A 57,671-nucleotide genomic window follows, 5' to 3' on the forward strand; every position below is an offset into this window, starting at 1 on the left:
CTTTTTAGGTAGGTCATATTTTGAACCAACTGACGTTATAGCAAAGTTCTTTAATCCTAAATCCACACCGATTGCGTCTCTAATAGCTACTACTGGCGTATTTTCTTGATTAAAAAGAATAGATGCGTAGTATTTACCGTCAGCATTTCTCGATATTGTTACAGTCGTGAATTTTGCATCCGGTAATTCTTTGTGAAACACGGTTTTCATTAAACCCAAATTCCCAGGAAACTTAATCACAGAGTCCTCTGACATCAGTTTCACGTTTTGGGGATATTGAATAGATTGCAAAGCATGTTTAGATTTAAAGTTAGGGAATTTAGCGCGTCCTTCAAAGAAGTTGACAAAAGCACTTGAAAGGTTAAATGTGACGCGCTGCAATACTTGACTGTACGCAAGTCCTAACCATTCAAATTCTTTTTTTAACCCAGACAGTAACTTATCCATTGCTGCCTTAGAAAGACCTTTCCCCGTTTCTTTATACGCAATAGTAGTGGCATTAAGCATATAATTCCACAACCATCGGGTATTACCAAAACATTGAGCTAGATAAGATTCTTGCTCATCAGTGGGATAAATTCTAACTTTAATTGCTCTATACATGGCATCGACCTTACCGTGTTTACTTATTCATGGTAACAGATGTTTCGACGATTGAATTATCAAAAACAAATATTTTGTTTGTTTCGTCGCAGTAGTCTTTCCTGTTTTCGCTACGCTCAAATATGGTCAGACTACACTCCTCAACTCACGCACATTCATCACAACACTGAATGGAGTACCATTTCAGTGTGAGCCTTCTGCTGTTTAAGGTAAAACTAATTAAATTGTAGGATTGAAATTTTTTTGCAATCCCAAATCAAATATTTAAAATTGGCACAGTCTATTACTTAATCGCAAAAAATAAGGGAAAAATGAGTAACCTGATTCTAGTTGTAGACGACGACAATTTAATGCGATCGCATCTGTGTGAGCAATTGACAGAAGCAGGGTATCAGGTGGTAGAAGCGAGTAACGGTTTAGAGGCGATCGCTACCTATACTCGCCTTCACCCAGATATAGTACTGTTGGATATCATGATGCCAGTGATGGATGGGTTTAGCTGCTGCGCTCAACTGCAAGCACTCCCCGATGGCAAAGAGACACCAGTGTTAATGATTACTGCGTCTTCTGATCAGGCAACCGTAGAAAAAGCTTTTGCTGTGGGTGCAACTGACTTTATTACCAAGCCGATTCAATGGCCAATATTGCGTCAAAGATTGCGCCGGATTCTGGAAGGTAGTCGGGCTGTGCAGGAATTACGACAGCAAACCGCACAGGCACAATTGCGGGAAGCACAACTCACGATGGCATTAGATGCTGCTCGCATGGGCATCTGGAACTGGGATCTGCTGACGAACAAAATTTCTTGGTCAGATAATCTGGAAGCACTTTTTGGCTTAGAGAAAGGGATTTTCAACTACACCTATGAAGCTTTCATCTGCTGCATTCATCCCCACGATCGCGATTTCGTCAGGCGATCGCATCAGCAAGCTATTCGGGATGGAGTCAAATATAACATCGAATTTCGAGTTATTTTACCCGATGGGAGAATTCGTGTTTTAGCAAGCAAAGGAGTTGCCTTTAAAGATGCGTCTGGGGTGGCTGTGCAAATGTCTGGGGTATACATGGACATCACCAAGCGCAAGCAAGCCGAGGAGGCGCTAGAAGTTCGTGCTAACCAGCAAGCGATGGTGGCAGAACTAAGTCAAATGGCCCTAGCTAGTACAGACTTGACTACACTGATGAACTCATGTGTAACAATCGTCGCCCAATGCCTAAAAGTTCAGTCTTGCAAAATTTTGGAACTACTGCCAGATGATCATAGATTGCTGTTACGCGCCGGAGTCGGTTGGCAACCTGGACTTGTGGGAAAGGCAACCGTTAGCGCGGGGATAAATTCTCAAGCTGGCTACACCCTGCTTTCCAAGGAACCGGTAATTGTTAATGATCTGAGCGCCGAAACACGATTCAATGGGCCACCACTGCTACATGAGCATCAAGTGGTCAGCGGTATTAGCGTAGTGATTCATGGCAAAGAGCGTCCTTTTGGTGTATTCGGGGCACACACAACCAGACACCACACCTTCACCAAAGATGATATTTCTTTTCTCCAAGCTGTTGCCAATGTTCTAGCTACAGCCATTGAGCGCCAACACGTGGAAGACGCACTCAAAGAAAGTGAAGAACGCTGTCAGTTAGCCGTGCAGGGCAATAATGATGGCATTTGGGACTGGGATGTGAAAAATGATCAAGTTTTTTTCTCAACTCGCTGGAAGCAAATGCTTGGTTACGAAGAACATGAGATTTCCAATCATTTAGATGAATGGGCTACACGAGTGCATCCAGATGATATCGGATTTGTCAGACAAGCGATCGCCGATCACTTTGCTAAAGTTACCCCGTTTTTCATCAGCGAACATCGAGTCCGGTGTAAAGATAACACCTATAAATGGGTTTTGGATCGCGGTCAGGCAGTATGGGATAAAGATGATGTAGTGCGGATGACAAGTTGCTATACAGATATCACCGAACGCAAACTGGCAGAAGAACAACTGCGTCAGAGCGAAGAACGTTTCCAAATAGTCGCCCATGCTACCAATGATCTTTTATGGGACTGGGATTTGCTGACTAATGAGGTGTGGTGGAATCAAGCTTTACAAACGCTCTTTGGTTACTCGAAAGAGGAAATAACATTCACTGCTCATTGGTGGAGTGAACACATACATCCAGACGATAGGCAGAGAATCGCCACCCAAGCATATGCACTAATAAATAGTGGTGAAAAATTCTGGCTAAATGAATATCGCTTTCGCCGCAGCGATGGTTCTTATGCCTACGTCTTCGATCGCGGTTATGTCGTCCATGACAAAACAGGCAAGCCAGTGCGGATGATGGGTGCGATGATGGATATTACCGAACGGCAAGCCGTACTACGCGATCGCAATCGGGCACAAGCAGAATTAGAACGCCAAAACTTGCGATCGCAACTATTCGCTAATATCACCCTGAAAATTCGTCAGTCTTTACAAATCGATGATATTCTTCAAACCAGTGTCATAGAGGTGCAAAAGCTACTACTTGCCGACCGTGTATTAATTTTGCGCCTACAGCCAAATGGATTTTTTCTCGCTGTTCAAGAGGCAGTAGTTCCCGGTTTGCCCGTTGTGCTGGGGCAGCAAATTATCGACTCTTGCTTTCGCAACGATTACATCGAGCAGTACCGCCAAGGGCGAATTAGTTCTATTAACAATATACAAGAAGCTGATATCCAACCTTGCCACGTCGAATTGCTGCAACGATTCGCCGTTAGAGCTAACCTTGTAGTCCCAATTTTCCTCAAAAATCAACTGTGGGGGCTACTAATTGCCCATCAGTGCGCCCATCCCCGTCAGTGGACTAACTCGGAAATTGAACTTTTGCAACAGCTAGCAGATCAAATAGGCATTGCCTCAGCTCAAAGCCTAATTCTAGAACAAGAAACTCGGCAGCGGCAAGAACTCACCCGTTCCAATGAAGAACTGAAACAATTTGCATTTGTCGCCTCCCACGATTTGCAAGAGCCACTGCGTAAAATTAAAACTTTTGGCGATCGGCTCAAAACAACCTGTGGCGACACATTAACCGAACAGGGGCGTGACTATCTAGAACGAATGCAGAATGCTGCATCGAGAATGCAGACATTAATTGAAGACTTGTTAACACTTTCACGAGTTACTACCAGAGCACAGCCTTTTATATCAGTAAATCTCACAAAAATTGCCCAAGAGGTAGTGTCTGATTTAGAAATTTATATCCAGCAAACTGGAGGAACTGTAGAAATAGGACATTTACCCACCATTAAAGCTGATCCTTTACAGATGCGTCAATTATTGCAAAACATCATTGGTAACGCTCTCAAATTCCACCGCCCACAAATACCACCTTTAATCAAAATCTATAGTACAATTTTAAACAATCAAGCAGATAACATATCAGCTAATTCTGAACTTTGTCAAATCATGGTAGAAGATAATGGTATTGGCTTTGATGAAAAATATCTTGATCGCATTTTTAATGTTTTTCAACGTTTGCACAGTAGCATTGAATACGAAGGTACTGGTATAGGTTTAGCGATCTGCCGGAAAATTATTGAGCGTCATCATGGAAATATCACAGCCCAAAGCCAACCTGGGCAAGGAGCAAAATTTATGATCACATTGTCAGTTGATTCCCATTCTTAATTTTTCTTCCTGGAGAGGGATTAATACTAGAACCCAAAATTAGCTTAATTGTACAATTGCACCCTGTAATTTGTAGGACTTATGCATTGTACAAATTGGCCATGATGTTAAGTATTAATGAGATTCGATTATTTCAGGCTATTGACGACACTACCACAGGGCTTTGTCGTTATCATAACGAAAAAATAAAACTTTCATATCGTAAGACATATAAATTGCATATTTGATGCTTTCTGTCAACGTAAGAGTTGCCATCTGTACCGGGTTTATAACTTGATTCATACTAATAAACCAATGCAAAGGAGACGATGCATAGTGAAGGGTCGACAAATAAACGTCACGATTTTAATGGCTGATGACGATGAAGATGACGGCATCTTGGTTCGTGAGGCGCTGGCAGAAAGTCAATTGCCAATTGAGCTATACATCGTCAGAAATGGTGAAGAGTTGATGGATTATCTATATCATCGGGGTCGATATGCTCACACCAGCAGTTCACCGCATCCGGGTTTGATTTTATTAGATTTGAATATGCCAAGAATTGGCGGTCTTGAGGCGCTCAAAGAGATAAAAACTGACCCACAACTACGGCGAATTCCAGTTGTAGTACTGTCAACATCACGAAGAGAAGAAGATATATATAATACTTACCATTTTGGTGCCAACTCCTTTATCACAAAGCCAGTGGCTTTTGCCTCATTTGTTGAGGTCATGAAGACTCTAGTGAAATACTGGTTTGAAATTGTGAAGCTACCACTAGAAGCAGTGGGAGAAAAACATGGACAACAGCACCATCAAAGTTCTGTTCATTGATGATGACGAAGACGACTATATTTTGACTCGTTATTGGTTTAGTGAATTTCAGGTAGCAAACTGCCAACTGGAATGGGTAAATAATTATGAAGCAGCAAGGAATGCGATCGCTCGCCACCAACATGACATTTATCTTGTAGACTACCGTTTAGGGCCACACAATGGACTGGAACTTTTGCGCGAAGCAATTGCCAACGGCTGTTGTTCTCCAATAATTTTGCTGACAGGTCAGGGCGACTGGGAAATAGATATCGAAGCGATGAAAGCCGGAGCCGCAGATTATCTCGAAAAAAGCCAGTTGACTGCACCTTTATTAGAGCGTTCTATCCGCTATGCCATTGAACGCAAGCAAACAGAACAGAAAATCCGCGAACAAGCCGCTTTACTAGATGTTGCCACCGATGCAATTTTTGTGTGTGATTTAGACGATAAAATTTTATTTTGGAACAAAGCTGCGGAGAGTCTGTACGGTTGGAAAAAAGAAGCAGCTATTAATAAGAAGACACGAGTTCTGTGGCATGAAAAACATGTGTCTCAAGTTCAAGAAGCACTCAGTATTTTGATGCAAAATGGTTCTTGGGAGGGCGAACTACAACAAAAAACAAAATCAGGTAAAGAAATTATTGTTGAAAGCCGTTGGACACTAGTACATGAATTCGGGAATAAAGCACAATCTATTCTCGTTGTTAACACCGATATTACACAGAAAAAACAACTAGAAGCACAATTTCTTCGTGCCCAGCGATTAGAAAGTATTGGCACCTTAGCCAGTGGTATCGCCCACGACCTGAATAATGTTCTTGCCCCGATTTTGATGACAGCGCAACTGTTAGAGTCACAAGTTAATGATGAGCGTTCTCGGCGACTGTTACCAATATTGATCACAAATGCAAAACGTGGGGCAAGCTTAGTTAAGCAAGTATTATCTTTTACCCGTGGGCTGGAAGGCGATCGCACAGTCTTACAATTAAAGCATTTAATAATTGAAATTCAGCAAATTATGAGAGAAACTTTTCCCAAATCTATTGAAGTTTCCACTCAAATTCCGCAAAATCTTTGGACTGTAACCGGCGATGCTACCCAACTGCATCAAGTACTGATGAATTTGTGCGTTAATGCTCGTGATGCTATGCCAAATGGTGGAACTTTAAAAATATTGGCGGAAAATCTCTTTATTGATGAAAATTACGCCAACATGCATATTGAAGCTAAAGTTGGTCACCACATTGTCATTACTGTTAGTGATGGCGGAATAGGTATTAAATCAGAAATATTAGATCGGATATTTGAGCCATTTTTTACTACTAAAGAACTCGGTAAAGGGACTGGTCTTGGTCTGTCTACAGTACTTGGCATTATTAAAAGCCACGGCGGTTTTATCGACGTATGTAGCGAACAGGGAAAAGGTAGCCAATTTAAGGTGTATTTACCAGCACAAGAGGCAGCAGAAACTATAGAAGAACAAGAACAGGGATTACCTTCAGGGCAAGGAGAATTAATTTTAATTGTTGATGATGAAGCTGCCATTCGAGATGTGACCAAAACATCTCTAGAAAGCCATAATTACAAAGCAATCACAGCTAGTGATGGCATTGAAGCAATAGCCTTATATGCAGAACATCGAGATGAAATATCTCTTGTATTAACTGATATGGTTATGCCGTCTATGGATGGGATAACTACTATCCGCACCCTGCGAAAAATTAACCCAGATGTAAAAATTATTGCTGTCAGTGGATTGAGTTCGACTGATAAAGTTAATACAGCTTATGACATGGGCATTAAAGCCTTTTTATCCAAGCCTTATACAGCTAGCCAATTATTGCAAACTATTAGCACCGTTAAAAAGAGTTAGGAGTTGGGGGTTGGGTATTGGTATTGATAATTACTAATTTGTCAAAGTTGAGAGTTATAATTTAGTAACTCCTAACTCATAACTTTTAAATATTTGATTACCCATGACGAAGGATGAAGTATTAGCGGCTAATGCAGCTTTTTATCGTGCTTTTGAAAGAAAAGATATTGAGATAATGAGTGCAGTATGGTCACAAGGAACTGGTAGTTTTTGCATTCATCCTGGAAGTAATATACTGCGAGGTTGGAAAGAAATTCGCACCTCTTGGGAGCAGATATTTAAAAACACTGCTTATATCGAAATAAACACTGATATAATTGCTACAGAAATAACGGATAATATTGCCTATGTTGTACTGAGGGAAAATGTGTTCCAAGTAGTAGGTGGAAGAAGACTTGAAGCACAATCAACAGCTACAAATGTATTTCATTTTCTTGGTGGAAAGTGGTATTTAGTTCATCATCACGGTAGCCCAATTTTGCGGTGAGGAAGTGGGGGATAGAGAAGGAAAGGGATATCGTGTCTGGTTAAAGACTTATCATTTAGACCGCAGGGAGCAGGGAGCAGGGGGCAGGGGGAAAGAGGCTTTTGCGCTTTTTGCACAGATGCGGGAATTATAACTAATTAGGCGGACATGATATGACTAATCAACTCTACTGCATCTCGTCCATCGCAATTTTGTAAGTAAACTTTGACAACTTCTTCTTTAGCAGTAGGCAATTTCTTGCCAATAAAATCTGGATGAATTGGTAATTCTCGATGACCCCTATCTACTAACACAGCTAAACGAATCACTTCTGGTCTACCGTAGTCGTTGACTGCATTTAAAGCAGCGCGAATCGTTCGTCCTTTGAAAATCACATCATCCACCAGTACAACTGTTTTTCCCGTAAGGTCAAAAGGAATTTCGCTTTTCGTTGGAGTCCGCAATCCAATTTTGTCGAGGTCATCTCGATAAAATGTAATGTCCAAAGCGCCGACTGACACGGCTACACCTTCCAGCGTCTCAATTTGACGCGCCAACAACTCGGCTAATAAAGCGCCTCTGGTATAAATACCAAGAAGTACCAGTTGAGACAAATCACGTGTCCTTTCCACAATTTGAGAGGCAAGACGAGTCAAGGTACGACGGATTTCTTCGGATGAGAGAATTTCAACTACTTTGGCAGACATAGCGAGTGATAAGTTAGGGGTGATGAGTTAAGAGTTAGGAGTTTTTATTATTTAACATTTATCTTTATCGATTGGGGAGTATTAAGAATATAGCGATCGCTATTCCTAACCATAGCAAAGAACAATATCGAGTCAGCTGTAAAGCATTCTGAATGGAAGTTACAGTAATGGGATAAATAGCATCTCCTAGCAGTGGTTTGTACTTAGCTGTCCCGCGATACCAATTTGTACCCCCCATCTGCACACCCAAGAAAGCAGCATAGGCGCACTCACTCCAGCCAGAATTGGGACTAGGGTCATTAATTGCATCCCGACGACAAATTCGCCAAACATGCATCGGTTTACCAGATAACAGCGCCACAGTCACGACTGTTAACCGACAAGGTAGCCAAGTTAAACAATCTTCCAACCGCGCACAAAACCATCCCAAATAAGTATAGGGTGCTTCTCGGTAGCCCACCATTGAATCAAGGGTACTACTGGCTTTGTATGCTAAAGCCAAGGGAGTTGGCCCCACGATTGGTATAAAGATACCAACAATTGCATAAAAAAGCGGAGCCATCACCCCATCGGTAGCATTTTCTGCAACCGTTTCTAAAACGGCTCGCAAAATTTCTGCTTGTGAAAGCTTTTGTGTATCTCGACCAACGTAATTACTTAAAACTTTACGAGCCTTCTCTAAATCTCCCGCTGTTAAAGGTTCTAAAACAGCCACCGCTGCTGTTCGCAAACTTCTGCCAGCAAAACAACTAGCCAAAAGAATGCTATCTATCGCAATTCCCAATAACGGATGAACCCATCTGGCACTTTGAATAATCAAAAAGCCAACAAGACCGCTACCAATTATTAGGATAAGACCTAGTGCAATTCCAGCTAGGCGTTGTGTTAGAGAATTTTGACACAATTGGAGAAAAAATTTCGTCAAGTGAGAAATTGCCCACCCCATAATTTGCACTGGATGAGGCCAATTCCAAGGATCGCCAATTAAGTAATCTAAAAGTGCAGCAATTATTAAGATATAGATGCTGTTAGTCATAAGTTACGAGTCAAGGGTTAAGAATCAAGGGTCAATATTTGGACTATTGACTCTTGACTAAACCACAAAACTAGCTTCTTCTCCAAGGGAAGCTTGCCAGCTACGAGCATCGTAATAAAGGTCTGCCAAAGTAATACTGTACAAAGCTTCTTTGAGCTTTTGGTTGAGTCTCTGCCAAAGGCTAAATGTTACCCAATCTTCAGCTTGTGCAGGTGCTGGGGTGTGATGGGGTAAATGGCTAGTCTCGCCAACTGCTTCTAAAATTTGTCCTATAGATATTTGTGCAGGCTCTCTTGCTAATTGGTATCCGCCGATGCTACCACGAATTGATTTTACTAAAGACGCACGACGCATTTCTATTAGTAGTTTTTCGAGGTAAGGAGCTGGGATATCTTGGCGTTTAGCGATCGCTCTCACAGATACTGGGCCATATTTTGGCTGTAAACTCAAATCTAGCAGTGCCTTCACACTGTAGTGTCCTCTGGTAGTTAGTTTCATTTTGGCCAGCTTGATTGTTTGATTTTTTGTCCTTAGTCATTTGTAAATAACCAATGACTAAGGATCAGTTTTACTTATCATTCTGTGACTCAGTTATCATCCTCAGCAAGTAAACGACTTTTTGAGCGTTAGTTTAGAAAACTTAAAACTTGTATAGTCTAGCAGTGATTCACTAACTATATATATATAGTTATCAGCATTGCCAGCATTATCTAAAATAGATTGTCTTGGCAATATTGGTAATGGCATAACAATTGTGCCTATGAGTGTAATATACTTGGCTAGGTTGAGATAAAAACTAAAGGATTATGTTCCTATTAGCTCAACCTCAGCTAAAATAAAATCGATTCAAACACTTCAAACATTCATTTTCGACCTAAGTTGATGCCTAAACAGAAAAAAATTGAACCCCTACTCGGTGAAGAACTGCTCAAAAAAGTTAAAGAGCTAGAGAGCGAGAGCAAAGAAGACAAAGCCAAGAAGTGCGGCTACTATACCGTTACCAAAAATGGTATAGAGCGCGTCAATATGATGAAGTTCTTAAATGCCCTAATTGATGCCGAAGGCATTCAGTTGGACAGTACACCCAGTGCTAATGGGCGCGGTGGACGTAGTGCTAGCTATAGAATTAGTGTGCAATCGAATGGTAACTTACTTATAGGTTCAGCTTATACAAAACAGATGAATCTGAAACCAGGAGATGAGTTTCTGATCACTTTAGGCAAAAAGCACATTCGTCTGAGACAGGTAGACCCAGAAGATCGGGAAGAAGATGAAACCATAGAAGCCACTGCTTAATAAATAGTCATTAGTCAATAGTCATTTGTGAAACCAATGACTAATGACCAATGACTAATGACTAATAACTATATCTGTGGTGGGTAAGACTGGTAAATAGTGGCGAAGTGCTTTGCGCGTAACTGCTAAATTGCAGGTTAATGCAATTTGCTCTCTTTCTAGTAAACCCAAAATGCGATCAGGTTTGTCTCGTGCTACCACTGGTAATTGATGCAAACCTCGAAGACTCATGCGGTCTAGAGCTTCAGATAATAGTTCATCCTGCCATGCATAAAGGATTTCAGTAGTACAAATGTCTATTAGGGTTTGACTCAATAAATTATCTGGAATTTCAGTTAAGGAATTTGGGTAAGTTTGCCAAAGAGCAAGGGCACGGTTAATATCTTCCAGAGAAAGTATACCAACTAATTGCTCTGCTTCATCAATTACTAAAGCACTGCGGACGCGATCGCGGATCATTTCCACCGCTGCATCTAACACTCCAAGAGTTGCAGGTAATTTTTTTGGGCAGGGATACATAGCATCTTCTACCAAAATTTGCTGCACAATTTCCGCTTGTTCATCTTTCAATTCCGAAAGACCAATCTGTTGTAAGTTAGAGTTAGAGTTAAAAGTTGGTTTAATCCTTTCCACTAGCCAAACACTCAAACCCACAGCTGCCATCAACGGTAAAACAATGCGATAGTCGCGGGTTAATTCAAACAGCATTAAAATAGCCGTTAACGGTGCTCTGACACTAGCAGCTAATACTGCTGCCATTCCTACCATTGCGTAAGCTGGGGGAGCCGCCATTTGATCGCAAATTGTCGGGAATGCCACAGCCAAAATTTTGGCGTAAGCCGAGCCAAAAGAAGCACCTAAAAACATTGCTGGTGCAAACAAACCGCCGATGAAACCACTACCTGTACTAATTGCAGTCATCAGTAGCTTCACGACCAACAGCACCACTAACAGGTAGAGTGGAAACTCCACATCCTGAAGCATTGCTTCTACAGTTTCATAACCGACACCCAAAATTTGCGGGAAGTGCAAAGCAACTGCGCCAATCATCACACCGCCAATAATTGGATGAATCGGCTGAGGAATTCGTCCCAAAACTTCAAATCCTGGAACCTTTCCAGCAAAGCAGGCTTTTGCTGCCCGAATTGCTTGAGTATAAGCCAGAGAAACTAGGCTGGCCCCTAAACCCAAGCCAAGATAAAGGGGTAATTCCAAAGGACTGAGGACTTGGTAAGCAGGTAAATCAAAAGCTGGTTGTGCCCCCAAACCAATTTGGGCAATTAGTGCTGCTACCACCGCCGCTAGCAGTACCACACTCACAGCAGAAGTAGCGAAAGATGTCGCTCCCATCACCACCTCTAGGGCAAAAAATACCCCAGCGATGGGAGCATTAAATCCAGCCGCAAGTCCAGCCGCCGCGCCAGCACCTAAAAGCAAACGTTGTCGTTCTTGAGATACATTCAGGATCACAGAGAACAACATCCCAAAATTTGCGCCAATTTCTACACTCGGCCCCTCTGGCCCCAAAGAAGCACCGCTTCCCAAAGAAACAGATGCAGCCAGCATCTTCGTAACTGGTCGTAGTTGTCGCTTAATCTCTGTTCCCTGAGAAGCGGCAATGAGAGATGAAAGTCCAGGGCCAAAGTCTTGAGTGCGCCAGCGCATCAAGCCAACGATTAATCCGCCAAGGGTCGGAACGCAGGCTAAAGTCCAAGCACCCCAAACACCGATTTGACCCATTAAATTTTCCAGCATCAGCTGGTGAATCAACTGGATTAAATAGTGAAAGGTGACTACACCCATACCTGTACCACCGCCAATGAGCATGGCTAAAAACAGGACAACGGTTTCTGGGGATGGTTGAAAACGATTAATGAGGTGAGCTAAACGAGCGGAAGGTGTAGGAAAGGCAGGTTGTTCCGTTACCTTCCTCAGTTGAGTGGGAGGCAAGAGAGTCATTGAGAGGCGGGGTAAATGTAAGAAAAAATTTAAATTTTTATCTGTTACTTCTCATTGTGAGCCATTATTTAGCAACCAGACAAGTAGACTTTATTTGCTTGATTTACAAAGCTTTAGCAAAAAATGTCATTGTGCAAAATTTTTGTGGGGAGAATGGTTAAATGGGAGACAATTGTTATTTGAGGGTCAACTATAGCTAGTGGGGTGCGAGTGAGCGCCAACGCTATTCTTTCTAGAGATAACAAAGTTTTTGTCGGCTGGGTGGACGCACCCGCAAACATTAACAAGGAGTCATCCTTGCCGAAATCTAGTTATACTCGTGTTGCGACCATTGAGCCATCTTTGGTAGTAATACAATGTATGTGTGATTTATGGCTGATGTCAGACCACACATTGATCCCAATTCAATATAGCTATTGTTATAGAGCGAGTAAATGGACTAGGCGGACGAGGTAAATGAATATACACACCTTTGATAATCATTATGTTACTTGCCCAATTTGCCAAAGAAATGCTACGCCCAAACCAGTTAAAACTCGCATGGGCTTGTTTTGCTGTCCCTATTGCCAGGAACGGCTAGTAGTTTGCCAAAGCGGTCATTATGTCCGCGATCCGTTTACTTGGAGACAATTGATGGTCGCTTCGTCGCTACGTCGTCAAAGCCGACCTTTAGCTAGGATTATCAGAGATTTTGTCTTGCTCAAGCGTCCTATGGTAGCCTTGGCTGTAGGAAGTGCCATTTTCTTTAGTGCGATCGCCCTGACTCAAGAAAGGACAAACTACGATAGCCAAATTTTTCCCACAACAGAGAAAGTTAATAAACCAGAAAACAAAACTCAGTAAATGGAATACTTTGGTATAAATCAAATCTAACTTTGATTTTTGTAATATTATAAATACTTCTGTGAAACCGTGTCTTATTCGCCCCAAATAGGACACGGTTTTACATCATGTCCGCTTAATACCAATTTAATATGAAGCTGCATAGAATAGAGCTTCCAGGATAAAGTTATAAGAAGAGACAGAAATTACCTCCTCAAATGTAAGTTGGTCGAATATTTCTTGGATGCGATCACGTAAAGCTTGTAAAGAAGAGAAAAGTTGATTTCTGAGTGGTTTTTTGAGGAGCTGCCAAAGTCTTTCAATCGGATTGAGTTCTGGGGCTGAAGGTGGTTGAAACAGAGGAATAATATTTTCTGGCCAACAAATCGCTGAACTTGTATGAGCAGGTGCTTGGTCAACCTGTAAAATCGCGTAATCCCCACCTAATTGTTGAGATAGCCAGTCCAAAAACTGTTGAAAACACTCGCCATTCAATTTCGGATACTCGTAATATTGTGGTCTCCAGTTAATGGTTCAATTGCACCATAAATCCAAAAATTGTCCCTCGGCCATTTCACCTCAACCGTGGGTTTAACACCTGAAGCTGTAATCACTTTGCCTGTGAGAGTTTTTAGTCCAACCCTTGTTTCATCCTGACACAGGTAGCGAACACACTTGCCGGGTGCTAGATTTTCTTCTAGACAGTTGAGGATAATGCCGAGTTTTTTTTAAACTCAGATACCAACTTTTCATCCTGCTTATAGCTTTGAGGACGTGGTACTTTTAATTTTGCCCCTAATCGATATCGAACCAACGCATAAACCGTTGCATATTCAATATCTTGCCCATGTTCTTGTTTCAACCATTCAACTATTGCACCATAGCTGGCAAACCCTTTCCCTGTTTTTAACTCCTCCTCGAGTGCTGCGATCGCAGCATCATCGATCTTCCGCTTTGCCCCTGGTGCTTTCTTGATTTCTAATAAGCCCGACAGCCCATCAGTTCTGTACTTCTGCAACCATCTCGTGACTGTTGAAGTATCTCGTGCCAAGCGTTTTCCGATTTCTTGCTGTTCCTTTACTTGTCCGCTTTTGATCCACCACAACATAATAAGTTTTTCTTTCTGGTTTCCCAAGTTGGCTGTTTGCAGACGTTTTTTTAGTTCTTCTTCGCTCTCTGCGATTTCAATCTCAAAAGGACGGCTCATGGGTATTCAAATTTATTAAGTTTGCTTCCATCTATTATATGTAGCTTCATATTAAATTGGTATAAAGTAATTAAAGTGTGAGCAAGGAGACAAAATTTTATTTATGGTGATTGTAGCGATTTAAGGACGGTAAAGCTAAAAAGATATACCACCGATTTCGAGAGAAAGACCGCATGATGCCTGAAGGTTTGAAATACTTTGATAGATGATCGTTGCTTTCAGGCGTTTGGCCATGACTCAATGTCTAATTAGAGGCAGCAGCCCCTAATCAGCCATTCCTATGCAGAGCATTATGAACTAGAGAATAAGTAAGATCCCTGATGTCTTAAGTTGAGTTGACACTTGAAATAATCTTGTTGAAAAACGGGAAGACTATGGTTACTCCCCAATGGAGAAATTTCCATGAAAATCCTGAACAGCAAAATGCTCAAAAAATCTCTGCTTAACTGTCTAATTTTGCCTTTTTCCCTTGCACCCTGGCTCTGTGTGGGAACGCTTTTTGATTCCCAAGCCAATGCTTTACCAGGACAAAGTACAGAGGAAGTAGGCACCTGGATTAAAGCACATCCCACACTCCGCCCCAGAAGTGGGGAGCAATTGTTTGTGCAAAAGACTGATACTGCTGCTCAACGATTCACTTTTCAAGCGTCGGTATTGCCTCCCGGTAGGGTGGAGTTTTCCAAAGACCGTGGCAGAATTCGGAGTGAGCGAATTTCTATGTATGATGCCATTAACGGGATGACATTTGCCCGTCTCCAGGAATCCTTGCGGGTGATTTATGGCTTGGAGATTTATCAAGACTACGATCGCGCCCAAGTCGTGTATCAGTATCCCAACCAGAAGGTAGTTAACTCGGCGCGTCTTGCCAAAACTCCGATTCGGGAAGCTTTAAAGGGAGAATTACGAGTAGGCGATCGCTATGTATATTGGGTGGAAATTGCCCAACCCAAGACTGGCAAAGCTTTTACCGGTCAAATGACAGTTTTGCTCAAAACTGACCTCGATAAGTTAGAAAATGAACTGCAAGTTCGTTAATGGGCGTTAGGCATTAGTCATTCTCCCCCTGCCTCCCTCATCTCTTCTCATTTAAATATTACTGAATTGGTGTTCTATAGCTTCCCCAATCCCATAGGAGCGAGGGTCTGCCATATACCCGAAAAGATACTTTCAGATGCTAAGGAAATTCGTAATAAATCTTCCTTCAGTAGTGGTGGCCAATCTATCCCGGCTTTACGCCCTGCGGCAAATAGCTGTTGCGCCTTAATGCTTAACTGATAAAGGGCCAAAGCCAGTTCTCGGTCTAGGCTCTTTGCATCTTTGAGGGCTTCAAACACCACTTTCAATGCCAACAAAATTGAGGTGATCTGACCGGGTACCGGTGGTTTCCCCTGTTTCATACGCGTTAACAGCGCATCTGGGTTTTCCTCGGTTGTGATTGTCTGATCTATGAGGAGTTTCCGAGCTGTTTCGTAATTCATGTAGTCAGTTTAGCGTACATTTTGCTTCAGCAGGAATACCTAATTAAAAAGTCATAAAACTGGCTTTTAGTTATTTATAGCAATCTCATTTGATTTGTGAAAAGATAAACTTGGAGAAAATGATGCGGGATTTGCGATACTCTAGTTAACCAGATAGACCATATCTTTGAAAAATACGCCCTGCTTGGAATCAGAAGCAAAATGATATCACCGAATTTACTAGAAATTGAGCGCTCCGTCCGTGCCTTGTCTGTAGAAGAACAACTTTGGCTGCTAGAAAGTATTGCTCGACAAATCCGAGAAAGTGAGTATAAAAAAGATAATTTGGCTGATGTGGAAAATTCAGAAGACCAACTGGACGTGATAGCTAATGAGGTAAAGATTCCAACAGAAATTGCTGCTATAACGGATGAATTTGCGATTTCAGAAATTCTCTGATCTGGAAAAGTAAAAATTATGAGTTTGGTAGATTTAAAAAGTCAAATATACAAGTTATCGGTGAGCGATCGCTTAAAATTGCCGAAGGCATCGTCTGTTGACAGCAACGCAATCATAAAAAGCAGCTTTTAAATTGATCATCTGTGGTGTTTGGCAGTAATAGCGATCGCAATCATCAGATTATTACCACTATAGTTAATTTGGGAATTTTGATGGAAAGTTAACATTAAATTATAAATTGGCTCTATTTGATGATATATAGTTGCCAATCAATAAGTAGCATAGATAACTTTCGCATTTAGTCTTGTAGATTGATTTTTGTTTCATTAGTCTTTACGATTAAACCCTATCATGATAGGTCAGTGGGGTAAATACGCTTCTATGATGTTGCTGATTAATAGGGCAATAGGGACGATCTCGGAAAAACAACTGATCAAGGGTGCTCATTACATTGTTTGAAGTTATGTAGCCTTTTGATTACGGCCTATCAACCACTGCGGTAAACTATGCGTTGATTATGATTCTTTCGCAGAGAAGAACACTCGGAAGGAGCGGCTTTTTCAATGTCTCATACCGTAAAAATCTACGATACCTGCATTGGCTGTACCCAATGCGTCCGCGCTTGCCCTACTGATGTACTAGAGATGGTTCCTTGGGATGGCTGTAAAGCTGCTCAAATTGCCTCTTCACCCCGTACAGAAGACTGCGTGGGCTGTAAGCGCTGCGAAACCGCTTGTCCCACTGACTTTTTGAGCATCCGGGTTTACCTGGGCGCTGAAACAACTCGCAGTATGGGTCTGGCTTACTAAAAAGCTCAGTGCTGAGTCACCGAACTCCTGATCGCGATGCAGGTCTACTGCCCAACCGTTCTTCCAGAACTGTTGCCTTGTCTCCCTCGGACTCAAGGAAGAGGCGCAAGCCTTTGCACCTCTTTGCAGTGATAACCATCGAAGAAAGCCTCCGTTCAGAGTTCTCGCTGAGTTCTGAGTCTTGAGTCCTGAGGCAAAAGAAGTAAATCAAAAAAACAATTTCTTGATTCTTCACTTAGCACTCAGAACTCAGAACTCAGTGTTCAAGAATTTTAAAGTTTCTTTATAGCAAGCATCTTTAGCAATACCTAGTGGTAGAGGGAGTCAATTACTCCCTTTTTTCTTTGTGAAACGTCGAGTTTGTGGTGAACACTATACTGGATTTAATCATCCTGAAAAAAAGTGGTGTGAACAATGTGCGGAATCGTTGGATATATAGGCACTCAAGCGGCGACAGACATTTTACTAGCTGGGCTGGAAAAACTAGAGTACAGGGGCTACGATTCGGCTGGAATTGCCACTGTTTGGGAAGGTGAGATTAATTGTGTGCGGGCAAAGGGCAAACTGCATAACCTGCGTTCTAAACTGGAACTAATAGAAACTCCCGCTCAAATTGGTATTGGTCACACACGCTGGGCAACTCATGGTAAACCAGAAGAGTACAACGCCCATCCCCATTTGGATACGGCAAAGCGAGTGGCGGTAGTGCAAAATGGCATTATCGAAAATTATCGCGAATTACGCGAGGAACTCAAAGTAAAAGGACACGAATTTCGCTCTGAAACCGATACCGAAGTCATTCCCCATCTCATAGCCGAATTTTTAAAGGATCTTCCCCCCTCTTCTCCTTCATCTGCCTCATCTCCCTTCCTAGAGGCAATTCGTCAAGCCGTTAACCACTTGCGCGGGGCGTTTGCACTTGCAGTTATTTCTGCTGACTACCCCGATGAATTGATTGTTGTTCGCCAACAAGCACCTTTGGTAATTGGTTTTGGTCAAGGGGAGTTCTTTTGTGCATCTGACACGCCTGCGATCGTTGCCTACACCCGTGCAGTGCTACCTTTAGAAAATGGCGAAATTGCCCGTCTCACACCTTTGGGCGTTGAGATTTACAATTTTGCTGGCGACAGGCTGAAAAAACAACCCCGGCTACTCAACTTCAATCCTGCAATGGTAGAAAAGCAGGGATTCAAACACTTCATGCTCAAAGAAATTCATGAGCAACCAGGGGTAGTAAGAGCTAGTTTAGAAGCATACTTTAATCCAGCCGAATCTATAGAATCACCAATCAATCTTGGTTTAGCTGCGGATTTATACACCGATTTAGAACAAATTCAAATCCTCGCCTGTGGTACCAGTTGGCACGCAGCATTAATCGGAAAATATTTAATCGAACAATTAGCAGGAATTTCAACTCAGGTACATTACGCTTCTGAGTATCGCTATGCACCATCACCCCTAACGGCTAACACGTTGATCATTGGTGTTACCCAATCAGGCGAAACCGCTGATACCCTAGCAGCTTTGGCGATGGAAAAAGAACGTCGCCAAGGAAAAGAACCGAAATATCAAGCGCGACTACTAGGCATTACTAATCGCCCCGAAAGCAGCCTTGGTGATATGGTACCGCATATCATCAGTACCCTAGCGGGAATTGAAATTGGGGTAGCGGCGACAAAAACTTTTACCGCCCAACTGATGGCATTTTATGCTTTGGCATTGGATTTAGCAGCTCGTCGTCAGACAGTTTCAAAAGACATTTTAGAGAAAATTATTAATGGGTTGCGGCAGATTCCCAAAGAAATTGAGGCAACTTTAGAAAGTCAGGAACGTTTAACTGAACAGCTAGCCCACGAATTTGCTGAAACCCAAGATTTCATTTTTATAGGTAGGGGAATTAACTTTCCTATTGCTTTGGAAGGGGCGTTGAAATTAAAAGAAATCAGCTATATTCACGCCGAAGGGTATCCGGCTGGAGAGATGAAACATGGCCCGATCGCACTATTAGATGCGAAAGTACCTGTAGTTGCGATCGCAATTCCTGGTAGTGTGTACGAAAAAGTTATTTCTAATGCTCAAGAAGCCAAAGCTAGAGATTCTCGGTTAATTGGCGTTACTCCCGTCAACGATGGCGAAGCTGCGGAAATTTTTAACGATCTTCTTCCCGTCTCTCATGTGGAAGAATTACTTTCTCCAATTCTGACAGTAGTTCCTTTGCAATTATTGGCTTATCATATTGCCGCCCGTCGCGGTTTGGATGTCGATCAGCCTCGTAACCTTGCTAAAAGTGTTACCGTGGAGTAGTATAATTTTATACTTAAAATTAATGTATAATGGCTTCTGAAGAAGTTCTATGGCTTGCAGAAGCCATTTTTATGGCAATGATTATAAGTATAATATATTTATTAATACTTAAGTAAGTATTCGCTGGATTTGCAGTAAAGGGTAAAATTATCCAAATGTGATCGCAAAAACCCGAATGTATATTTTTACAACGTCTTTATATTACAGACAAGTCTGTAAAAACTTGAGCCGATAACATCCGAGTTAATTACATCTACCAACATTATGAGTGAAATCCGCTTACGTCAAATAAAGTCATACCTTCAAAAAACATTTAATGGTTTGATTGACTTATCAGATTATCAAAATAAATCTGAAACAGACAGAGAGTTAATTTTCTTAACAAGAAGTCTAGCTGCATTTACTTTGATGGTTTTAGCTGATATCTCTCCTCAAGAAGCATCAAAATCGATAGTTGATGGTGGACAGGATAATGGAATAGATTCGCTTTATTTTGACAGGCGAGAAAAAATAATGTATGTATTACAGTCCAAATGGAAACAAGACAGTAAAGGTAGTGTTAAAACAGATGAGGTAATGAAATTTACTAGAGGTTTTAAAGACTTGGTAAATGCTAGATATGACAGATTCAACTCAAAATTTAATAATAAAACTCCAGATATTGAAGAAGCGCTGAATGACGCAGGAACAAGATTTGAAATAATTCTTGTCTATTCAGGTCAAACTCCCTTAGCAGATGAACCAAAAAGAGAATTGGATGATCTATTAGGTGAGATGAACGATTCATCAGATATTGTTAGTATGAGAGTTTATAACCAGGCAAATATATATAACATAATATCTCAAGGAGCATCTGGCAATCCTATAAATTTAGATGTTTGTCTGTTTGAGTGGGGACAAACAAAAGAACCCTATCAATCATATTATGGGCAAGTGTCTGCTAGAGAAGTAGCTGATTGGTGGACTAAACATTCTCCTAAATTGTTCTCTTCAAATATTAGGCTTTTTGTAAAAGATAGTGAAGTTAATGAAGGTATTATCAATACACTAAAAAAAGAGCCGGAAAAATTTTGGTATTATAACAATGGCATAACAGCTTTGTGTTCTAGTATTGGGAAAAAACCGCTTGGCGGTAGTGGAAGAGACACGGGCATATTTGAATGTAAAGATGTCAAAGTAGTTAATGGCGCTCAGACTGTTGGCTCGATAGCAAGAGCATATCAAAATTCTCCTGAGCAGGTTGAAAAAGCAAGAGTTCTTATTCGTTTTATCTCCTTAGAAAATTGCCCTGAAGAATTTGCTACAGAAATTACTCGATTCAACAATACTCAGAACCGAATTGATCGTCGAGAATTTGTAGCTCTCGATCCAGAGCAAGAAAGAATAAAAAATGAACTTCACTTAGAAGGAATTATTTATACTTATAAGTCAGGTGAATCAATCCCAGACGGAGAAAAAGGTTTTGATTTAAATGAAGCTACGATTAGTCGAGCGTGCAAACAGAATGAGGTTTCTTTCGCCACGCGAGTTAAAGATAAAATTGGTGTTTTATGGGAAGATATAGAAAAACCTCCATACAAAACTCTCTTTAATAGATCAGTAAATGGTTCTAACCTTTGGAAATTAGTTCAAATCTTAAGAGTAGTAGAGAATAAATTATCAGAAGTACAAAAACAACGAGATGGAAGAGAAAAGTTATTTGCTACTCATAGTAATCGTCTCATACTACACCTAGTTTACAAAGCCTTACCAGAGAATTTTTTTAGCATATCATCTGATTTAACCCCAGTACAAATTGATGATATTCAATCTATGACCTCAAAGTTCTTGGGTAGTATTATGAGTGAAAGTAGCAACCTATTTCCAACTTCCTATCCGGCAAATATCTTCAGAAATGTCACAAAATGCCAGGGAATTGTGGAAAAAATTTTAAATTGAGGACAATACTGTAGGAGTCCCAGTAATTCGAGTTGGTACAAATGAGGCTTTTCCTATTCTTCAAGGAAATTTTAGAAATGCTAGGAGAGGAACAGGAGAAGGAAGTGTAATTTGAGACAGAATGGTAATAGTATTGATGCAAAAAATACCCCCTCTATTGACCTGTCGCAGAGAACATTTTCTCCTCTAGCAGGTACTGCTAAAGAAGCTACAGCAATTTCGATTCTCTTAAAAGTCAAGCCTTTGACAGATACTAAAGCTACTGAAGGTGCTGTTAAACAAGTTAAAAGCCCCAGAATTCTGCATATCGCCACGCATGGTTTTTTTGAAAATGCCCCAGCAAACAAAGAGAAAACCACACTTGATGATAATCCTTTACTCCTATCAGGATTAGTTTTTGCTGGCTTAAAACCGCGTCAAAGTGGCGGCGAAGATGGCATTCTTACTGCGCTGGAAACAACTGCACTAAATCTAGTCGGTACAAAACTAGTTGTACTATCTGCCTGCGAGACAGGTTTGGGGAACATTTCTGCGGGCGAAGGCATTTATGGTTTGCGTCGCGCTTTGGTAATTGCTGGCTCTGAAAGCCAAATGATTAGTTTGTGGAAAGTAGATGATGATGCTGTGGAAAGTAGATGATGATGCTACTGAACAGTTGATGGTTGCTTACTACAAAAAATTGCTAGATAATCAGGGGCGTAGTGCTTCACTGCGCCAAACTCAATTAGAGATGTTAAAGGGTGAGAAGTATCAGCATCCCTACTACTGGGCTGCGTTTATACCTTATGGTGATTGGACATCGATGGATAAGTGAATTGGTTTTGAGCGTCAGGCGATCGCTCTATATTACCAACTCAATATGAAATAGAGTGCGATCGCACCCAATTAACGATACCATCAAGGTCTGGAATTATTGATTTTGATTGTTTGAGATCACAGTACTAGTTTTTTCGTTTTCTAGTTCTCTCATTAAAGAATCAAAACCACTAGTATTGTTTCCACCTTTGGCAAACAAAGACTGAATTTTATTTATTATCGCACTCATATTGTCGGAGAAAAACCTACCAAGATTATTAACAAAGTTTTTCAGTTTCTCAAATATCCCAATTTCTACAGTTGAGTACTTATTGACAATTGGATATACAACTTTTCCTTTTTCTGTTTCATAGTACTCTTGCTCAGGCATCAACATAGATGTAAGTGGTTGCACCTGTTTTGCCATATCTGCTTCAGTTCGTTTATGGCTGAGGAATAAAACATCGTAAACCTTTCCATTCCAGCTAGCCCAATAATGGTTTTGGAAAAACCAGCGCTTATCATCATCACAATTTGGTTTTTTACCTTGGTATGGTGTAACTCCAGCTTCAGTTAAAAAAGGTTTGGCGATGCTTTCAACTGTTATTTTATCGATGCCAAAATATTCTTCTGCAACTTTTTTAAAAGCCCGTGCTAATGTCTGGCAATCTCCTTCTGGAGAGCCTTTTAATAGAGTTTCTTGACTCTTGCTCACCATTGTGTATTGAAATTGAATATTTCCAAAATTTTTGAATAGTTGTTCCAGTATTTTATCTTCTGGTAATGTATCGTCTATGCCATTTACTAGTGTTTTGGCTAGTGAGTACTCTTGTAAAAATTTTTGTTTTTTGTCTGCTGAGTTATTTGCTGCTAATATTTCTTCAGAGCTTGCTTGGTCGTTTCTGCTACCTGCTAGGGTAGTCTGCTTTCCTTCCTGGGTTTGCAGAGTAGGTGGATTAATTTGGTTGACTACAGAAGTAGCTACTCTATCCGCTTCTTGCTCATACTGATCTCCTGGTTGACCAATAGTGAGTTTTGGCTGTATTGATAGTTCCCGAAGGGGTTGCATTTGTGCAATTGACCCACTATCAGCACGTTTTATCGCCATTTTGCTCAGGTTATGACCAAACTGGGAAGAGTGTTCCTTTCCTTGCTGTAACGACTCATTCATCTTTGCCTGTAATACAGTGAGTCGTTCCTGTCCCTCTGGGGTAATAGTGCCATGCTTGGCTTGGATTTGGAGTTTTGTGGCCTCAAACTGATACTGTTGAAATTTCTGATTCTCTACTTTTGCCTGTACTATAGGCTTGTTGGAGCTAAGTTGAAAGTGAGTAGTTAACAGGTGCGATTGCAACTGACCTTGCTCTGACTTAGAAGCGGATGAGTCAGCTTTTTTGTGGATTTGTAGCCGTTCTTTCATCGCTGATTTCAAAAGTCAATAGTGGGTAATCTATATATTATGTCACTTCACATTGCTTGATTACTTATACTTAAGTCGAATACTGTTAAAACGTATCATCCATTTTTTCTACAAGACTGACGCAAACCATAGCTGAAACCTTCATTTTCAGGTAGTATTCTGTCAACTTAGTTTTGAGGGTTAAAGGAACGAACCACGTTCGCGTTAGCGTCTCCCCTTGGGAGAAGGACGCAAAGGAAGAGAAAAAAAGAGAAATTGAAAAATTGATTCATCCCTCAGATTTTTATTGACAGACTAGTAGGGGCAATTTATGTATACACGGAGAGGCTACTCTACGAGTTCTCTAACGGAGTACCCGCAAAATATTGCCCCTACAGCCTACAGTTTTGCGTCGGTTAAGAACGCCGTACATTCAAGCAACACCATTCTTTTCGTTTCCACAGGGTTGCAACCACCCAACCATTTTCTTCTAAGGCATCAGCAACAGCTTTAGATTGTTCTAGTAAGATACCACTGAAGATAGCCCAAGTGTCAGGTTTAGCGATCGCACTCATTTCTGGAACCAAATCAATAATTACATGAGCCAAAATATTGCAAACGATACCATCTACTGGTTTCTCAAGCAGTTTTGTCAAAACGTCTACACTTCCGAGTGCTGGTAGTAAACGTTCTGGATTAATATCGTTCAGGGCACCATTACTGATAGTTGATTGCACCGCCAAAGGGTCATTATCTACTGCATAGACTTTCTCTGCCCCCAGTAGCAGCGCTCCAATGGAAAGGATACCAGAACCGCAGCCAATATCCGCAATTACCAGATGTTCATGTTTGCCACTAGTACCCACAAATGACTGAGGAACTTCACTCAGCCGCATTTCCAAAGATTCCAAACATAGTTGAGTGGTGGCATGGTTGCCCGTACCAAATGCTACACCAGGGTCAAGACGAATCACTAACCGTTCGGTTGTTTCTGGTGATGGTAGCCACGCGGGGTTAATTAGAAAGCGATCGCCTATTTCTTGGGGATGCCAATATTGTTTCCAGCTAGTCGCCCAATCTTCCTCATCAATTAACTGCCATTGCAGTGAGGGAGATGAAGCTCCTACACAGAGGGCATCTTGGCGCAGCCACAGCGATAGCGCTGCCAAATCTAGTAGCTGTGTTTGAATTGTCGATAAGTAAGCCCTGACTAAAGATGAATTTCCTTTGTTTTCACTTGCTGTTCCCCGACAGCCAAAATCTTCCAGTCGCCAAAAGATCGAATCTTCTAGGTCTGGCTCACATAAAATCTGTAGTTCCCACCAAGTGTTTGCCATAATTCAGAATGGGCTACGCCCCGCTGCGCTAACAGGAGTCAGAATTCAGGAGTCAGGAGAATTATTTCTTCTGACTCCTGGTTCCTGACTCCTGAATCCTAAAGTGTTACTGTATAAGCGTCCCGAATACCAGGGACTTTTATAATTTCATCCAAAATGCCCTCAGGTAAAGGGTCATCTATACTCAAAGCCATTACGGCATCACCACGGACGATTTTACGACCTACTTGCATACTGGCAATATTCACATTGAAACTGCCGAGTAGAGAACCGAGTTTGCCGATAATCCCTGGCATATCGCGGTGCAGGGTAAACAGCATATATTTGCTGGGAGGGACGTTAATCGGGAAACCGTCAACATCAGTTAGGTGGATTTCCCGTTCACCCAACAAAGCGCCGGTAACAGAATGAGTACCTAAAGTACCCGTGGCTTCTAGATGCAGTGTGCCGGCATAGTCTCGAATGGAAGCATCACGGGTTTCAATCACCCGAATTCCGCGTTCTTTGGCTTCTATGCTGGCATTTACGTAATTTACTCGTTCCCGCAAAGCTTGGTAAAGTAAACCTTTTAGGGCAGCTACAATCAAAGGCTGACTTTTGTTTGTCGCTAGTTCCCCTTGTAGTCGAATATTGAGTACTTCCACCCGTCCGCCAGCTAGCTGTCCTACTAGATTACCTAGAGTTTCTGCTAGTTGCATGTAAGGTTTGAGTTCTTCCAACACATCGGGGCCGAGTCCGGGAATGTTGACGGCTGAACGAGCTGGTAGTCCTAAAATTACATCCCGGATTTGTTCGGCAACATCAATAGCCACATTCACTTGAGCTTCTGCGGTAGAGGCTCCCAAGTGGGGAGTGAGGATAACTTCCTTACCTAGCGATCGCAATTCAGATTCACCCAGTGGTTCTGACTCGAACACATCCAAGGCTGCACCGCCGATTTTACCCGCTTTCAAAGCTGCTGCTAAAGCTACTTCATCAATTATCCCACCACGAGCGCAGTTGACAATCCGGGCTGTGGGTTTCATCTTTGCCAGAGTTGTGGCATTGATTAAGTGGGTAGTTTCTGGGGTTTTGGGGATGTGTAGGGTGATATAGTCTGCTTGCTGGAAGAGTAAATCTAGCTCAACTAACTGACAGCCAATTTGTTCGGCTCGTTCTGTGGAAATAAAAGGGTCATAAGCTAGGAGTTTCATCCCCATTGTCTTAGCTACAGCCGCAACATGGGAGCCAATTTTACCCAAACCGACAACGCCGAGAGTTTTTTTGTAGACTTCCGCGCCGACAAAACTATTGCGATCCCACGCACCGCGTTTCACCGAAGCGTTAGCATCGGGGATGTGGCGAGATAAAGCCAAAATCATCGCTAGCGCGTGTTCAGCCGCAGCAATTGTATTTCCCTCTGGAGAATTGACTACGACAATTCCCCGACGGGTGGCAGCGGGAACATCCACATTATCCACACCCACACCAGCACGACCAATGATTTTTAGCTGGGTGCCGGCTTCAATAATTTCTTGGGTGACGCGCGTACTAGAACGAATCATCAGCGCGTCATACTCACCAATAATTTCGATCAGTTCTGCTGGTTTTAGACCTATTTTGACATCAACGGTAGCAACTTGCGAAAGAATGTCAATTCCAGCTTGGTCAATAGAATCGGAGACAAGAACCTTAGACATGATTACTTCATTTAAAGCTACAGGTTTTGCTGCACAGGACTTTTTAGTTTAGTCTTTATCTGTCGCAATTCAGCAAAAATTATTCGTTTTAATATCAACTTAACCTTTACTTCCGCTACGTGCTGATGGTATCGGAGCGTGAGTTGCTCCCAGTGGATGCTGCCTCCTAAGTATTTGAAGATGAGTGGCTGTTTGTACCACCCTGTCGCTAAATATAAAGCATTAATAGCACTAAGCACTTATATATTTATTAATAGTTAAGAGTTACCAAAATTGTATCAGCTTAAGCAGCTTCCTTGATGACATAGAAATGCCTGGATTCTTGACTGGGCTGCAACTTTAGCTAAAGCAATGCTTTGCACAACCAGGAAACGAGCTAGTGACTATTATATCTGTCAAATCTTGGCTGTTTCTCAATACCACAAGTGGTATCCCTTAGTCAAAGTAAAACATTGCATCATCAAGATAATTGGATTGTGAAAGGATAAATTATTGCGGTGTAACACGATAATGGATGTATTGGTATGATGAGCAAGGACAACAGTATCTTACGCCCGCAGAACAAATAAAACAAGAAACATAACACGCTCACCAAGCAGCACAAAAAGTGTAACAATTGACAGAACAATTAAGAGCGCTGGGAATAGATCCAGATAATCTGGGTTAACTGAAATATTTTGCAATATTTTCAACAAAACCGAAAACTTAGGTTTTTTAAATTTATGTATTTTTCATCAATGATTGTTGAAATTTCTACATCTCATCAATTAGATTGTACGCACTTGATACAATTGCGCCTATCTAATTTAGCAGCATATAACGCTTTATCCACTACTAGCAATAACTCATCACTGGTTTTTCCATGATCTGGAAACATGCCCACTCCACCCGAAACCGTTGTATCTATTTCTTTACCTCCAGATTCCAACAGTGAAGCTTGAAACGATAACCGGATTTTTTCGGCGTGCTGAAACGCTTTCTCTTGTGTCAGACCAGGTAAAACCAATACAAACTCCTCACCACCATATCTGCACACAATGTTTGGAGAGTCACTATAGTTGCGAAGAATGTCTGCAAATGCCTGAATTACGCGTAGGCTATGCCCGCCGCAGGCATCGCCAACTTGATGACCGAATGTATCATTAATATTTTTAAAATAATCGATATCCATAATTATCAAGGCAACTCTACCAGAATCCCGCGTTGCTCGTACTAGTTCTTGTGGAAATATCTCGTCAAAATAACGCCGATTAAACAAGCCTGTCAGTCCGTCCCGCATAGCTTGTTCTCGTAACTGAACCTGTAAGGTTTTAATTTCGAGTACCTGTTTTTGCAAATATTCATTCGCCTGTCGCAGTTCGGATTCAGCCTGATAACGTTGGGTAATGTCACGCAAAACAAGCAAACGGCCCGTTAACTGCTTGCGCTCATTGTGTAATGAGGTAATAAGTAGCTCTACATAACAAGGAGTTACCGAATCTATGAATATCTCTGTTTTGACGCTTTCATAAGTATGGTAAAGCCTGACGATTTCTGTCCATTGTGCCAGAACTTGAGCAGCAGGTTGTCCAATATACTGCTTTTTTACTCCAATCAGTCGTTTTAGCGCCGGATTAAAGTCAATAATCCGGTTCTTGGCATCCAACACCATCACACCGTCACTCATATTTTCAATCAACGTGTCTCTAGCGACAGGAACGAGGTCAAACATTTGGAAGCGAGACAGGCTAACAAAATAGAACAGTCCGGCCAGCATAAAGCTCATGGGAGTAATATTTAGACCAGGAGGAGTAAGGCGGAGCATATACAAGCTAGCGCCTAATATTGGTAATACTGCGCCGACTAATGCCATGCTTGACTGCCGACGATACAAAACTGATGGCACTAAGGCTTTCTGAATAAGCATTACTACCCCTGTAAGCGTGTAGACGTAAACACAGGTCATGATCCAAAAAAAACCAAGATTATGTTGATAAATCACAAAATTAGTTCCTTTGGGATCTGGCAAAAAGCCAGACCAGACTAAACCATGCCATTCGTTTGTTGCTACCAAAATTACATTGAAGGTAGGAATAGCCCATAGCAACGCTGTATTTCGAGGCGTTAACCAACGATTTTTATTTGTGAAGTGCATTGCAAATATGAGGAAGAGCGTAATTACACAGCCTGAGCCGACATATTCCAGCTTTGACCAAAATATTTTTTCTCGGAGGATAATTGCTGCTGCTTCCATTGCTGCAACTGTAGCGTATCCTGCGATCGCTAGCATCATCGAAATGAAAGGCTTGCTAGCCAAAGAAATTGAGCGACGCTGCCAAGCTGCAAACGCAACAGTAATTGAGATGATTACAGTAACGCTCAGAATAACAAAGTAAAGGTTGTACTGAAAATGCATGGTAACGAAGCACTTAAGAGATGATCTCAACCTTATGAGATAAGTTTGAGCAAGTCATGAGGTTCCAGCAATTTTAATAATCACTTGAAAGCGGTTAAGTTACAGCAGAATTATGATTCCTGAATTTTTACAGAAAAACTATTGCTTTTTAGGAATAACGTTCCTGATTCCACTTTTAGTAGAGACAGTATCACCTTTGTAACGAGGGATGATATGAATACTGGCGTGCATAATATTTTGACCAGCGGCTCGATTGATATTCATTCCTATATTAAAGCCATCAGGTTCAAATTCTGCTTTAAGAATTTTTTGTACCTTGTTCACCATAAACCAGCAAGCAGATTGTTCTTTTAATGGTAATTCAAAATAACTGCTAACATGACGTTTGGGAATAACCAAAACATGTCCTTTACTTATTGGATAGCCATCAAAAATAGCATAAGCCGTTGCTGATTCAGCTAATAATTTTAGATTTTTATGGGGATTACAAAATATACAATAATTAGATGAATTTCGCTGATGGTTATAGTGGACATATTCATATACTTCCCGATGTTCATCGAAGCAAATTGAAGTAAAGGGAAGTTTTACAAGACACTGATAGGTAGGTTTTTTGTGGACATAATGCTCTCGAAAACCTTCCCTTTTGATATCCCTTCTTACAGCATAATAAGCTTTGCCTCCTGGTTTTAATAAGTGTGATACTTCCATGAGAACATTCGTTTGCTCTTCGGTAAATAAAACATTTAAAACATAGAAGCAAATTATTGTATCAAATTTATTATCAGGATATTCTGGAAAATAATAAGGGTCATAGCCTGTAATATCACAACCTTTTTGGCGCAATATTTTAACATCATTACCAAAGCCACAACCAAAGTCTAGTATTTTGCCTTGGAGAAGGTTTTGATTTAATAAAAGCTGTGCAGGATATGACAGATAACTTCTTTCGATCGCAGTGAGATGGCTGAATTGATTTTTTTGCTGTTTCATAGAATTTTGGTGCTGATGTCCCAAAATTATTATTCCCAGCATTTCTTTAGGTTATGCGATGTCTACGACGGGCTACGCCTACGCATCAGGGTCAACACCCAGCTCACGTAACTTAGCTGCTAATATATCAGCGCGTTGGCGTTCTTGTTCAGCACGTTGGCTTTCCTGTTCAGCGCGTTGCCGTTCCTGTTCAGCACGCTGGCTTTCTTGTTCAGCGCGTTGGCGTTCTTGTTGGGCTTGTTCGCTGCTCCACAACAGCAAATTTCCTTCTGTATCCCACCAGCGCAGCCAATTCATAGTTTGACATAATCTTTCACCTTGCCAAATTCCGAGAAATAACTTTAACTCAGGAATCCAGTAGCGTCCATTAGCGTCTGCTTGCTGCAAAGTATATTGCCCATTTTGCAAGCATCGTAGTTCTATACTTGGTTCGTAAGGGTCGTAGGTTACGTAGGTTGGAACTTGGAGAATCTTTTCGTAATAATAGAGTTTACCGTAGGGTGGAGTTGAGCGGACTGATAGTTCTCCACCTTCTGTGTCTGAGAGAAATTCCATCACCACAGCTACAGCCGCGCCTTCTAAATTAGGGGTATAGCTGCGACGAACTACATTTGTTCCTACAGACTGCACTTGAGGAACGTAAAACCAATCAGGGGCTTTAACGACAATTTTTTTGTTGACTGTGGCTACAAGTCCAAAATTAGAGCCAATCAGCATTTGAGGTTGGATGCGTCCTGTGCTTCCCAAAGCATCGGTAAGCGCAGCAGCGATCGCAGGTTGTTGAATATTTTCCACTGGATCGTCAGGTAAAATGAAGTCGGCTGGAAGTGCTTCCCAAGTAACAATTGGTTCTTTTTGGATGGGGTTAACTTGTAGAACCATAAAATTACTCCTAATATCCATGCACAGTATATTAGTTATAGACTTTAAAAGAAAACTCTGATATTCCCAAGGATTTTAATTTACGGCAATATTTAGAAACTATTCGTGAACGCTACGGCAATCTGAAGTTAGATAGTTTAGAATGCGTAATATTTCCGGAAAAAAATACTTAATTCCTTAGCATGCGTAATATTGTCTCAAAACAAATCTTTACAGCACTTCTCCCGGTTGGGTGATTGTGGCATTATCTTTAGGAGAGGTTAGCGATCGCCCGATTCAAGATTTGGGAAAACAGTTCCCGGTCAGCAAAGGAAATACCGTCCATGGCCTCATCACGAACGGCTGCGGCGATTGGTGGTAAGACAGCTTCTAGTTCCTTACCTGCATCCGTTAACCAAATTCGCCAGATGCGGCGATCGTGACTGTCACGTTCTCGACGCACCAAGCCGCGTTCTTCCATCCGATCTAGTACGCCTGTTAAAGTCCCTCCCACTTGTTTGAGTTTGTCACCAATACTAGAAGTGGGTAAACCATCTTCTTGCCACAAACAGCACAATACCAACCAGTGAAATGGTGTAAGTCCAAACGGTTCTAGCCTTTCAGTAAACTTGCGACTGAGCAGTTGTGAGACTAATTTGATTCTGTAGCCCAAATTGTATGGTGCCAGATTTTGCTGCCACGAATCTAAAGCTGGGGAGGGATTAGATGTAGAAACCATTTAGCAAAATGCTTAGTATACGTACTATTATCATAACTAGAACGATTTTTTTTAGCAATAGTTGCTTTATATCTATCTTAGGGAAGAACTTGAATCAACTGGGACTCTTTGACTGTACCGATAATGCGGTGAGGTCGAGATAATTTAGAGGACTGGTCAGCATAGATCCAAGCATAGCTCAAAGCTGGTACTTGGGAAATAGAGGCTACTGGTTGGGGACGAGTAGGAAGATAGAAATTAAGCAGTACTTTGGTTTTAGCGTCTATATCCACATAATAGGTAGGATGAGATTGGAGAATTGAAGCGATCGCACTTTGTTGTAAAAAAGTTTTTAACCCAGAGTTATAGTCACTTAACAGACCAATGCTACCTATAGCCGCCAAAGCCAGCCAACAGGGAATTAACCAACCTGCAATCCAATAACGCGCTGTGAGAAACTTTTTGTCAAAGTGGTAACGAGCAATCCACACCACAGGTAAAATTAACCAACCCAAGCCCATAGCCAAACCAATACTTGCATACTTGCGGATATCAGAACTACCCCAACTAAAAATGCCAATACTCGCTATAACAAGTAAAACACCTAATCCACCCAAGCCATAACTGAGGTTTCGGGGAAGATTCTTCTTTGCAAAAAGATTTAATGCATTTACTTTACCTTTTTGAAGAGGGAATTGTGGGGGAATTCCTGTCTGGTAAATATTGCCTAGCCAGTTTAAACCCACAGATGCAAACAAAGCGATGAACGGATAAAGGCAAAGACTATAGTGAGATAAACGAGTGCTAAAAATACTAATTTCTACAAATAAAACAAGTGGAAAGCCAACTAATATTAACTGGTAACGAGGAATGGGACGACGGAGAGTTAAAAATAAACCTATAAGTCCGAAAAAAGCCCAAGGAAATGCTTTTACAGGAATATTCCAGACATAGAATAGTAGCCCATTAGACTCCCGTTCTTCAGAACCTAGTTGTACAACAAACTTGAGTAACTCCTCAAAACTTTGGCTTCCGTAGTGCAGCCAGCTTAACCACAGCCAAATACAAGTAGGTATTAAACCTACGAAAAAGCCTAAATATAAAATTGGGTTAGTAAGATGACGATGACGGCGATGTTCCCAAATGAAATAAGGTAATAAAGCTATTATTGGCAAAAAAATCATAAAGCTTCTGACTAAGAAGCCTAAACCTAAACTTAAACCAGCTAGAAAACTCCAAAAATAGCGAGATTTAGGATATAATTCTGTTTTTATTAAAGACAAAATAGCTAAAAGTACCAAGAAAATCATTGGCCCATCAGGTGTACTTAAGCGAGAATATTGCAGCCAGAGAAATTCTACACTTAAAATTGCAGCAGCTAGCCAACCTAATTTTTTGCCTAGCATAATTTTGCCAATTTCATACACCAGCCACAAGCTAAAAATGCCAGCAATCATACTAGGAAGACGCGCACTAGTATCACTGATACCAAACAGCTTGTAAAAACTGGCAATTAACCAATAAGGGCCAGGAGTTTTATGATGTGCTCTTTCCCAAGGAGCTATCCAATTACCAGAATCAAACATCAGACGGGCACGTGATGCGTAAAGCCCTTCATCATGTGCCATCAGGCTATTATGTCCAGCAGTAAATAGTAATAAGGGCAGTATCCAAAGTAACAAACTAAAATAGGGTAATGATGCGACTAGGCGGATTTGTCGCCAAATATGCTGCAAGAAGTGTAGTTTATATAACATTGAATTGATAAAAATTGAATACTGCTATTTAGGTATCCTGCTGTTATTAAAATATGTTACATAGTGTTTGTGAAAAAATATCTAAAATTGCCGCAATTTTCAAAAAAAGTACTCCAAAACAGAGATTTATGCAGTTAAGACCGAATCAACGCCTAAAATTAGACGACACAGACGATAAGCTGTTCTATGCTTATCCCCGCTTCGTCACCCATGTAGATGAAGGATTTATTCAACAGCTAATGGATTTGTATCGCGATCGCCTGAAACCCAACACCCGCATTTTTGATATGATGAGCAGCTTGGTGTCTCATCTGCCAGAAGAGATGGAGTTTGACCATGTGGAAGGACACGGACTCAATGCTGAGGAATTAGCACGTAATCCCCGCTTAAATCATTACTTTGTACAAAATCTTAACGAAAAACCGCAGCTACCTTTACCAGATGAAGATTTTGATGCTGTTCTCAATTGTGTATCTGTGCAGTATGTGCAATATCCAGAAGCAGTATTTTCCGAAATTTATCGCATTCTGAAACCCGGTGGTGTTGCAATTATCAGTTTTTCTAACCGAATGTTTTTTGAAAAGGCGATTCAAGCTTGGCGGGAGGCTTCAGAATCACAGCGAGTGGAATTAGTCAAAGCTTACTTCGCATCAGTTCCAGGATTTACAACCGCAGAAGTTATAGCTCATAAGTCAACATTACCGAATATCTTACAGTGGTTGGGTGCAGCTGGAGGAGATCCATTTTATGCTGTTACAGCTTACCGCAGTTAAGTCAAATATTCACTAGTACAATGTCTAAGCTAGTGCAAGAGGGCTTGTAGTAAGGACTTTAGTGCTTAGAAAATAAGGACTAAAGTCCTTACTACGAAATTATTTACCTGCTCAGAATTAGAATGCTTTTGTATATACATAATTTCTGTAGATGAATTATTGGCTAATGAAATCAGAACCAGAAGCCTATAGCATTGCTGACCTTCAACAGCAGAGCGAGACTATCTGGGACGGTGTTCGCAACTATCAAGCTCGCAACTTTTTGCGCCAAATGGATGAAGGAGACTTAGCTTTTTTCTACCACTCAAACACTAATCCTCCCGGTATTGCTGGGTTAATGCGTGTGGTACAAAAAGATATTGCTGACCCGACCCAGTTTGAGCCAGAAAGTAAATATTACGACCCAAAATCAAGTTCCAAATCACCTCGCTGGCAAACTGTTGTAGTGGAATTTGTTGAGACTTTTTCTAACCCTATCTTGCTATCAATACTCAAAGAGAAGTTTAGCGCGGAAGAGTTTATGTTGGTGAGACAAGGTAATCGTTTATCGGTGATGCCCGTCCCTGAAGCAGTAGCCCTGAAGATTCTGGCGATGAAAACCTCCTAGTTGAAATATTACTAAGGGAGCATCCCAGTTTTAAGACTGAGAGAAAATGAAGTCAGAAAAACTAGGTGCAAGGTGACTGATGATGACACCCGAACAGAAGCAAAACCTGACTTTTACCGTTATCTTTTTTCCAAAGAGCGATCGCTTCCCCCTAAACCAAAATCCTATTCTCTAGTTGATAAATTGTTGAGAATTTATCGTGGCTTAAAACCCTTACTATTTCGATGTTTCCATACTTAAGGGTAAAAGTCACGGTGAAGATAAGTTTTCTTCACGAGTTCCTCATATTGTTATGTCTATAACTATATTCATCGAACTCAGAATTAGACCCAATCAAGGAGTTTGAGTGTTATGAGGAAAATAGGAGTTTTTGTGGCTCCCCCTCTATAAACCTACGGTGTACACACAAGTAGACCTAGAGCAAGTTTCCAGCCAAGAAAGGTGGATTCAAATTGATAAAGTCCACGAATTAAAGTAGTAATTCCCGGAGGTTTTTGAGACCTATAACCAGACCAACCACCAAGTCGAGCAATAATCCAAGTAGCCCAAGCAAGGGTTTGAGGAGGATAGGGATTTTGTTGAAGTCGAGTTTTTCCCTCTAACGTGGGTGCGTAGGCGTAGCCCGCCGCAGGCATCGTAGACAAGCATTGCTGTTGCTCATCGGAAAAGGCAACAGTTGCAGGCAAATTAGGATTATCCCGTCCCTGAATCAGTTGTAAAATTCGTACAGCAACGGACAAAGCCAAAACCGTTAATCGCTGGATGGCAGCAATAGACTCTAATTGGGTCGCCTCAATATTTAATCCGGCAGTTTTGAGAGTGGCAAACAGTTGTTCAATTCGCCAGCGCCATGTGTACCATCTAATTACACAGAGTGCAAGTTCAAAACAAACGACTTGGTGGGTGGTTAGCAATCGCCAATGAATCGGTTCTTGGCCTTTTGGTGGGTTGACTTCAACAGCTTCGACTGCGTAAAGTGTCACACTGGCGGGATAATCTAAAGCACCCAATTTATCTGGACGTTGAATTTTCACCATCGCACGGCGAACGATTAATAATGCCTCTCTTGCGGTTCTACCGATACGGGAATCTGCAGGGACATCCACGGTATAAGTTCCCTCGCTAGGCTGTTGGTTTAAATACGTATAAAGCGATTGAGTCTGTCCTGCAAGGCGACGGTCTTGACGCGCTCTTACCAATACATGATTGTTTTTATTTGGGACAGTCGCAAATTCCTCATATAAATCGCTTTCTCGTAGGCGTAGCCCGCCGTAGGCATCGGCGATATGAGTCACCACTTTGGCATCACCAGCACTTAAACATTGCTGAGTATCCGTTGCCGAACGCAGCCACTTATATGATTCCTTCTCAAATATCGGCAATTTCTGGTACTTTCGTTCGTGCTTATCCGCATGGTTGATGTCTCTAGTCCACAGTTGTACTGTGCTTATCCCCAAGGGAAATCCATTTTCTGCATCCAATATTAGGGTTGGGTGAATATAAAATCCTACATCTGTGTTGTTTCCGACTACACCTACACCCTCTGCTTTCAACCTGCCTACATGAGACTGCAAATTAATTTCGCTAGTATCACTTATTGCTAATACATGTTTTCTTTCTACCTGCAATATGCAGTGGTCGCTGAGACTTCGGATTAATTCCCCTACTGTCACGTTCTCATTCTCCAAAAAGCGGTAGTAGGCTACTTGTTCTGCTCTGTTTCTACTTATTTGACGGACGCTGACTGATTGATGTTTTCCCATTGCTTCGTACAATGCTGCCCCCTTTTTATCAACCTTGGGTCGCCAAATGCTTTTCTTTTCCAGAGTTGAGCATGAATTCTGATTGGATTTTCCACTCTCGTTTGTCCCCTCAAATCCCTTCCCTTAGTAGTTTACTTCGACTTGTGTGTACACCGTAGCTCTATAAACAGGAGGTAAGCGAATGAAATTACTATCTATAGCGGAACTCGAAAAACTGGCAAAGCAACCTAGAACTATTTGTGTATCGATTTTTCTACCAACTTACCATGCAGGGTCAGACACGCAACAGAACCCAATCCGGTTTAGGAATTTAATTCGGGAAGCTGAAGAACGCCTGATTGAACATGGTTGCCGTTCTGAAGATGCTAACAACTTACTCGAACCAGTCAAAGAACTAGATGAGTATGAATTTTGGCAGCATCAAAGTGATGGTTTAGCAATCTTCCGCTCCCAGGACTTGTTGCGGTATTATTCTCTACCCATAGATTTTGCAGAATTAGCAATTGTTAGTGACCGTTTTTACCTTAAACCTCTATTTCCCCTCTTTAATAGCGATGGACATTTCTATGTTCTTGCTCTCAGCCATCATCTGATTCGCCTATTAGAAGGTACGCACCATCACATTGAAGAGATTGATCTGACTGGTGTGTTGCCAAGTTTGGAAGAAGTATTGCGGTTTGAGGAGCCAGAACGGCAAACCCCTTCCCATACAGGCACTCCAGGAGCAGTAGGTGGAAGACGCGCCGCTCCTGGTGGAGTTACTGTATTTCACGGTCATGGTGCTGGTGATGAGGATGAAAAAGAAAATCTCAGCCTGTACTTTCATCGGGTAAATGAGGCGTTGCAGGAGTTACTAAAAGAGGAACACGCTCCTTTGGTGCTGCCTGGAGTCGAATATCTCTTGCCGATTTATCGAGAAGCAAATACTTATGCTTATCTTATGGATGCTGGTATAACAGGCAATCCAGAACTGCTGACAGCAGAGGAATTACACACCCAAGCCTGGGAAATAGTAGAACCTTACTTTTTACAAGCACAGCAAGAGGCGATCGCTCAATACAGGGAATTGTTGGGAACTGGAAAAGCCTCCAGCCAAATTACCGAAACTATTCCAGCGGCTTCTCAGGGACGCGTTGACAAGTTAATTGTCGCTCTCAATCAGCAGCAGTGGGGTACTTTTGACTCAGATACCCAAACGGTTCAGGTGCATCCCAATGCAGAACCTAACGATGAAGAGTTATTAGATTTGGCTGCAACTCAGACTATCTTGAATGGCGGTATTGTCTATGCGGTTGAGTCGGAAGATATGCCAGATGATACACCGTTAGCTGCGGTATTTCGCTATTAATGGGTCAGTACGTTTCTAATAATGGTCTTAGTTTTGTTTAATCATTCTGGTAAAAGAAAAATAAGAGCCAATTTTTCAATTGTAGATATAGCGATGATTTGAGCGTTGATTTTCTAATATATCAAGAAAGACAGGGGACAGAGGGCAGCTGGATCTTACCGAAAACTGCCCTCTGCTTCCTGCCGCGATTACCTACGGCACGCTACGCAAACGCACTCTGTTGTGTTGAGTTACCTACTCGATCGCATTGTAAACAAACATTGATATAAAACGACATTTCATCTTGATTTGATTCTGAAATGAAAAGCTAGAAATGTAGACTCCTGTCAAACGAATCACTTAAACAAGAGTTAGGTAGGACTTACGCACAAGAGATCCCCCAACCCCCTTAAAAAGGGGGCTTAAAGGCAGCTATGGAGATTGCTAGGAAACAGCAGTATCAACCCCAGTATCAACCCACCAATAATTCTTCAGACAGTTGCTTCGTTGTCACAGCCACCTACGGTACACCCTATGCACCAGAAGTAATTAAATATCGTTACTTCAGGGATGAATATTTGACTAAGAACATCTTAGGGAGGAAATTTATTAGTCATTATTATCGTTTGGACCCGATAGCTGCAAGCTACATTAAAAAGCACCTGAATGTTAAAAAAATGATGACGTTTATATTGGGTAATCTAGCTAACTACTTACCTAATAAAAACCATTTATCTCCTACTGCACCAGATGAGTAGAAATAAAACAATCGCCACTAGTATATGACGGCTCCAGAGTCAAATTATTTAGAAAATAATCTAATTTTTTAGAATATACAAATATGTGGCAATTTCATCTCCTATTAAGCATATTTTTATGTCTATCATGATGCAGATACATTATTTACAATTAATAGTCTAGGCTTATACAATAACAAGCTGGAATAGACATTTTAGCTGAGTTGTGGCACGGACTAAAGACACATAAAGGCATAATCACAGAAGAAAAAATGTTTTAATATTTTTCCTTCTTACTTTCCCATTGCTCTTACCTCCATAACCTTCTTTCCAGCAGAATAAATTAGGCTTGAGACTCTAAAAAATATGCGAAACGACTCTGGTAAAACTATTTCTATTTGGATGACAACGGCAGAAGTCCCAGATCAACCCGTGCTTACCGAAAATACTCATGCAGATGTGTGCGTTGTCGGTGCTGGGATAGCAGGGATGTCAACTGCCTATATGTTAACCCGCGCAGGTAAATCAGTGGTGGTGCTGGATGATGGCCCTATTGGTGGCGGTCAAACGGCAAGAACAACGGCACATCTATCGAATGTCTTGACTTATCGTTACCACGAACTGGAGCAAATGCACGGTAAAGAGGGCGCACAACTTGTTGCTCAAAGTCATACAACAGCAATTAATACTATAGAGGCGATCGCTACCCAAGAAAACATTAACTGTGATTTTGAACGACTTGACGGCTATCTTTTTCCGCCAGACCTCAAATCAATAGATGAGATTCAGCACGAGTTAGAAGCAGTCCACCGGGTTGGACTCACTAATGTTGAAATGGTGAAAAAAGCGCCGTTGACTGGCTTTGATACAGGAGTATGTCTACGCTTTCCCCAACAAGGGCAATTTGACCCACTAAAGTATCTAGCTGGACTTGCAGAAGCCATACAACGCCGTGGCGGTAGAATTTATACTGGAACGCATGTAGAAAAAATCAAAGGTGGTTTACCTGCCCGCGTTGAGACGAGCAGTGGAAAAGTTGTGACAGCTGATGCTGTGGTAGTAGCAACCAACTCACCCATCCGTAATTTAGCTACTATGCACTTTAAACAGGCTCCATACATGACTTTTGTCATCGGTGCAAAAGTACCTCGCGGTTCTGTTCCTAAAGCCCTTTATTGGGATACTCTCGACCCCTACCACTACGTAAGATTACAAAGCATTGACGAACAATATGATCTATTAATTGTTGGTGGCGAAGACCACAAAACCGGACAAGCTGATGATGCCTCCTCACGATATGCCAGACTCCAAACCTGGACGCAAGAACGTTTCCCGATGGTACAAGAGGTTTTATTTCGCTGGTCGGGTCAGGTAATGAATTCTGATGATGGTATTGCCTACATTGGCAAAAATCCTTTTGATGAGGAAAACGTCTACATCGTCACCGGTGATACAGGCATAGGAATGACCCACGGCACGATCGCGGGAATACTCCTAACTGACTTAATTTTAGGGCGAAAGAATACCTGGACAGAGCTTTATGATCCATCACGTGTGAGAATTGGTGGAGTAGGTGATTTTATCTCCGAGAATCTTAACGTTGCTGCCCAGTATTTAGAGTGGGTGACACCAGGGGATGTTGATTCCGTTGAAAAAGTTGCTCCCGGTACGGGTGCAGTAGTGCGGCGTGGTTTGACAAAAGTCGCAGCTTACCGAGATGAAAACGGCATATTGCACGAACATTCTGCAATCTGTACTCACCTCAACTGTATCGTCGCCTGGAATTCCTCAGAAAAGACCTGGGATTGTCCATGTCACGGTTCGCGGTTTGATACCCAGGGCAAGGTAATCAACGGCCCAGCAATTAATGGGCTGGCACCAATGGAAAACAAGTAAAAAGTGGAGACTGTAGCTTTAACCTGACTCGAAACAACTACTTGAATTTCCATGTATTGAGATCGGTGAAAGGTCAAATATTCATAAATATTTTATTGAGTGGGCCAACAGCCCACTTTTTTATTGTCAATCTCGTAAATATACGGGAACTTCTTGTTCTCTCTTATGGTCACTTTATGTCACCTTCAACAGCAAGGAGGTTCCCACTGTAACCGATCAAGCGTAGGTGTAGCCTAACCTAGGCATCGCAGCCCTCTATGTCCAATTTAACTTACCCTAACTCTTCGACAAGCCGCCGTTCGCATCTAATAGCTGCGTACAGTTACTGTTATTCGTTACCAGCTTTTCCTAGATTGTCTTTATATATACAATAATTACAATTTGTTAGTCAGATTAACGCAGACTTAAAACACTTTCAAATCCCTAAAATGGATGTTTGCTGATGGAACAAAATCGCGTCAATCAACCAAATATTAGCATTTATATATATATATACGCTAAATGTTTATGAAAGCTATATTAAACGGCATATTACACATTTTTGCGACCAAAAGCCTATATACTGGATTAGACTTTGTTAAATTTGAGAGTTTTGTTAATTGCAGCACCAAAAACTATTAATTTTTAGATTAAATACTAACGTATCTTATAGTCTATAGTTTTTAAGGTTTAGTCAAAACTATATCCAGTATCATCAAAAAACTGCAAACTTCATGTGGTGCAAAAATCAATCGGGGAGTGAAAACATGAATTTACGTAGAGATGCATTGCAAATCCTCAAAGAAACTAGCCGAACTTTTTATATCCCAATTAGTCTTTTACCGCCAGGATTACAAGAAGCAGTAGCATCAGCATATTTGTGTATGCGTGCCATTGATGAAATTGAAGATAATCCCGAACTAGATAACGCTACTAAAGCAAAGCTCTTAAAAACGATTAGCCTGACATTACAGGCAGGGGTTGATGGCTTTGCTGTAGATGCTTTCTTGGCAGGATTTAGTGGGTATGAGAATACCTTAGAAGAAGTCACTGTGAGGATTAGAGAATGGTTGCTGCTAGCACCAGAGACCATTGCACCTCGAATTTGGGATGCCACTGCTGCAATGGCAGACCGGATGGCTTACTGGGCAGAAAGAAACTGGGAAATTGATACAGAATCTGATTTGGATCGTTATACCTTTGGGGTTGCAGGTGCAGTGGGATTGTTACTATCGGACTTATGGAATTGGTACGATGGAACACAAACTAACCGTACCCAGGCAATTGGGTTTGGTCGGGGTTTACAAGCGGTTAATATCCTGCGTAACCATACTGAGGATTTAGGGCGTGGGGTAGACTTTTTCCCAGAGGGTTGGAGTGCAGCAAATATGCAAGAGTATGCGCGGCGCAATTTAGCCCTGGCAGATGCTTATACCAAAGAACTTCCTACCGGTCCAGCCTTAGATTTTTGCCAAATTCCCTTAACCTTAGCTAATGGAACTCTTGACGCCCTTGCTAATGGTAAAGAGAAACTCAGCCGCAGTGATGTTTTTGCACTTATCGAACAACTGATTAGTGTGAACATGAAAGCCAGCTAATAGTCTCTTAACGACTAATGGAGATGATTCTAAATTGCCTCCAAATTTGGGCATCCAAAATCCTACAGCTATTTTCTGTAGGGGAGTCAGTGCGGTCTTCTCCCATCGCGCAGCATCTCCGTTGACGCAGCGTCTCGTAGAGAAGAGAAGGAGAAGTTCAGTTCGCCCTCTTGCTTGGCAAAGCCAGACGCTCTCTACGAGACGCTGCGCATAGCTAGCTTTTGAGTAGGGTTAAGCGAACACGGTTAACGCTGCGCTATCAGCCCAAGTTGCCGCTTTGACTTCTATCCAAATAGAGCAACTGGCGTTGGGCACTGCCCCTCCAATACTTTTAAATACCAATTATCCAGAATAAGATTATAGATACAATCATGCAAAAATCTAGATTAAAGCTGACTTGCTCAATTCCGAACTACCTTAGCGAGTCGGGAGAGCAGCACACCACATCTAACAAGCTTTAAGAGAGTGTTATTACGATTTGGTATATGGTATAAAGTAAACTAAGTGTTTTGAGCAACGTAAGTATAATAAATTATTTTGTTTTGGCGATCGCTTTACGTAATATCAATTAAACTTTAGAAACTCTTCAAAGGATTTCCAGCAAAAATTACCTTGCAAGAGTTGATTAATATCTAAATAATTGAAAGGGAGTATAACACTCCCCGTGATTATTCGTGCAGCGAGTTGACAGTGCATGAGCTACTGCTTAAATCCTACCTGTCCCAATCCAGAAAATTTGGTATATAGCCAAAGGTGTCAGTCTTGTGGCTCGCAACTACTGTTGCGCGATCGCTATCAGGTGATCAAACCATTAGGTCAGGGTGGCTTTGGAGCAACCTTCTTAGCCCATGATCAAGGCTTACCAGGAGAACCGAGTTGCGTAATTAAGCAATTACGCCCATCAGGAAGCGCCCCACACGTTTTACAGATGGCCAGAGAACTCTTTGAGCGAGAAGCCAAAACTCTAGGTAAGATTGGCAATCATCCCCAAGTACCAAGATTGTTAGACTATTTTGAAGATCATGAACAATTCTACTTAGTTCAAGAATACATCAGTGGTGATACATTGCAGGAGGAGGTGAAACTTAACGGCATCTTGAGCGAAACTGGAGTCAAGCAATTTTTGAGCGAGGTTCTGCCACTATTGCAATATATCCATGAGCAAAAGGTGATTCACCGTGATATCAAGCCAGCCAACTTAATTCGCCGCACTCAAGATGCCAGAATGGTACTCATCGACTTTGGTGCGGTAAAAAACCAAGTCAGCCAAGGTGCGACAAGTCAATCAGGGCAGACAGCATTAACTGCATATGCCATTGGCACTCCTGGTTTTGCACCTCCAGAGCAAATGGCGATGCGTCCAGTCTACGCCAGTGATATCTATGCACTGGGGGTGACATGCATTTATTTACTGACTAGTAAAACTCCTAAAGATTTAGATTACAATCCCCACACTGGCGAGATGATGTGGGAGCAGCTTGTGCAAGTGAGTGACCACTTGAGCAATGTATTGCGAAAAATGTTAGACGTGTCTGTACGTAGTCGCTATCAGTCAGCGGCAGAAGTTCTCAGAGCATTGGAAATAGAACCATACTTAGAAAGTTTAGCAAAGGGTTTACTGCTTAAATCTGATACCGGAGCTAAAGAGCGAACACACAACCACTTGGAAAATTCTGCTGTTTTATGTAACAACCATTCTGCTGCTGTTACCAGTGCAGGAGTGGCACAGGTAGCGGCAGCAATTCGTGCTAGACGAGCCAAGGCAGCGGAAGCTGCTGGATTACATCACGGTTCTGGGATGGGCAAATCAACGACTTTAGCTAACAGCAACAGCAATGGTTCGCAAGTTCAAAATTCTAAAATTGAGCGTAAGTTAGATACCCAAGGTTTATTAACAGCCTATATGAAGGGAAGACGGGATTTTGCCTTACACAATTTAAATTTGCTGAATCTGCAAGGTGCTGACTTATCCCAAACAAATTTCCATTCCGCTCAATTGCAAAAAACCAATCTCCAGGGAGCTAATCTCCACAATAGTGACTTTGGCAGAGCCAGTCTCACTCAAGCAAATCTCAAGGATGCTAATTTGAGCAAAGCATACTTTAACCATGCTGATTTAGAAGGAGCAGACCTGCGAGGCGCAGACCTCAGTAATGCTTATCTCAGTAATGCTAACCTCCGAGGAGCTAATCTGTGTGGTGCCAATCTTACCAATGCCAAAATTTCTGATGAGCAGCTAGCACTAGCAAAAACAAATTGGATGACCGTGCGTCCTAATGGGAAACGAGGCTTATTGTAAGTTGAAAGTTTAAATTTGAGAGCTACTCGCTCTGGTTGCCAGACTAACGCTGTTTTATGACTCTCACGAGATAAAAATCAGAAACATTGGTTTCTGATTAGTTTTTATAAATCTAGGCGTAGCTTGGGTTGAGGAACGTAGCAAAATCCCGTAGGGTAACCCAACATCAAGAATCCTTGATTCTGTTGGGTTTCACTTTGTTCAACCTAATCTACAAATATTTTATTTTTTCAGAGTAATAAAAGAGCGCTGTTCTCTCCTTTTTAAGGACGGTTAAGGAGGATCAAGTCTTAAACTGAACTGTATTGTTTTAAAGCATTCTCTTATAAAAGTTTATTTTTATATATTTTATAAATCATAGCTACACAGGCAAAACCCTTAATTTTGCATTAGTCCACGGAGGTGAGCTTTGCTTTTGTAGTAGCGAATTCCATTCGTCAAATACTTTTAAAATACCCTCTAAGGTTCACAAGGCTTTGATTTCCTCACTAGCTTGATAAAGAAGCTCTTATTCTTCAGGTAAAACTCAGATTTATTCAGAATTGACCAAGTATATATAATAGTTGGGTTGAGCGATAGCCATTGCTCTCGCAAATGTTAAGAAAGATCCAGTTTTATAGCAAAAATATGCTGATCTTTGGTAATTCTTAATCAAATCTTCATAGTTTTTATCTGTTACAAATAGCAAATGATTATTTACAATAAACAATAAAGTATAATAATTTTTTAAAGATATTTTCATGCTTTCTTTTTATGCCTAGAAACAACAGGGAATCTTGCACCTAAAATTTGTAAAACCTAACGCTATTAAGCCAGCGGAAAGTGAAAACGTAATTATCCCTGATTGTAGACTGAAGCAGAATATTCATAACCAAAATCAGGTAGTACAAGGTTTACGTATGATGGCTGACTTTGCAGAAACGGAAATAGAACGGCGATTAACTTTATACCAAGTATTCCTGAAGTTGTATGAACACCACAGCAGCCTTCTAGATGAAATTCTTCAGCTAGAAAACCTATCTCAACCGTCGCTGAGGAGGGTAAAAGTATGTTATGTACATGGTGTAGTGGATAGTGCTGCTGTTTATTTGATGACTAACTTGTGCGACAATCAGACCCAAAGTTTACGGCAGCCACAGCAAATCTGGACAATAGGTCGTAATCGCAGCAGTGGTATTTGCATTCCTGATAGTTATATGTCTCGTCGCCACGCTGCTATTCAATATATTGATGATCAAGGTTTCTACTTCATAGACTTCAAGAGTACCAATGGCTCATTTGTGAATGGCGATCGCGCAGAGGAGCCGATCAAGCTCAAAGATGGCGATCGCATCCGTCTAGGTAGTATGACTTTTGATTTTTTCATGAATTATACGTGTCGTGTTTTGCCAACTGTCGCAATGGAGTTATTGATGCAACTTGTGCATCGAAAGAGCGATAATGAGGTAGAAATACTTACTTATCCCCATGAAAGACCAAAACCTTTGTTTGAAAAACCAGATGATAATTCAGATATTTTCAAAAATTCTGGGCTAGTTGAGAAGTTTGAACATTGGTATGACAACTTCAGTTCAGAACAGAAATCAGAAATTTTAGATCGCTTTTTTAGCAGACAGATACCATATAATCCCAGCTAAAAAATTGGAAATTATAGTAATTTTCAATCGCGTGAAATATACACAATTCTTAGGGGCACACCAATGAACAATGTTGTGCCCCTACTTTTAACTTATTCCAACGACAAACGCTATAAAAATAAAATGATTGCTCGTCATATAGTGGCAATCATTTTTTTAGGCTTGCTGTAACTCATCAATATGTTGTAAAAGGTGGGTTAGCTGTCTTTGCAACCCACTACACATTAAGACTTGCAGATTGATAAATCCACATTTCTTATTCTTCTGGCTCTAAATCGACTTCTTCCTCTTCATCTCCTTCACTGGCTTTAGCTACAGAGTTAGCAGAAACAATAGCGCCTTTATCTAACTTTTCACGCACCAGTTGCTTAATTTGTTCAGCAAATTCAGGCTTTTCTTCTAGATACTTAATGGCGTTGTCTCGTCCTTGGGAGATATTATCGCCGTTGTAACTATACCAAGCTCCTTTGCGGACAATAATGGCAGTTTCTTCTGCTAAGTCAACAAGACAACCCAAGGTAGAAATACCTTTGCCAAAAATAATATCGAATTCCGCTATTCTGAAGGGCGGCGCTACTTTATTTTTGGCGACTTTAACTTTAACGCGGTTACCAAATTCATCTGTACCTTTCTTCAAAGTTTGAATTCGGCGAATATCTAAGCGCACTGAAGCGTAAAATTTCAATGCGTTACCGCCAGTAGTAGTTTCTGGGCTACCGTAGGTAACACCGATTTTTTGCCGCAATTGGTTAATGAAAATTACTGTACAACCAGATTTACCAATATTGCCCGTAATCTTACGTAGGGCTTGGCTCATTAACCGCGCCTGCAAACCGACGTGGATGTCACCCATATCGCCTTCAATTTCAGCGCGGGGAACCAGTGCTGCTACTGAGTCAATAACTACAATATCAACCGCAGCAGAACGAACAAGCTGATCGACAATTTCCAAAGCTGATTCGCCAGTGTCTGGTTGGGAAATCAGCAAATTGTCAATATCTACACCCAATGCCGCAGCATAAGTGGGATCAAGGGCGTGTTCTGCATCAACAAAGGCAGCAATACCGCCATTTCTTTGCACTTCAGCGAGTGCATGTAGCGCTACTGTAGTCTTACCGGAACTTTCCGGCCCATAAATTTCAATTACCCGCCCCTTGGGTAAACCACCACCTAATGCTAAATCTAGGGTGAGCGCCCCACTGGAAATCGTCTCCACCCGCATCCGGGTAGCATCGCCTAGGCGCATGATTGCTCCTTTACCAAAGCTGCGCTCAATCTGGTTGAGCACCATAGTCAGCGCTTTTTGCTTGCCAGAAGTATCAGTGTTGATAGCCATTTCTGCTTCTAATGCCTCTAAATATATGGTTTTAAGGAGTGTTTCTCTGGGAGTTTGAGTAGAACAGATATACTATTTTAACCAGAAAATTCTGGAATAGGACTTCTCAAATCAAAAAAAGGGTGTGACAAGATCGTAACTCGATCGCTACCAGATTAGGGTAGTTTTGCACAATGATACCAACTTGCATTCAGAGATAGCTTTTTTTGGCTGGGTAAGCAAGGGATTTTAAAGAAAAAATAAATTACCTAAACAACACTCTCAGTAGAGCCGTACTCGTGAGCATTTGCAGAGGTTGCTAAATTAGGAGCGATCGTCATGCCAATTAGCATATCATCGACGACGGTGGCTTCATTGGGTAAACGGGAGATTCTTAATCATAGTCTTTACGTGACGGTTTTGCTTCTGTCTTTAGCGTAAGTAGGTTTTTCTGGGAGATATGCTCAGTGATGAGTTTAGCAATAAATAGGTCTGATTTGCAGGTATGCTAAAATATTTGGTAACATTTGTAACTGTTTTACAGCTAGTGTCAGGTAAATGAATCACCATCTTGATTTTGTCTTACGCAAAGTTGCAAAGGCACACATAAGAGGCAAGATTGTGGTTTTAATAAATGAAACCTGCTGTAAACTATACAAAATTAATTACATAAGTTAAAAGTGATGGCTACTAAAGTTAATTTGGATGCTTTAATTCCACGAGAAGATTTTGAAGTAGGAGAAAATAGTAATCCAGGCAAAAAGAAAGAAACAATTTCTATTGGAGATATAGAAATAGATTCGTTTTTCTTCCCCAATATCCGCAAACCTGATTTTCAAAGAGAAACAAATGAATGGGATAAAGATAAAATATGCGAATTTATAAAAACTTTTATACAAGGTGATTTAATACCAGCAATTATTCTATGGCGAAGTACGGGCGGATACTTATTCGGAATTGATGGTAGCCATAGATTGAGTGCTTTAGCAGCTTGGGTAAACGATGATTATGGTGATGGAACAATATCAAAATTATTTTATGACGGGATAATCCCTGATGAACAAATAAAAATTGCCCAAGAAACGCGAAAATTAGTTAATAAAAAATTTGGTTCATACAAGGATATTAAGTTAGCTCGAACATATCCTGACAAATTCAAACCAGAAATTATCAGATATGCTCAAAATTTATCAGCATTAGCACTTCAACTTCAATGGATTGAAGGTGATGCGAGTAAAGCAGAAAATTCTTTTTTCAAAATTAATCAACAAGCTACACTAATTGATAAAACTGAGCTAAAGCTCCTTGAATCTAGAAGAAAGCCTAATAGCATAGCTGCACGTGCAATTATTAGAAGTGGTACAGGACATAAGTATTGGTCATCTTTTCCAGATGAAATACAGAATCAAATACAAGAGATAGCTAAAGAAATTAACGAAATACTTTTTGAACCTAATTAAGTTATAAAATACATCTGCATTAGAGCATTTAGCGAATGGCGAAACTTGATGCCACTTCATACATCACCATTGCCACTAGAAACGCCAGTTATCTAATCTTAGTGAATAATCTAAATCCTGAATCCTTTGATAATGAGATAAATTACCAGTAACTAAAGTTAGATTATGACGGATGGCAATTGCTGCAATCATACAATCAGGATAGCCAATTCTTTTTCCGGTTGTCTCTAAATCAGCGTAGATTTTCCCTGCTAATACTGCTTCTGCCAAATCAAAGGATAATATCTCCTGTGAACTCACGATAGTTAAAAATTGCTGAAGGCGTTCTTCTTGCTTACGTTTTTGCCAACCTTCTACAATTTCCATAACTGTAATTACAGAAATTGTATATTTATCGAACTGGTTTAAGTAGGTATTGGCTTTAGCAATAATACGAGGATTTGCTCGTTTAATAATTTATGAAAGAATATCCGTATCAAGTAGGCACTTTTCTACTTTATTCATCTGATCCAGTATATCCTCTTTTTTACATTGCCTCAGCAACAATTTCATCAACAATTTCTGGGACATCAGCATATAATCCCATTAATGGATCTTTTTTCTCCTGAATTTCTGCTAAACGTTCAATTACATGAGTAATTAGTTCTGATAGAGTTGATTGATTGACTATTGCCAAAGTTTTTGCTCGCTCAAAGGTGAGCCTATCTAGTTCAAGTTCTATCTTTTCCATGATGATTTTAAACTCCCATATAAATTATTAGTGTTCATTAACCTAGTGTAACTCAGCATTGATGGTGTGCAGTGGGGCAAAATATTTGTTAGAAGTGCAGAGTTGTTTGCTTTTAATGAATAAATAGGTGAATAAGTTTCTTATCCACCTATACAAGTTAAACAATTCCTTGCACTATTTACTGCTTAATTTATGTTTAATTTAATTTTAGGGTATTTCCAATTTGATAATTCAACACAACAAAAAATCAATTAACGTTATTTGCTAAGATTTGATTAGGTTTTTGCTCTTACGCATCTTTGATGACTCTCGACCTTCCCGACTCTCTGATTCTCGATACTGCACTTTCAGTTTCTGGATTAACTGACTATATCCGCTTGCTGTTAGAGCAAGATGAACAATTGCGGCAAGTTTGGGTAACTGGCGAAGTTTCTAGTGCTAACCACCATCGCAGTGGTTTATTTTTTACACTACAAGATACCGATCGCACCGCCGGAATTAAGTGTGTGGTATGGAATACCCAATTGCCAAAACTCGCCCAAATGCCAGTTGCCGGTGAGCAGATAATTATTTTGGGTAGTATTCGCGTGTATCCGCAACGGGGAGAGTATCAGTTATCAGTTTGGCAAACTTTACCTGCTGGTGTTGGTTTACAGGCGCTACGCTATCAACAACTAAAAAATCGCTTGCTGGCTGAGGGGTTGTTCGATGCTCAAAGAAAGCGATCGCTCCCAACTCACCCCCAAACGATCGCTGTCGTCACTTCACCAACGGCGGCGGCTTGGGGTGATATTCAAAAAACCCTGAAACAAAGGTATCCAGGTTTACACGTTTTATTTTCTTCGGCTACAGTGCAAGGTGAGCAAGCGCCGGAATCTATCGTTAAGGCAATTGATCGGGTGGAAAGAGATGGTCGCGCCGAAGTGCTAATTTTATCGCGGGGTGGTGGCGCGGTGGAGGAGTTGGCTTGCTTTAATGATGAACGAGTGGTGCGATCGCTGGCTAGTTGTTCTATTCCTGTAATTACTGGTATTGGCCATCAAAGAGATGAATCTTTAGCAGATTTAGTTGCAGATGCTTGTGCACATACACCGACGGCGGCAGCGGAAATGGTTGTACCAGCACTTTTAGAGTTGTATACTGAGCATCGGCAGCGAGTTGTAGCTTTACATGAAGCGGTGCATGACTTTGGGGAAACTGCTGAAAATAAACTGCAAGCATTGCGAAACCGTTTGCGACGTTTGCGGTTAGATCGGCAAGTGCAGCAGGAGGTGGACAAGCTAGCTTGGAAGCGTCAGCGTTTGGTGCAAATTACGACGGGGCGATCGCAGCAAGCAGTGCAGCATTTAGAGTTGTTGCGGCAGAAGTTGGCTAGCCTTGACCCGAAAGCTGTATTACAGCGTGGTTATGCGGTGGTTAGGCGGGAAGATGGGGCGATCGCTCGTTCTGCGGCGGAGTTGGCTGTGGGGCAAGAGTTAGTGATTCAGTTGGGGCAGGGTGGGGTTAAAGTGAAGGTTATGGAAGTGAACGAACCGCCAAGACGCCAAGGACGCCAAGAGTTAAATGGTTAAACGTAAGAGTGCTTCTAGTTCTGAGGAAGGTTGGAATTATGAGGCGAAGGTTGCTGAAATAGAGGGAATTATCGCTCGCATCGAGGCGGGTGAGTTGGATTTGGAAGCTGTGTTTGAGCAATTTGCAAGTGCTGTGGAGTATTTGCGTCAGTGCGAAAGTTTTTTGCAGCAACGACAGCAGCAGGTAGATTTGTTGATTGAAACATTAAGCGATGAGTAGAAATGAGAGTCTACTCGTGTGAGTTTATATGCTCAGATTTTTGTATTTCTCCTGGATGGAGATAAATAACTCTTGATTGTTAAATTAGTGACAGTAATACAACTATTTCTCTAACGCAGAGATAGCTGATTTATTAAGATAACATTTATAAAGTGATGACTCAAGTTGTAATTGTTGGGGCTGGGCCTACTGGTGCAACGCTTGCACTCCTGCTTGTCAAACGGGGCATTGCAGTCAAACTGATTGAAGCATCCCGTAACTTCCGGCGAGTTTTTCGCGGTGAGGGGCTAATGCCTAGTGGGCTGGATGCCTTAGAGCAGATGGGATTGTCACCCATGTTAGAACGCATTCCTCATCGCCCTTTGGATGCCTGGCAGTTCATTATCAATAAGCGATCGCTATTTCGAGTTGAGGAACCAATGGAACTTGGTGGAAAGTGCACTATGCTTGTTTCACAGCCAGCCCTCCTGGAAGCGCTGATTCAGGAAGCTAGCACTTATCCTAATTTTGAGTTGGTGCAGAGTGAACCTGTACAAGATTTACTGTGGAGCGAAAGCCGAGTTTCTGGTGTAAAGCTAGGGGATAATCGGACTATTTCTGCGGATTTAGTTATTGGCGCAGATGGTCGTAATTCCATTGTTCGGCAACGAGCAAACTTAACTTTAGAGCAACAGTCCCAAAGTTTCAATATTCTTTGGTTCAAATTGGCAGATAGTCCGCGTTTTGAGTCGGAAAATGTCTTTTACTCAATTGTTAACGGTCGTCACGCTTTTGGATTATTTCGTGATACGGAGGGCAATCTTCAAGTGGGTTGGTCGCTCTATGAGGGTTCCCCGATGGATTGGAAGCAAGTCAATTGGGCTGAAATGTTTGCGTCTGTATCACCTCCTTGGTTAGCAGAGCATTTCCAGGAAAATGCAGAAAGTATTGAGCGACCTGTATTATTATCCGTTGTAGTCGGGCGGTGTCCGCGTTGGTCTGTGCCAGGGTTACTACTCTTGGGCGATGCTGCTCATCCAATGTCACCTATCCGCGCTCAGGGTATTAATATGGCATTGCGGGATGTGATTGTTGCAACAAATTATCTGGTTCCCCTGTTGCGCCAGGGAGCAGAATATGCAGATATTGATGCGATATTGCCACAGATTCAAGCTGAACGAGAGCCAGAAATTGTGCGATCGCAGCAGCTTCAAAGTGAAGAAGCGGCTCAGGCTGAACGACTTACTAAAAGCCCACCAATGCAATGGGCAGTAAGCAAGCTAGCTCCCCTAATTTCCCGACCCGTTCGCCAGTCTTGGCTTAAGCGACAGCGCCAGTTGCGCCAAGGAGTATCGCAGATACAGTTAACTGTTTAAGCGTTGTCAAATATCAGTATAAAATTCAAAAATTCGATTCAATTTAGGATCTTAAATAAATACGGTTATGTAGCAATAACAAGGAAGTAATTTTCGCTTTTAGAACATCGAATACTGTGACTCAAAAAGATATCATTATTTGGTTCACTCACTGTTTCTGCAATATTGCACTCAACTGAGAACCGCTATATGAAACCATTCCTTTTTGTCACTGATTTGGATGACACCCTCGTGTATCGCACCGTGGGCGATGACAGCGCTTTAGCAGAACTAAATCAACTGCTGAGTCAACATCGCCAAGAATACGGTACAAAAATTGTTTATTCTACCGGGCGATCGCCTGTACTTTACAAAGAACTCCAAGCTCAAAAAAATCTTTTGCAACCGGATGCCCTCGTCCTTTCGGTGGGTACGGAAATTTACTTAGATGATACTGATACTCCAGACTCAGGTTGGTCAGAAATCCTCTCTCCGGGATGGGAACGGGAAACTGTCTTATCTATTACTAAGAAATACCGTGAGTTAGTTCGCCAACCAGATTCAGAACAGCGTCCCTTCAAAGTGAGTTTTTTCTTACAACAAGAGGCATCTTTCAGAGTAATACCACAACTTGAAGCAGAGTTGCAGAAATATAAATTAAATGTAAAGTTAATCTACAGTAGCGGTATTGACCTTGACATTGTACCCCATAGCAGCGATAAAGGTCAGGCAATGCAGTTTTTACGCCAAAAGTGGAAATTTGCAGCAGAACAAACAGTTGTCTGTGGTGATTCAGGTAATGATATTGCTTTATTTGCTGTAGGCAACGAACGGGGAATCATTGTGGGGAATGCCCGAAAAGAGTTACTCCAATGGCACGATGAGTATCCCGCTGACCATCGCTACCTGGCAAAAGGTTTTTGTGCAGGTGGAATTATTGAAGGCTTAAATTATTTTGGTCTCTTGTAATGATTAGTTATCTAAAAGGTATAGTCGCTGGTATCCAAACAATTGGCGCTAATCGCGTGATTCTGACTCTGGAAGTGAATGGCTTGGGGTATGATTTGCAAGTTCCCCAACGGCTAGCAAACCAGTTACCAGAGTCAGGAGGAGTGGCGCAAATTTTTACCCATTTCCAAATTCGTGAAGAAGTGCCGTTACTTTATGGCTTTGCTTCGCCAGCCGAACGCGATTTATTTCGCCACTTGCTGACTGTCACAGGTATTGGTGCAGCCTTAGCGATCGCACTGTTGGACACTCTGGAACTACCAGATTTAGTCCAAGCAATTATCGCTGGCAATACACAAATCTTAATTCAGGCTCCAGGTGTCGGTAAAAAAATCGCAGAACGCATCTGTTTGGAACTGAAAAGCAAATTGGTCGAGTGGCGCAAATCAGCCGGGTTCTTCGTCGCCACAGGTGGGCCAGCACCGGGAATTCTCGAAGAGGTGCAAATGACCCTCTTCGCCTTGGGATATACTGCCCATGAGGTCAGCCACGCCCTGCATGTGGTGAGTGAAGATATTGGACTACCCAAAGATGCCTATGTCGAAGATTGGATTAAACAAGCGATCGCTCATCTCAGCAGCGAACAAGTTTAATTGTCATTTGTCAGGTGTGCAATGCCCAATTCCCAATTCCCAATGCCCACAGACCCTTATGCTTGGCTAGAACAGTCCTTAGCAACAATTCATCGGGCAGACTGGTATCGTTCAGTACAAACAATCCACGGTCGTCCGGGTGCAACGGTGGTTTTAGCTGGGCAAGAGGTAATTAATTTTGCCAGTAATGACTATTTGGGGCTGACTGGGGATGAGCGGTTAATGGCAGCCGCAACTGCTGCGATCGCAGAATTTGGGACTGGTAGTACTGGTTCTAGATTACTCAGCGGGCATAGGGAATTGCACAGGGATTTAGAAGAGGCGATCGCATCTACCAAACAAACAGAAGATGCCTTGGTATTTAGTTCTGGGTATCTAGCCAATTTGGGCGCAATTACCGCCCTTGTTGGCAAGCGTGATTTAATTTTATCTGACCAGTACAATCATTCCAGTCTGAAAAATGGGGCGACTCTCAGCGGTGCAGTATTTGTGGAATATCCGCACTGTGATATCGCAGTATTAAAAACTCAGTTGAGTCAACAGCGACAGAACTACCGACGCTGCTTGATTCTTACTGATAGCGTCTTCAGCATGGATGGCGATTTATGTCCGTTGCCAGCACTGTTGGATGTTGCTGATGAATTTAACTGTATGCTGCTAGTTGATGAAGCTCATGCCACTGGGGTACTAGGAAAAACTGGCGCTGGGTGTGTCGAACATTTTGGATGCACAGGAAAGCCGTTAATTCAAGTTGGTACCTTGAGTAAAGCTTTGGGTAGTTTAGGCGGGTATGTGGCAGCAAGTAGTGCCCTAATTGACTTTTTGCGGAACCGCGCACCCACTTGGATTTACACCACTGGGCTTTCGCCTGCTGATACGGCGGCGGCTTTAGCAGCGCTCAAGATAGTCCAACAAGAACCGCAACGCCGGACCCAATTGTGGCAAAATGTACATTACTTGAAAAATTTGCTGCAACAACAGTTATCTAATTTAAAATTACTGCCTTCGGAATCACCTATACAATGTTTTCAATTGTCCAGTGCAACAGATGCCCTCAAAGCTGGAAAACAGCTAAGAAATGCTGGCATTTTTGCCCCAGCAATTCGTCCTCCCACAGTGCCCACAAGTCGGATCAGAATATCTTTAATGGCAACTCATGAAGCAGCACATATTGACAAATTGGTAGCAGTACTAAAGGATGTCAATTACAGCGAATTTTATGCCAATTGATCACAGTAGGTTGGGGATTAATTGAAGATTGACTTTAGCAAAGTTTTGGCAACAAGCTGCAATTTGAAACTTTTGTGTTGGTCTTCGGTTTTTATTTAAGGGACTATTATGTTCCCGGACGAGAGCGAATATGATCGGGTATATGATGGCGATCGCCTAATATTTCTAACAAAGGGCCATTAACGTCAAATTTAACCATACTTACCGACGCGACCAAAATATTCACCCGATAGCGATAGCGTCCCAAATCAATTCCCAGTAAACTGCAAAGCATAATCCGAATCGTGGCTTTATGGGAAACTACTAAAACATTACCTTGGTGATGTTTTTCTTGAATTTCAGCAATTACAGGCATAGAACGGTTAGCAATATCTACCGCAGTTTCTCCACCAATGGGTGCATTCCAAGCGGGTTCTGTCAACCATTTTACATAGTTTTCTGCGTAATTCTCTTGGGCAAACGATTTACTCTTCCTTTCCCATTCGCCGTAACTACCTTCTCTAAGTCCGTCACGCAACTGCATATCCATACCGATAGCATCACAAAATGGCTTGGCAGTTGCAATTGTGCGCTTCATCGGGCTAACATAAACTGCTTCCCACTTCAATTTTTGATAAACATCAGCAAAACCAGATGCCATCTGCATCCCCTCTGTTGTCAACTCCGCATCAGTTTCACCGCAGAAATTACCACTTTGACTAAAAGTAGTTTCTCCATGTCGCAGTAAATATAAATTGAGTGTCATAGCTTGTATCGTGATTGAGATAAAAGAGTTTGTGCAAAAATAAAATACCATCAATCTCGCAATCGAGTATGTGACACCAGGACAAAGTAATTAACCAAAAAAGTTAATCAACCACAAACTTTTGAAATCGAAGACAAAAGTAGCGGTTTCAGCTAGTACTCTAGTTTGAGCCGGGATACGGATACCGTTGGCGAATTCCCCAAACAGCTAAACTGAACCGATTGAGAGCTTTCTGAGCAATTTTATACCCAGATGCAACATCCTCCAACTTCAGTTCATTCCGATGCTTCATTTTGAGATTTTTTATAAGCTTGGGTCACTGCATTTCTTCGATTTGAGTATTTATGATCGCCAAACTGATGTTATAGATATAGAAAATTAGCGATCAATTTTGGCTTTGAATACTATATTAGTGAGTAATTAACCTCTCACAAAAGAAGCTTTTTTAAATAAAGAAAAATCTATCTGAAGATAAATTACTAAAATTTGCAAACTAGCTTAGGGTGTATACAGCCTTTGCAATAAGTATTGGTTGTTCCAAAACATTTTCATGCCCTATATTCATTATTCCCTGTTACTTCGTTATAGCGTCACTGTATTAATTGTTGCAACTGCATTAGTGGTAATGCTGATACTAGACCCCTGGTTAAGCATGAGTGGAACTCCTTTTTTGCTGTTTTTTAGCGCTGTAATGGTGAGTGCTTGGTATGGTGGTTTGAAGTCAGGGCTGTTAGCAACCGGCTTGTCTGCGTTACTGAGCAATTACTTCTTTCTCCCCCCAGCTTATGAGCTGAGTTTTGACTTATCCAATTTTGTGCGAATTGGGTTGTTTGCATTACAAGGATTACTCTTTAGTGTGTTATGTGAGGCATTAAAGACTGCTAAAAAACGGGCTGATGGAAATCTACAAAAGCTGAGAGTTAGTGAGGAGCGATTTCGATTAGCGTTAAGTAGTTCAGATATCGTGATCTTTCAGCACGATCGCGATTTACGATATCAGTGGATTCATAATCCTCAAAGTCTAGACACTACTGAGGAAATGTTAAGTAAGACTGATTATGAATTGTTTCCAGCTTTAGTAGCAGAGCAATTGGGCGCAATTAAGCTGAAGGTGCTAGAGACTGGTATTTCAACCCGTGAAGAGGTTTATCTAACAATTTGTGGAGAAGACCGTTACTATGATTTGCTGGTTGAACCGTTAAGGGATATAGACAATAGCATTCAGGGTATTACCTGTGTAGGTGTGAATATTACTGAGCGCAAGCAGGCAGAACTAGAAAAAGCCACGTTGTACCAGGAACTTCAGCAAGCTATTCAGCAAAAAGACGAATCTCTGGCGTTACTCAATGCTTGGCTTACTAGTTCACCAGTGGCGCTGGCTTTTCTCGATACTGAACTTCGTTACGTTCATGCTAATGAAGCGTTGGCAGCTACCAATGGTGTACCGCAAAATCAACATATTGGTCGCACCTTTAGGGAAGTACTACCGGAATGGGCGGCGCAAATTGAGCCTGTTTTTGAGCAA

The 57,671-nt window shown here is 41.5% G+C and carries 53 protein-coding genes (1 of these 53 running past the window's edge); 31 read left to right on the plus strand and 22 right to left on the minus strand.

Translation table 11 applies throughout. The annotated features are described in order from the left end of the window. The coding region (locus tag F8R90_RS28670; RefSeq protein WP_196513461.1) for an RNA-guided endonuclease InsQ/TnpB family protein at positions 1 to 603 on the minus strand (603 nt) is incomplete at its 3' end. A gap of 311 nt (positions 604 to 914) precedes the next feature. Here F8R90_RS28670 and F8R90_RS28675 point away from each other — a divergent pair. From F8R90_RS28675 to F8R90_RS28690, 4 genes are all read left to right on the plus strand, one after another. Next, on the plus strand, positions 915 to 4,262 hold the full coding sequence (locus F8R90_RS28675) for a PAS domain-containing protein (RefSeq protein WP_196513462.1): 3,348 nt from the start codon (positions 915 to 917) through the stop codon (positions 4,260 to 4,262). Positions 4,263 to 4,577: 315 nt separating this feature from the next. Continuing rightward, the gene (locus F8R90_RS28680) at positions 4,578 to 5,075 is read left to right on the plus strand and encodes a response regulator (RefSeq protein ID WP_196513463.1); all 498 of its coding nucleotides are present in this window, start codon (positions 4,578 to 4,580) and stop codon (positions 5,073 to 5,075) included. Then, a complete protein-coding gene (locus F8R90_RS28685; protein WP_196513464.1) occupies positions 5,041 to 6,930 on the plus strand; it encodes a hybrid sensor histidine kinase/response regulator in 1,890 nt (629 codons plus the stop codon). The genes F8R90_RS28680 and F8R90_RS28685 overlap by 35 nt, the downstream gene beginning before the upstream one ends. Before the next feature lie 103 nt (positions 6,931 to 7,033). Continuing rightward, positions 7,034 to 7,417, plus strand: a complete 384-nt coding sequence (locus F8R90_RS28690) for a nuclear transport factor 2 family protein (protein WP_196513465.1) — start codon at positions 7,034 to 7,036, stop codon at positions 7,415 to 7,417. A 137-nt stretch (positions 7,418 to 7,554) separates the two neighbouring features. Here the strand turns inward: F8R90_RS28690 and pyrR are convergent, their stop codons facing one another. The 3 genes from pyrR to F8R90_RS28705 form a co-directional block, all read right to left on the minus strand. Beyond that, positions 7,555 to 8,103 (minus strand): bifunctional pyr operon transcriptional regulator/uracil phosphoribosyltransferase PyrR, encoded by a 549-nt coding sequence (gene pyrR, locus F8R90_RS28695; RefSeq protein WP_190895702.1) that lies wholly within the window; start codon positions 8,101 to 8,103, stop codon positions 7,555 to 7,557. A 64-nt stretch (positions 8,104 to 8,167) separates the two neighbouring features. Further along, positions 8,168 to 9,139, minus strand: a complete 972-nt coding sequence (gene cbiB / locus F8R90_RS28700) for an adenosylcobinamide-phosphate synthase CbiB (protein WP_196513466.1) — start codon at positions 9,137 to 9,139, stop codon at positions 8,168 to 8,170. 57 nt (positions 9,140 to 9,196) lie between these two features. Next, entirely contained in the window at positions 9,197 to 9,637 is a 441-nt protein-coding gene (locus F8R90_RS28705; protein ID WP_196513467.1) for an Rrf2 family transcriptional regulator, read from the minus strand. A gap of 384 nt (positions 9,638 to 10,021) precedes the next feature. On the opposite strand from F8R90_RS28705, the gene F8R90_RS28710 reads away from it, so the two are divergent. Next, positions 10,022 to 10,435, plus strand: coding sequence for an AbrB family transcriptional regulator (locus tag F8R90_RS28710; protein ID WP_196513468.1), 414 nt, complete (start codon positions 10,022 to 10,024; stop codon positions 10,433 to 10,435). 54 nt (positions 10,436 to 10,489) lie between these two features. On the opposite strand, the gene F8R90_RS28715 is transcribed toward F8R90_RS28710, so the two are convergent. Continuing rightward, positions 10,490 to 12,394 (minus strand): chloride channel protein, encoded by a 1,905-nt coding sequence (locus tag F8R90_RS28715; protein ID WP_196513469.1) that lies wholly within the window; start codon positions 12,392 to 12,394, stop codon positions 10,490 to 10,492. Positions 12,395 to 12,850: 456 nt separating this feature from the next. On the opposite strand from F8R90_RS28715, the gene F8R90_RS28720 reads away from it, so the two are divergent. Next, a complete protein-coding gene (locus F8R90_RS28720) occupies positions 12,851 to 13,237 on the plus strand; it encodes a hypothetical protein (RefSeq protein ID WP_196513470.1) in 387 nt (128 codons plus the stop codon). A 126-nt stretch (positions 13,238 to 13,363) separates the two neighbouring features. Here the strand turns inward: F8R90_RS28720 and F8R90_RS28725 are convergent, their stop codons facing one another. Beyond that, positions 13,364 to 13,747, minus strand: a complete 384-nt coding sequence (locus F8R90_RS28725) for a transposase (RefSeq protein WP_442946766.1) — start codon at positions 13,745 to 13,747, stop codon at positions 13,364 to 13,366. A gap of 166 nt (positions 13,748 to 13,913) precedes the next feature. Further along, positions 13,914 to 14,423 (minus strand): helix-turn-helix domain-containing protein, encoded by a 510-nt coding sequence (locus F8R90_RS28730; RefSeq protein ID WP_196513472.1) that lies wholly within the window; start codon positions 14,421 to 14,423, stop codon positions 13,914 to 13,916. 423 nt (positions 14,424 to 14,846) lie between these two features. Here F8R90_RS28730 and F8R90_RS28735 point away from each other — a divergent pair, with 423 nt between their 5' ends. After that, positions 14,847 to 15,458: a hypothetical protein gene (locus F8R90_RS28735; RefSeq protein WP_196513510.1), complete on the plus strand. Its 612-nt coding sequence runs from the start codon at positions 14,847 to 14,849 to the stop codon at positions 15,456 to 15,458. 74 nt (positions 15,459 to 15,532) lie between these two features. Here F8R90_RS28735 and F8R90_RS28740 read toward each other — a convergent pair whose 3' ends face one another. Further along, positions 15,533 to 15,901 (minus strand): Dethiobiotin synthetase, encoded by a 369-nt coding sequence (locus F8R90_RS28740; RefSeq protein ID WP_196513473.1) that lies wholly within the window; start codon positions 15,899 to 15,901, stop codon positions 15,533 to 15,535. Between the two features lie 201 nt (positions 15,902 to 16,102). On the opposite strand from F8R90_RS28740, the gene F8R90_RS28745 reads away from it, so the two are divergent. From F8R90_RS28745 to F8R90_RS33585, 6 genes are all read left to right on the plus strand, one after another. Next, positions 16,103 to 16,339, plus strand: coding sequence for a hypothetical protein (locus tag F8R90_RS28745; protein WP_196513474.1), 237 nt, complete (start codon positions 16,103 to 16,105; stop codon positions 16,337 to 16,339). A gap of 563 nt (positions 16,340 to 16,902) precedes the next feature. Further along, on the plus strand, positions 16,903 to 17,148 hold the full coding sequence (gene psaC / locus F8R90_RS28750) for a photosystem I iron-sulfur center protein PsaC (RefSeq protein WP_012411495.1): 246 nt from the start codon (positions 16,903 to 16,905) through the stop codon (positions 17,146 to 17,148). A gap of 414 nt (positions 17,149 to 17,562) precedes the next feature. Then, complete coding sequence (glmS, locus tag F8R90_RS28755; RefSeq protein ID WP_196513475.1) at positions 17,563 to 19,452, plus strand: glutamine--fructose-6-phosphate transaminase (isomerizing); 1,890 nt, start codon at positions 17,563 to 17,565, stop codon at positions 19,450 to 19,452. Between the two features lie 264 nt (positions 19,453 to 19,716). Then, a complete protein-coding gene (locus F8R90_RS28760; RefSeq protein ID WP_196513476.1) occupies positions 19,717 to 21,390 on the plus strand; it encodes an AIPR family protein in 1,674 nt (557 codons plus the stop codon). 111 nt (positions 21,391 to 21,501) lie between these two features. After that, positions 21,502 to 22,029 (plus strand): CHAT domain-containing protein, encoded by a 528-nt coding sequence (locus F8R90_RS28765; RefSeq protein ID WP_269141810.1) that lies wholly within the window; start codon positions 21,502 to 21,504, stop codon positions 22,027 to 22,029. Further along, on the plus strand, positions 22,004 to 22,204 hold the full coding sequence (locus F8R90_RS33585; RefSeq protein ID WP_269141811.1) for a CHAT domain-containing protein: 201 nt from the start codon (positions 22,004 to 22,006) through the stop codon (positions 22,202 to 22,204). The genes F8R90_RS28765 and F8R90_RS33585 overlap by 26 nt, the downstream gene beginning before the upstream one ends. A gap of 96 nt (positions 22,205 to 22,300) precedes the next feature. Here the strand turns inward: F8R90_RS33585 and F8R90_RS28770 are convergent, their stop codons facing one another. From F8R90_RS28770 to F8R90_RS28795, 6 genes are all read right to left on the minus strand, one after another. After that, the gene (locus F8R90_RS28770) at positions 22,301 to 23,605 is read right to left on the minus strand and encodes a hypothetical protein (protein ID WP_196513477.1); all 1,305 of its coding nucleotides are present in this window, start codon (positions 23,603 to 23,605) and stop codon (positions 22,301 to 22,303) included. Positions 23,606 to 24,000: 395 nt separating this feature from the next. Next, positions 24,001 to 24,921 (minus strand): 50S ribosomal protein L11 methyltransferase, encoded by a 921-nt coding sequence (gene prmA, locus F8R90_RS28775; protein WP_196513478.1) that lies wholly within the window; start codon positions 24,919 to 24,921, stop codon positions 24,001 to 24,003. Positions 24,922 to 25,019: 98 nt separating this feature from the next. Continuing rightward, a complete protein-coding gene (gene serA / locus F8R90_RS28780; RefSeq protein WP_196513479.1) occupies positions 25,020 to 26,600 on the minus strand; it encodes a phosphoglycerate dehydrogenase in 1,581 nt (526 codons plus the stop codon). Positions 26,601 to 27,363: 763 nt separating this feature from the next. After that, positions 27,364 to 28,995, minus strand: a complete 1,632-nt coding sequence (locus tag F8R90_RS28785; protein WP_196513480.1) for a histidine kinase N-terminal 7TM domain-containing diguanylate cyclase — start codon at positions 28,993 to 28,995, stop codon at positions 27,364 to 27,366. A 138-nt stretch (positions 28,996 to 29,133) separates the two neighbouring features. Beyond that, positions 29,134 to 29,988 (minus strand): HIT family protein, encoded by an 855-nt coding sequence (locus F8R90_RS28790; protein ID WP_196513481.1) that lies wholly within the window; start codon positions 29,986 to 29,988, stop codon positions 29,134 to 29,136. 78 nt (positions 29,989 to 30,066) lie between these two features. Beyond that, complete coding sequence (locus F8R90_RS28795; RefSeq protein WP_196513482.1) at positions 30,067 to 30,870, minus strand: Uma2 family endonuclease; 804 nt, start codon at positions 30,868 to 30,870, stop codon at positions 30,067 to 30,069. Between the two features lie 62 nt (positions 30,871 to 30,932). On the opposite strand from F8R90_RS28795, the gene F8R90_RS33950 reads away from it, so the two are divergent. Next, positions 30,933 to 31,043: a hypothetical protein gene (locus F8R90_RS33950; protein ID WP_442946767.1), complete on the plus strand. Its 111-nt coding sequence runs from the start codon at positions 30,933 to 30,935 to the stop codon at positions 31,041 to 31,043. Between the two features lie 77 nt (positions 31,044 to 31,120). On the opposite strand, the gene F8R90_RS28800 is transcribed toward F8R90_RS33950, so the two are convergent. Both F8R90_RS28800 and F8R90_RS28805 read right to left on the minus strand, forming a co-directional pair. Next, positions 31,121 to 31,588, minus strand: a complete 468-nt coding sequence (locus F8R90_RS28800) for a MarR family winged helix-turn-helix transcriptional regulator (RefSeq protein WP_196513483.1) — start codon at positions 31,586 to 31,588, stop codon at positions 31,121 to 31,123. Between the two features lie 77 nt (positions 31,589 to 31,665). Continuing rightward, positions 31,666 to 33,324, minus strand: a complete 1,659-nt coding sequence (locus F8R90_RS28805) for an ArnT family glycosyltransferase (protein ID WP_196513484.1) — start codon at positions 33,322 to 33,324, stop codon at positions 31,666 to 31,668. A gap of 128 nt (positions 33,325 to 33,452) precedes the next feature. Here F8R90_RS28805 and F8R90_RS28810 point away from each other — a divergent pair, with 128 nt between their 5' ends. From F8R90_RS28810 to F8R90_RS28820, 3 genes are all read left to right on the plus strand, one after another. Next, entirely contained in the window at positions 33,453 to 34,097 is a 645-nt protein-coding gene (locus F8R90_RS28810) for a class I SAM-dependent methyltransferase (protein WP_196513485.1), read from the plus strand. 151 nt (positions 34,098 to 34,248) lie between these two features. Next, positions 34,249 to 34,704 (plus strand): EVE domain-containing protein, encoded by a 456-nt coding sequence (locus F8R90_RS28815; RefSeq protein ID WP_196513486.1) that lies wholly within the window; start codon positions 34,249 to 34,251, stop codon positions 34,702 to 34,704. A gap of 72 nt (positions 34,705 to 34,776) precedes the next feature. Then, positions 34,777 to 34,944, plus strand: coding sequence for a hypothetical protein (locus F8R90_RS28820; protein WP_196513487.1), 168 nt, complete (start codon positions 34,777 to 34,779; stop codon positions 34,942 to 34,944). Positions 34,945 to 35,096: 152 nt separating this feature from the next. Here F8R90_RS28820 and F8R90_RS28825 read toward each other — a convergent pair whose 3' ends face one another. Continuing rightward, complete coding sequence (locus F8R90_RS28825) at positions 35,097 to 36,467, minus strand: IS4 family transposase (RefSeq protein ID WP_196513488.1); 1,371 nt, start codon at positions 36,465 to 36,467, stop codon at positions 35,097 to 35,099. Positions 36,468 to 36,648: 181 nt separating this feature from the next. Between F8R90_RS28825 and F8R90_RS28830 the strand changes: the two genes are divergently transcribed. The 6 genes from F8R90_RS28830 to F8R90_RS28855 all read left to right on the plus strand — a co-directional run bounded on the left by F8R90_RS28830 (position 36,649) and on the right by F8R90_RS28855 (position 45,940). Then, a complete protein-coding gene (locus tag F8R90_RS28830) occupies positions 36,649 to 37,815 on the plus strand; it encodes a baeRF3 domain-containing protein (RefSeq protein WP_196513489.1) in 1,167 nt (388 codons plus the stop codon). A gap of 413 nt (positions 37,816 to 38,228) precedes the next feature. Next, a complete protein-coding gene (locus F8R90_RS28835) occupies positions 38,229 to 38,552 on the plus strand; it encodes a CFI-box-CTERM domain-containing protein (protein WP_230967027.1) in 324 nt (107 codons plus the stop codon). A 345-nt stretch (positions 38,553 to 38,897) separates the two neighbouring features. Beyond that, a complete protein-coding gene (locus F8R90_RS28840) occupies positions 38,898 to 40,427 on the plus strand; it encodes an FAD-dependent oxidoreductase (RefSeq protein ID WP_196513490.1) in 1,530 nt (509 codons plus the stop codon). Between the two features lie 746 nt (positions 40,428 to 41,173). Then, positions 41,174 to 42,004 (plus strand): squalene/phytoene synthase family protein, encoded by an 831-nt coding sequence (locus F8R90_RS28845; RefSeq protein ID WP_196513491.1) that lies wholly within the window; start codon positions 41,174 to 41,176, stop codon positions 42,002 to 42,004. Positions 42,005 to 42,698: 694 nt separating this feature from the next. Next, on the plus strand, positions 42,699 to 44,303 hold the full coding sequence (locus tag F8R90_RS28850) for a serine/threonine-protein kinase (RefSeq protein WP_196513492.1): 1,605 nt from the start codon (positions 42,699 to 42,701) through the stop codon (positions 44,301 to 44,303). An 899-nt stretch (positions 44,304 to 45,202) separates the two neighbouring features. Then, the gene (locus F8R90_RS28855) at positions 45,203 to 45,940 is read left to right on the plus strand and encodes an FHA domain-containing protein (protein ID WP_442946765.1); all 738 of its coding nucleotides are present in this window, start codon (positions 45,203 to 45,205) and stop codon (positions 45,938 to 45,940) included. A 256-nt stretch (positions 45,941 to 46,196) separates the two neighbouring features. Here the strand turns inward: F8R90_RS28855 and recA are convergent, their stop codons facing one another. After that, on the minus strand, positions 46,197 to 47,276 hold the full coding sequence (gene recA, locus F8R90_RS28860; protein WP_196513493.1) for a recombinase RecA: 1,080 nt from the start codon (positions 47,274 to 47,276) through the stop codon (positions 46,197 to 46,199). A gap of 662 nt (positions 47,277 to 47,938) precedes the next feature. Between recA and F8R90_RS28865 the strand changes: the two genes are divergently transcribed. Further along, positions 47,939 to 48,715, plus strand: coding sequence for a DUF262 domain-containing protein (locus F8R90_RS28865; RefSeq protein ID WP_196513494.1), 777 nt, complete (start codon positions 47,939 to 47,941; stop codon positions 48,713 to 48,715). A gap of 75 nt (positions 48,716 to 48,790) precedes the next feature. Here F8R90_RS28865 and F8R90_RS28870 read toward each other — a convergent pair whose 3' ends face one another. Continuing rightward, positions 48,791 to 49,171 (minus strand): PIN domain-containing protein, encoded by a 381-nt coding sequence (locus tag F8R90_RS28870; RefSeq protein ID WP_331000743.1) that lies wholly within the window; start codon positions 49,169 to 49,171, stop codon positions 48,791 to 48,793. A gap of 70 nt (positions 49,172 to 49,241) precedes the next feature. Further along, entirely contained in the window at positions 49,242 to 49,445 is a 204-nt protein-coding gene (locus F8R90_RS28875; RefSeq protein WP_196513495.1) for a hypothetical protein, read from the minus strand. A 302-nt stretch (positions 49,446 to 49,747) separates the two neighbouring features. On the opposite strand from F8R90_RS28875, the gene xseA reads away from it, so the two are divergent. From xseA to bioF, 6 genes are all read left to right on the plus strand, one after another. Further along, positions 49,748 to 51,016 (plus strand): exodeoxyribonuclease VII large subunit, encoded by a 1,269-nt coding sequence (gene xseA, locus F8R90_RS28880; protein ID WP_196513496.1) that lies wholly within the window; start codon positions 49,748 to 49,750, stop codon positions 51,014 to 51,016. Beyond that, a complete protein-coding gene (gene xseB, locus F8R90_RS28885) occupies positions 51,009 to 51,236 on the plus strand; it encodes an exodeoxyribonuclease VII small subunit (protein WP_190898937.1) in 228 nt (75 codons plus the stop codon). Before xseA ends, xseB begins: the two co-directional genes overlap by 8 nt. 155 nt (positions 51,237 to 51,391) lie before the next feature. After that, positions 51,392 to 52,591, plus strand: coding sequence for an FAD-dependent monooxygenase (locus F8R90_RS28890; RefSeq protein WP_196513497.1), 1,200 nt, complete (start codon positions 51,392 to 51,394; stop codon positions 52,589 to 52,591). 189 nt (positions 52,592 to 52,780) lie between these two features. Then, positions 52,781 to 53,539, plus strand: coding sequence for a sucrose-phosphate phosphatase (locus F8R90_RS28895; RefSeq protein WP_196513498.1), 759 nt, complete (start codon positions 52,781 to 52,783; stop codon positions 53,537 to 53,539). Further along, positions 53,539 to 54,171 carry a Holliday junction branch migration protein RuvA gene (gene ruvA, locus F8R90_RS28900; RefSeq protein WP_190898940.1) on the plus strand — a complete coding sequence of 211 codons (633 nt, stop codon included), beginning with the start codon at positions 53,539 to 53,541 and terminating at the stop codon, positions 54,169 to 54,171. Before F8R90_RS28895 ends, ruvA begins: the two co-directional genes overlap by 1 nt. 42 nt (positions 54,172 to 54,213) lie before the next feature. Then, positions 54,214 to 55,401 carry an 8-amino-7-oxononanoate synthase gene (bioF, locus tag F8R90_RS28905; protein ID WP_196513512.1) on the plus strand — a complete coding sequence of 396 codons (1,188 nt, stop codon included), beginning with the start codon at positions 54,214 to 54,216 and terminating at the stop codon, positions 55,399 to 55,401. 106 nt (positions 55,402 to 55,507) lie between these two features. On the opposite strand, the gene F8R90_RS28910 is transcribed toward bioF, so the two are convergent. Further along, the gene (locus F8R90_RS28910; RefSeq protein ID WP_196513499.1) at positions 55,508 to 56,146 is read right to left on the minus strand and encodes a histidine phosphatase family protein; all 639 of its coding nucleotides are present in this window, start codon (positions 56,144 to 56,146) and stop codon (positions 55,508 to 55,510) included. Positions 56,147 to 56,306: 160 nt separating this feature from the next. Then, on the minus strand, positions 56,307 to 56,438 hold the full coding sequence (locus F8R90_RS33590) for a hypothetical protein (RefSeq protein ID WP_269141812.1): 132 nt from the start codon (positions 56,436 to 56,438) through the stop codon (positions 56,307 to 56,309). A 258-nt stretch (positions 56,439 to 56,696) separates the two neighbouring features. On the opposite strand from F8R90_RS33590, the gene F8R90_RS28915 reads away from it, so the two are divergent. Beyond that, positions 56,697 to 57,671, plus strand: partial view of a PAS domain S-box protein gene (locus F8R90_RS28915; RefSeq protein WP_196513500.1) — the start only. Its footprint extends 4,077 nt past the window's final position; the window shows 975 of its 5,052 coding nt (coding positions 1–975); the start codon lies at positions 56,697 to 56,699; its stop codon lies beyond the right edge, outside the window.

It is taken from the genome of Nostoc sp. NZL (assembly GCF_015714705.1).
In the GTDB taxonomy this organism is placed as follows: Bacteria; Cyanobacteriota; Cyanobacteriia; order Cyanobacteriales; family Nostocaceae; genus Nostoc; species Nostoc foliaceum_A.

What these genes read in the sequence shown, in the direction of transcription:
- recA (WP_196513493.1), bottom strand. Translation starts at nt 47,276, where the DNA reads ATGGCTATCAACACTGATACTTCTGGCAAGCAAAAAGCGCTGACTATG.
- F8R90_RS28745 (WP_196513474.1), top strand. Translation starts at nt 16,103, where the DNA reads ATGATATCACCGAATTTACTAGAAATTGAGCGCTCCGTCCGTGCCTTG.
- F8R90_RS28740 (WP_196513473.1), bottom strand. Translation starts at nt 15,901, where the DNA reads ATGAATTACGAAACAGCTCGGAAACTCCTCATAGATCAGACAATCACA.
- F8R90_RS28830 (WP_196513489.1), top strand. Translation starts at nt 36,649, where the DNA reads ATGAAATTACTATCTATAGCGGAACTCGAAAAACTGGCAAAGCAACCT.
- F8R90_RS28840 (WP_196513490.1), top strand. Translation starts at nt 38,898, where the DNA reads ATGCGAAACGACTCTGGTAAAACTATTTCTATTTGGATGACAACGGCA.
- F8R90_RS28770 (WP_196513477.1), bottom strand. Translation starts at nt 23,605, where the DNA reads ATGAAAGAACGGCTACAAATCCACAAAAAAGCTGACTCATCCGCTTCT.
- F8R90_RS28890 (WP_196513497.1), top strand. Translation starts at nt 51,392, where the DNA reads ATGACTCAAGTTGTAATTGTTGGGGCTGGGCCTACTGGTGCAACGCTT.
- F8R90_RS28865 (WP_196513494.1), top strand. Translation starts at nt 47,939, where the DNA reads ATGGCTACTAAAGTTAATTTGGATGCTTTAATTCCACGAGAAGATTTT.
- F8R90_RS33585 (WP_269141811.1), top strand. Translation starts at nt 22,004, where the DNA reads ATGATGATGCTGTGGAAAGTAGATGATGATGCTACTGAACAGTTGATG.
- F8R90_RS28845 (WP_196513491.1), top strand. Translation starts at nt 41,174, where the DNA reads ATGAATTTACGTAGAGATGCATTGCAAATCCTCAAAGAAACTAGCCGA.
- F8R90_RS28835 (WP_230967027.1), top strand. Translation starts at nt 38,229, where the DNA reads ATGGAGATTGCTAGGAAACAGCAGTATCAACCCCAGTATCAACCCACC.
- pyrR (WP_190895702.1), bottom strand. Translation starts at nt 8,103, where the DNA reads ATGTCTGCCAAAGTAGTTGAAATTCTCTCATCCGAAGAAATCCGTCGT.
- F8R90_RS28815 (WP_196513486.1), top strand. Translation starts at nt 34,249, where the DNA reads ATGAATTATTGGCTAATGAAATCAGAACCAGAAGCCTATAGCATTGCT.
- F8R90_RS28715 (WP_196513469.1), bottom strand. Translation starts at nt 12,394, where the DNA reads ATGACTCTCTTGCCTCCCACTCAACTGAGGAAGGTAACGGAACAACCT.
- F8R90_RS28690 (WP_196513465.1), top strand. Translation starts at nt 7,034, where the DNA reads ATGACGAAGGATGAAGTATTAGCGGCTAATGCAGCTTTTTATCGTGCT.
- F8R90_RS28850 (WP_196513492.1), top strand. Translation starts at nt 42,699, where the DNA reads ATGAGCTACTGCTTAAATCCTACCTGTCCCAATCCAGAAAATTTGGTA.
- F8R90_RS28675 (WP_196513462.1), top strand. Translation starts at nt 915, where the DNA reads ATGAGTAACCTGATTCTAGTTGTAGACGACGACAATTTAATGCGATCG.
- F8R90_RS28720 (WP_196513470.1), top strand. Translation starts at nt 12,851, where the DNA reads ATGAATATACACACCTTTGATAATCATTATGTTACTTGCCCAATTTGC.
- F8R90_RS28760 (WP_196513476.1), top strand. Translation starts at nt 19,717, where the DNA reads ATGAGTGAAATCCGCTTACGTCAAATAAAGTCATACCTTCAAAAAACA.
- cbiB (WP_196513466.1), bottom strand. Translation starts at nt 9,139, where the DNA reads ATGACTAACAGCATCTATATCTTAATAATTGCTGCACTTTTAGATTAC.
- F8R90_RS28805 (WP_196513484.1), bottom strand. Translation starts at nt 33,324, where the DNA reads ATGTTATATAAACTACACTTCTTGCAGCATATTTGGCGACAAATCCGC.
- serA (WP_196513479.1), bottom strand. Translation starts at nt 26,600, where the DNA reads ATGTCTAAGGTTCTTGTCTCCGATTCTATTGACCAAGCTGGAATTGAC.
- ruvA (WP_190898940.1), top strand. Translation starts at nt 53,539, where the DNA reads ATGATTAGTTATCTAAAAGGTATAGTCGCTGGTATCCAAACAATTGGC.
- F8R90_RS28730 (WP_196513472.1), bottom strand. Translation starts at nt 14,423, where the DNA reads ATGAGCCGTCCTTTTGAGATTGAAATCGCAGAGAGCGAAGAAGAACTA.
- xseB (WP_190898937.1), top strand. Translation starts at nt 51,009, where the DNA reads ATGGTTAAACGTAAGAGTGCTTCTAGTTCTGAGGAAGGTTGGAATTAT.
- F8R90_RS28735 (WP_196513510.1), top strand. Translation starts at nt 14,847, where the DNA reads ATGCTCAAAAAATCTCTGCTTAACTGTCTAATTTTGCCTTTTTCCCTT.
- F8R90_RS28825 (WP_196513488.1), bottom strand. Translation starts at nt 36,467, where the DNA reads ATGGGAAAACATCAATCAGTCAGCGTCCGTCAAATAAGTAGAAACAGA.
- F8R90_RS28895 (WP_196513498.1), top strand. Translation starts at nt 52,781, where the DNA reads ATGAAACCATTCCTTTTTGTCACTGATTTGGATGACACCCTCGTGTAT.
- F8R90_RS28685 (WP_196513464.1), top strand. Translation starts at nt 5,041, where the DNA reads ATGGACAACAGCACCATCAAAGTTCTGTTCATTGATGATGACGAAGAC.
- F8R90_RS33590 (WP_269141812.1), bottom strand. Translation starts at nt 56,438, where the DNA reads ATGAAGCATCGGAATGAACTGAAGTTGGAGGATGTTGCATCTGGGTAT.
- F8R90_RS28785 (WP_196513480.1), bottom strand. Translation starts at nt 28,995, where the DNA reads ATGCATTTTCAGTACAACCTTTACTTTGTTATTCTGAGCGTTACTGTA.
- bioF (WP_196513512.1), top strand. Translation starts at nt 54,214, where the DNA reads ATGCCCACAGACCCTTATGCTTGGCTAGAACAGTCCTTAGCAACAATT.
- F8R90_RS28705 (WP_196513467.1), bottom strand. Translation starts at nt 9,637, where the DNA reads ATGAAACTAACTACCAGAGGACACTACAGTGTGAAGGCACTGCTAGAT.
- glmS (WP_196513475.1), top strand. Translation starts at nt 17,563, where the DNA reads ATGTGCGGAATCGTTGGATATATAGGCACTCAAGCGGCGACAGACATT.
- F8R90_RS28875 (WP_196513495.1), bottom strand. Translation starts at nt 49,445, where the DNA reads ATGGAAAAGATAGAACTTGAACTAGATAGGCTCACCTTTGAGCGAGCA.
- F8R90_RS28795 (WP_196513482.1), bottom strand. Translation starts at nt 30,870, where the DNA reads ATGGTTCTACAAGTTAACCCCATCCAAAAAGAACCAATTGTTACTTGG.
- prmA (WP_196513478.1), bottom strand. Translation starts at nt 24,921, where the DNA reads ATGGCAAACACTTGGTGGGAACTACAGATTTTATGTGAGCCAGACCTA.
- F8R90_RS28790 (WP_196513481.1), bottom strand. Translation starts at nt 29,988, where the DNA reads ATGAAACAGCAAAAAAATCAATTCAGCCATCTCACTGCGATCGAAAGA.
- xseA (WP_196513496.1), top strand. Translation starts at nt 49,748, where the DNA reads ATGACTCTCGACCTTCCCGACTCTCTGATTCTCGATACTGCACTTTCA.
- psaC (WP_012411495.1), top strand. Translation starts at nt 16,903, where the DNA reads ATGTCTCATACCGTAAAAATCTACGATACCTGCATTGGCTGTACCCAA.
- F8R90_RS28910 (WP_196513499.1), bottom strand. Translation starts at nt 56,146, where the DNA reads ATGACACTCAATTTATATTTACTGCGACATGGAGAAACTACTTTTAGT.
- F8R90_RS28855 (WP_442946765.1), top strand. Translation starts at nt 45,203, where the DNA reads ATGATGGCTGACTTTGCAGAAACGGAAATAGAACGGCGATTAACTTTA.
- F8R90_RS28810 (WP_196513485.1), top strand. Translation starts at nt 33,453, where the DNA reads ATGCAGTTAAGACCGAATCAACGCCTAAAATTAGACGACACAGACGAT.
- F8R90_RS28710 (WP_196513468.1), top strand. Translation starts at nt 10,022, where the DNA reads ATGCCTAAACAGAAAAAAATTGAACCCCTACTCGGTGAAGAACTGCTC.
- F8R90_RS28800 (WP_196513483.1), bottom strand. Translation starts at nt 31,588, where the DNA reads ATGGTTTCTACATCTAATCCCTCCCCAGCTTTAGATTCGTGGCAGCAA.